The organism is Blautia glucerasea, from assembly GCF_020537505.1.
In the GTDB taxonomy this organism is placed as follows: Bacteria; Bacillota; Clostridia; order Lachnospirales; family Lachnospiraceae; genus Blautia_A.
The window spans coordinates 173,014-230,684 of the sequence record NZ_JAJBMO010000001.1 but is presented as its reverse complement, the minus strand read 5'-3'; the positions used below and the strand labels follow the sequence as shown (position 1 = coordinate 230,684).

At 44.4% G+C, this 57,671-nt stretch carries 52 protein-coding genes, 1 pseudogene and 1 riboswitch (1 of these 54 running past the window's edge); of the genes and pseudogenes, 45 read left to right on the top strand and 8 right to left on the bottom strand.

The window, feature by feature from the left end:
• The first annotated feature begins 151 nt into the window (after nucleotides 1–151).
• The 3 genes from LIQ05_RS00965 (at nucleotide 152) to LIQ05_RS00955 (ending at nucleotide 3,785) form a co-directional block, all read left to right on the top strand.
• Nucleotides 152–1,483 carry an NlpC/P60 family protein gene (locus LIQ05_RS00965; RefSeq protein WP_226817973.1) on the top strand — a complete coding sequence of 444 codons (1,332 nt, stop codon included), beginning with the start codon at nucleotides 152–154 and terminating at the stop codon, nucleotides 1,481–1,483.
• A 203-nt stretch (nucleotides 1,484–1,686) separates the two neighbouring features.
• Nucleotides 1,687–2,718: a GDSL-type esterase/lipase family protein gene (locus LIQ05_RS00960; RefSeq protein WP_226817972.1), complete on the top strand. Its 1,032-nt coding sequence runs from the start codon at nucleotides 1,687–1,689 to the stop codon at nucleotides 2,716–2,718.
• A gap of 187 nt (nucleotides 2,719–2,905) precedes the next feature.
• A riboswitch (cobalamin riboswitch) is annotated at nucleotides 2,906–3,093 on the top strand.
• 380 nt (nucleotides 3,094–3,473) lie between these two features.
• Nucleotides 3,474–3,785: a cysteine-rich small domain-containing protein gene (locus tag LIQ05_RS00955; protein WP_226817971.1), complete on the top strand. Its 312-nt coding sequence runs from the start codon at nucleotides 3,474–3,476 to the stop codon at nucleotides 3,783–3,785.
• 44 nt (nucleotides 3,786–3,829) lie between these two features.
• On the opposite strand, the gene LIQ05_RS00950 is transcribed toward LIQ05_RS00955, so the two are convergent.
• Nucleotides 3,830–4,543, bottom strand: coding sequence for a phosphatase (locus LIQ05_RS00950; protein ID WP_226817970.1), 714 nt, complete (start codon nucleotides 4,541–4,543; stop codon nucleotides 3,830–3,832).
• 271 nt (nucleotides 4,544–4,814) lie between these two features.
• Here LIQ05_RS00950 and LIQ05_RS00945 point away from each other — a divergent pair, with 271 nt between their 5' ends.
• From LIQ05_RS00945 to LIQ05_RS00870, 16 genes and pseudogenes are all read left to right on the top strand, one after another.
• Nucleotides 4,815–5,192, top strand: coding sequence for a BMC domain-containing protein (locus LIQ05_RS00945; protein WP_021924989.1), 378 nt, complete (start codon nucleotides 4,815–4,817; stop codon nucleotides 5,190–5,192).
• Nucleotides 5,193–5,198: 6 nt separating this feature from the next.
• Nucleotides 5,199–5,704: pseudogene (locus tag LIQ05_RS00940) on the top strand (EutP/PduV family microcompartment system protein).
• A 195-nt stretch (nucleotides 5,705–5,899) separates the two neighbouring features.
• Nucleotides 5,900–6,763, top strand: a complete 864-nt coding sequence (locus LIQ05_RS00935) for a class II aldolase/adducin family protein (RefSeq protein ID WP_226817969.1) — start codon at nucleotides 5,900–5,902, stop codon at nucleotides 6,761–6,763.
• A 73-nt stretch (nucleotides 6,764–6,836) separates the two neighbouring features.
• Nucleotides 6,837–8,225, top strand: a complete 1,389-nt coding sequence (locus LIQ05_RS00930; RefSeq protein ID WP_226817968.1) for an aldehyde dehydrogenase family protein — start codon at nucleotides 6,837–6,839, stop codon at nucleotides 8,223–8,225.
• 17 nt (nucleotides 8,226–8,242) lie between these two features.
• A complete protein-coding gene (locus LIQ05_RS00925) occupies nucleotides 8,243–9,478 on the top strand; it encodes a zinc-binding dehydrogenase (protein ID WP_226817967.1) in 1,236 nt (411 codons plus the stop codon).
• A 23-nt stretch (nucleotides 9,479–9,501) separates the two neighbouring features.
• Nucleotides 9,502–9,816 (top strand): BMC domain-containing protein, encoded by a 315-nt coding sequence (locus tag LIQ05_RS00920; protein ID WP_226817966.1) that lies wholly within the window; start codon nucleotides 9,502–9,504, stop codon nucleotides 9,814–9,816.
• Between the two features lie 126 nt (nucleotides 9,817–9,942).
• On the top strand, nucleotides 9,943–10,218 hold the full coding sequence (locus LIQ05_RS00915; protein WP_118577773.1) for a BMC domain-containing protein: 276 nt from the start codon (nucleotides 9,943–9,945) through the stop codon (nucleotides 10,216–10,218).
• Between the two features lie 21 nt (nucleotides 10,219–10,239).
• Nucleotides 10,240–10,542, top strand: coding sequence for a BMC domain-containing protein (locus LIQ05_RS00910; protein WP_226817965.1), 303 nt, complete (start codon nucleotides 10,240–10,242; stop codon nucleotides 10,540–10,542).
• A 203-nt stretch (nucleotides 10,543–10,745) separates the two neighbouring features.
• Nucleotides 10,746–11,024 (top strand): BMC domain-containing protein, encoded by a 279-nt coding sequence (locus LIQ05_RS00905; protein WP_005427721.1) that lies wholly within the window; start codon nucleotides 10,746–10,748, stop codon nucleotides 11,022–11,024.
• 47 nt (nucleotides 11,025–11,071) lie between these two features.
• Entirely contained in the window at nucleotides 11,072–11,716 is a 645-nt protein-coding gene (pduL, locus tag LIQ05_RS00900; protein ID WP_177290545.1) for a phosphate propanoyltransferase, read from the top strand.
• 106 nt (nucleotides 11,717–11,822) lie between these two features.
• Nucleotides 11,823–12,089 (top strand): EutN/CcmL family microcompartment protein, encoded by a 267-nt coding sequence (locus LIQ05_RS00895; protein ID WP_117850917.1) that lies wholly within the window; start codon nucleotides 11,823–11,825, stop codon nucleotides 12,087–12,089.
• Between the two features lie 4 nt (nucleotides 12,090–12,093).
• Nucleotides 12,094–13,422, top strand: a complete 1,329-nt coding sequence (locus tag LIQ05_RS00890) for a 4Fe-4S dicluster domain-containing protein (RefSeq protein WP_226817964.1) — start codon at nucleotides 12,094–12,096, stop codon at nucleotides 13,420–13,422.
• A gap of 16 nt (nucleotides 13,423–13,438) precedes the next feature.
• Nucleotides 13,439–13,987: a BMC domain-containing protein gene (locus LIQ05_RS00885; protein WP_118577770.1), complete on the top strand. Its 549-nt coding sequence runs from the start codon at nucleotides 13,439–13,441 to the stop codon at nucleotides 13,985–13,987.
• A gap of 42 nt (nucleotides 13,988–14,029) precedes the next feature.
• Nucleotides 14,030–14,803: a DeoR/GlpR family DNA-binding transcription regulator gene (locus tag LIQ05_RS00880; protein WP_226817963.1), complete on the top strand. Its 774-nt coding sequence runs from the start codon at nucleotides 14,030–14,032 to the stop codon at nucleotides 14,801–14,803.
• A 48-nt stretch (nucleotides 14,804–14,851) separates the two neighbouring features.
• Entirely contained in the window at nucleotides 14,852–16,003 is a 1,152-nt protein-coding gene (locus LIQ05_RS00875; protein WP_226817962.1) for a 1-propanol dehydrogenase PduQ, read from the top strand.
• Between the two features lie 238 nt (nucleotides 16,004–16,241).
• Nucleotides 16,242–17,357: a cob(I)yrinic acid a,c-diamide adenosyltransferase gene (locus LIQ05_RS00870; protein WP_226817961.1), complete on the top strand. Its 1,116-nt coding sequence runs from the start codon at nucleotides 16,242–16,244 to the stop codon at nucleotides 17,355–17,357.
• A gap of 137 nt (nucleotides 17,358–17,494) precedes the next feature.
• On the opposite strand, the gene LIQ05_RS00865 is transcribed toward LIQ05_RS00870, so the two are convergent.
• From LIQ05_RS00865 to LIQ05_RS00855, 3 genes are all read right to left on the bottom strand, one after another.
• Nucleotides 17,495–17,755 carry a heavy-metal-associated domain-containing protein gene (locus LIQ05_RS00865; RefSeq protein ID WP_226817960.1) on the bottom strand — a complete coding sequence of 87 codons (261 nt, stop codon included), beginning with the start codon at nucleotides 17,753–17,755 and terminating at the stop codon, nucleotides 17,495–17,497.
• A 136-nt stretch (nucleotides 17,756–17,891) separates the two neighbouring features.
• Nucleotides 17,892–18,128 (bottom strand): hypothetical protein, encoded by a 237-nt coding sequence (locus tag LIQ05_RS00860; RefSeq protein ID WP_226817959.1) that lies wholly within the window; start codon nucleotides 18,126–18,128, stop codon nucleotides 17,892–17,894.
• A gap of 579 nt (nucleotides 18,129–18,707) precedes the next feature.
• Entirely contained in the window at nucleotides 18,708–19,556 is an 849-nt protein-coding gene (locus LIQ05_RS00855) for an AraC family transcriptional regulator (RefSeq protein WP_226817958.1), read from the bottom strand.
• A gap of 238 nt (nucleotides 19,557–19,794) precedes the next feature.
• Between LIQ05_RS00855 and LIQ05_RS00850 the strand changes: the two genes are divergently transcribed.
• Together LIQ05_RS00850 and LIQ05_RS00845 are read left to right on the top strand one after the other, a co-directional pair.
• Entirely contained in the window at nucleotides 19,795–21,591 is a 1,797-nt protein-coding gene (locus LIQ05_RS00850; RefSeq protein WP_226817957.1) for an L-fucose isomerase, read from the top strand.
• 236 nt (nucleotides 21,592–21,827) lie between these two features.
• The gene (locus tag LIQ05_RS00845; protein WP_226817956.1) at nucleotides 21,828–22,967 is read left to right on the top strand and encodes a hypothetical protein; all 1,140 of its coding nucleotides are present in this window, start codon (nucleotides 21,828–21,830) and stop codon (nucleotides 22,965–22,967) included.
• 94 nt (nucleotides 22,968–23,061) lie between these two features.
• Here the strand turns inward: LIQ05_RS00845 and LIQ05_RS00840 are convergent, their stop codons facing one another.
• Entirely contained in the window at nucleotides 23,062–23,505 is a 444-nt protein-coding gene (locus tag LIQ05_RS00840) for an RbsD/FucU family protein (protein ID WP_226817955.1), read from the bottom strand.
• Nucleotides 23,506–23,761: 256 nt separating this feature from the next.
• Here LIQ05_RS00840 and LIQ05_RS00835 point away from each other — a divergent pair, with 256 nt between their 5' ends.
• The 16 genes from LIQ05_RS00835 to LIQ05_RS00760 all read left to right on the top strand — a co-directional run bounded on the left by LIQ05_RS00835 (nucleotide 23,762) and on the right by LIQ05_RS00760 (nucleotide 44,947).
• Nucleotides 23,762–24,610: a class II fructose-bisphosphate aldolase gene (locus LIQ05_RS00835; RefSeq protein ID WP_226817954.1), complete on the top strand. Its 849-nt coding sequence runs from the start codon at nucleotides 23,762–23,764 to the stop codon at nucleotides 24,608–24,610.
• A gap of 11 nt (nucleotides 24,611–24,621) precedes the next feature.
• Nucleotides 24,622–25,629 (top strand): LacI family DNA-binding transcriptional regulator, encoded by a 1,008-nt coding sequence (locus LIQ05_RS00830; protein WP_226817953.1) that lies wholly within the window; start codon nucleotides 24,622–24,624, stop codon nucleotides 25,627–25,629.
• Nucleotides 25,626–27,140, top strand: a complete 1,515-nt coding sequence (gene xylB / locus LIQ05_RS00825) for a xylulokinase (protein WP_226817952.1) — start codon at nucleotides 25,626–25,628, stop codon at nucleotides 27,138–27,140. The genes LIQ05_RS00830 and xylB overlap by 4 nt, the downstream gene beginning before the upstream one ends.
• A 14-nt stretch (nucleotides 27,141–27,154) precedes the next feature.
• Nucleotides 27,155–28,204, top strand: coding sequence for a galactitol-1-phosphate 5-dehydrogenase (locus tag LIQ05_RS00820; protein ID WP_226817951.1), 1,050 nt, complete (start codon nucleotides 27,155–27,157; stop codon nucleotides 28,202–28,204).
• A 4-nt stretch (nucleotides 28,205–28,208) separates the two neighbouring features.
• Complete coding sequence (gene pfkB, locus LIQ05_RS00815; protein WP_226817950.1) at nucleotides 28,209–29,138, top strand: 1-phosphofructokinase; 930 nt, start codon at nucleotides 28,209–28,211, stop codon at nucleotides 29,136–29,138.
• A 172-nt stretch (nucleotides 29,139–29,310) separates the two neighbouring features.
• Complete coding sequence (locus tag LIQ05_RS00810) at nucleotides 29,311–30,321, top strand: aldo/keto reductase (RefSeq protein ID WP_226817949.1); 1,011 nt, start codon at nucleotides 29,311–29,313, stop codon at nucleotides 30,319–30,321.
• A gap of 491 nt (nucleotides 30,322–30,812) precedes the next feature.
• Nucleotides 30,813–32,435 (top strand): response regulator transcription factor, encoded by a 1,623-nt coding sequence (locus tag LIQ05_RS00805; RefSeq protein WP_226817948.1) that lies wholly within the window; start codon nucleotides 30,813–30,815, stop codon nucleotides 32,433–32,435.
• Nucleotides 32,432–33,553 carry an FAD:protein FMN transferase gene (locus tag LIQ05_RS00800; RefSeq protein WP_226817947.1) on the top strand — a complete coding sequence of 374 codons (1,122 nt, stop codon included), beginning with the start codon at nucleotides 32,432–32,434 and terminating at the stop codon, nucleotides 33,551–33,553. Before LIQ05_RS00805 ends, LIQ05_RS00800 begins: the two co-directional genes overlap by 4 nt.
• Nucleotides 33,550–35,364: a sensor histidine kinase gene (locus LIQ05_RS00795; protein ID WP_226817946.1), complete on the top strand. Its 1,815-nt coding sequence runs from the start codon at nucleotides 33,550–33,552 to the stop codon at nucleotides 35,362–35,364. Before LIQ05_RS00800 ends, LIQ05_RS00795 begins: the two co-directional genes overlap by 4 nt.
• Nucleotides 35,351–36,337, top strand: a complete 987-nt coding sequence (locus tag LIQ05_RS00790; RefSeq protein ID WP_226817945.1) for a substrate-binding domain-containing protein — start codon at nucleotides 35,351–35,353, stop codon at nucleotides 36,335–36,337. The genes LIQ05_RS00795 and LIQ05_RS00790 overlap by 14 nt, the downstream gene beginning before the upstream one ends.
• Before the next feature lie 418 nt (nucleotides 36,338–36,755).
• Nucleotides 36,756–37,733 carry an ABC transporter permease gene (locus LIQ05_RS00785; RefSeq protein WP_226817944.1) on the top strand — a complete coding sequence of 326 codons (978 nt, stop codon included), beginning with the start codon at nucleotides 36,756–36,758 and terminating at the stop codon, nucleotides 37,731–37,733.
• 20 nt (nucleotides 37,734–37,753) lie between these two features.
• Complete coding sequence (locus LIQ05_RS00780; protein WP_226817943.1) at nucleotides 37,754–39,265, top strand: sugar ABC transporter ATP-binding protein; 1,512 nt, start codon at nucleotides 37,754–37,756, stop codon at nucleotides 39,263–39,265.
• A 10-nt stretch (nucleotides 39,266–39,275) separates the two neighbouring features.
• A complete protein-coding gene (locus tag LIQ05_RS00775) occupies nucleotides 39,276–40,253 on the top strand; it encodes an ABC transporter permease (RefSeq protein WP_118577748.1) in 978 nt (325 codons plus the stop codon).
• A 181-nt stretch (nucleotides 40,254–40,434) separates the two neighbouring features.
• The gene (locus LIQ05_RS00770; RefSeq protein WP_226817942.1) at nucleotides 40,435–41,547 is read left to right on the top strand and encodes a substrate-binding domain-containing protein; all 1,113 of its coding nucleotides are present in this window, start codon (nucleotides 40,435–40,437) and stop codon (nucleotides 41,545–41,547) included.
• A gap of 406 nt (nucleotides 41,548–41,953) precedes the next feature.
• Nucleotides 41,954–43,357: a rhamnulokinase gene (gene rhaB, locus LIQ05_RS00765; RefSeq protein ID WP_226817941.1), complete on the top strand. Its 1,404-nt coding sequence runs from the start codon at nucleotides 41,954–41,956 to the stop codon at nucleotides 43,355–43,357.
• A 171-nt stretch (nucleotides 43,358–43,528) separates the two neighbouring features.
• The gene (locus LIQ05_RS00760; protein WP_226817940.1) at nucleotides 43,529–44,947 is read left to right on the top strand and encodes an arabinose isomerase; all 1,419 of its coding nucleotides are present in this window, start codon (nucleotides 43,529–43,531) and stop codon (nucleotides 44,945–44,947) included.
• A gap of 166 nt (nucleotides 44,948–45,113) precedes the next feature.
• Here the strand turns inward: LIQ05_RS00760 and LIQ05_RS00755 are convergent, their stop codons facing one another.
• Nucleotides 45,114–46,955: a sensor histidine kinase gene (locus tag LIQ05_RS00755; protein WP_226818054.1), complete on the bottom strand. Its 1,842-nt coding sequence runs from the start codon at nucleotides 46,953–46,955 to the stop codon at nucleotides 45,114–45,116.
• 222 nt (nucleotides 46,956–47,177) lie between these two features.
• Nucleotides 47,178–48,725 carry a response regulator transcription factor gene (locus LIQ05_RS00750; RefSeq protein WP_226817939.1) on the bottom strand — a complete coding sequence of 516 codons (1,548 nt, stop codon included), beginning with the start codon at nucleotides 48,723–48,725 and terminating at the stop codon, nucleotides 47,178–47,180.
• Nucleotides 48,726–49,049: 324 nt separating this feature from the next.
• Here LIQ05_RS00750 and LIQ05_RS00745 point away from each other — a divergent pair, with 324 nt between their 5' ends.
• The 4 genes from LIQ05_RS00745 to LIQ05_RS00730 all read left to right on the top strand — a co-directional run bounded on the left by LIQ05_RS00745 (nucleotide 49,050) and on the right by LIQ05_RS00730 (nucleotide 53,696).
• Nucleotides 49,050–50,561, top strand: a complete 1,512-nt coding sequence (locus LIQ05_RS00745; RefSeq protein ID WP_226817938.1) for a sugar ABC transporter ATP-binding protein — start codon at nucleotides 49,050–49,052, stop codon at nucleotides 50,559–50,561.
• Nucleotides 50,561–51,556, top strand: coding sequence for an ABC transporter permease (locus LIQ05_RS00740; RefSeq protein WP_148461193.1), 996 nt, complete (start codon nucleotides 50,561–50,563; stop codon nucleotides 51,554–51,556). The genes LIQ05_RS00745 and LIQ05_RS00740 overlap by 1 nt, the downstream gene beginning before the upstream one ends.
• A 2-nt stretch (nucleotides 51,557–51,558) precedes the next feature.
• The gene (locus LIQ05_RS00735) at nucleotides 51,559–52,563 is read left to right on the top strand and encodes an ABC transporter permease (RefSeq protein ID WP_226817937.1); all 1,005 of its coding nucleotides are present in this window, start codon (nucleotides 51,559–51,561) and stop codon (nucleotides 52,561–52,563) included.
• A 110-nt stretch (nucleotides 52,564–52,673) separates the two neighbouring features.
• Complete coding sequence (locus LIQ05_RS00730; protein WP_226817936.1) at nucleotides 52,674–53,696, top strand: substrate-binding domain-containing protein; 1,023 nt, start codon at nucleotides 52,674–52,676, stop codon at nucleotides 53,694–53,696.
• A gap of 111 nt (nucleotides 53,697–53,807) precedes the next feature.
• Here LIQ05_RS00730 and LIQ05_RS00725 read toward each other — a convergent pair whose 3' ends face one another.
• Nucleotides 53,808–54,191: a DUF3783 domain-containing protein gene (locus tag LIQ05_RS00725; RefSeq protein ID WP_226817935.1), complete on the bottom strand. Its 384-nt coding sequence runs from the start codon at nucleotides 54,189–54,191 to the stop codon at nucleotides 53,808–53,810.
• 117 nt (nucleotides 54,192–54,308) lie between these two features.
• On the opposite strand from LIQ05_RS00725, the gene LIQ05_RS00720 reads away from it, so the two are divergent.
• The 4 genes from LIQ05_RS00720 to LIQ05_RS00705 form a co-directional block, all read left to right on the top strand.
• On the top strand, nucleotides 54,309–55,241 hold the full coding sequence (locus tag LIQ05_RS00720; RefSeq protein WP_226817934.1) for a helix-turn-helix domain-containing protein: 933 nt from the start codon (nucleotides 54,309–54,311) through the stop codon (nucleotides 55,239–55,241).
• A 1-nt stretch (nucleotide 55,242) separates the two neighbouring features.
• On the top strand, nucleotides 55,243–55,761 hold the full coding sequence (locus tag LIQ05_RS00715; protein ID WP_226817933.1) for a hypothetical protein: 519 nt from the start codon (nucleotides 55,243–55,245) through the stop codon (nucleotides 55,759–55,761).
• Nucleotides 55,762–56,043: 282 nt separating this feature from the next.
• Entirely contained in the window at nucleotides 56,044–57,330 is a 1,287-nt protein-coding gene (locus LIQ05_RS00710; RefSeq protein ID WP_226817932.1) for an ABC transporter substrate-binding protein, read from the top strand.
• 233 nt (nucleotides 57,331–57,563) lie between these two features.
• Nucleotides 57,564–57,671, top strand: the beginning of a protein-coding gene (locus LIQ05_RS00705; protein WP_226817931.1) for a carbohydrate ABC transporter permease. Its footprint extends 792 nt past the window's final position; 108 of the gene's 900 nt are visible here — the first part of the coding sequence; the start codon lies at nucleotides 57,564–57,566; the stop codon falls past the right edge of the window.

Sequence of the window (57,671 nt, the reverse complement as noted above, 5' to 3'; positions counted from 1 at the left end):
AAATGTTACAGAAATTTAAAATTTATTGCAATTTAGGGTTGAAATCTTTTCAAGGGTGTGTTAATATGTAGCAAGATTGAAAAAGATATTGCAAACATATTACAAATTGAGCTATTTAGATTATCAAAAAGATTAACGAGGGTGATGAAACATGAAGAAAAGAATTGTATGTCTGACACTGGCAATTTTAATGTGCGGCTCACAGGCAGTAAGCGTAATGGCTGACCGTGAGAGCGACTTAAGAGAAGAGCAGGCTTGGACAAGCCAGCAGCTGGATGCTACATATGAGCGTATGAGTGCTTTATGGGAGCAGAAACAGCAGCTTGAGAGCCAGATCGAATCTTTGAATTCTGATCTTGTAAATGTAATGGTTTCCATTCAGACTCTTGAGAATGATATTGCTTCCAAGCAGGAGGAAATTGAGAAAACAGAAGGCGATCTGACCAAGGCTCAGAACGCCAAAGATAAACAGTACAGCTCCATGAAAAAACGTATCCAGTACCTTTACGAAAAAGGCGGAAACAATGCATGGTTCCAGATGATGCTGAACGCAGATAACCTTGCAGATCTTCTTACAAGAGCTGAGTACACACAGCAGATGTACGAGCAGGATAGAGAGAGCCTTCAGAAATATGCAAGAACTATTGAAGAGGTTCAGAAGTTAGAGGAACAGTATCAGCAGGAGAAAGCTGATTTCGAGACAATGAAAGAAGAGTATGAGGCTCAGCAGTCTAATCTTCAGTATCAGTTGGATGTAACCCGTGCCAACAATGCAGATTGCGAGAATGAGATCGCATATGCACAGCAGCAGGCAACTGAGTATGCAAACCTTCTGGAAGAGCAGCAGGCTGAAATTGAGCAGCTTGAGGCAGAGCGTATTGCAGCTGAAGAAGAAGCAAGACGCCAGGCTGAAGCAGAGGCTGCAGCAGCTGCAGCAGCACAGGAGGCTGAGGAGAGCGGAGATTCTGATTCTTCTGAGGATGCAGAGTATGATGAAGATGGAAACGCTGTAAGCGGTTCTTCCGATTCTTCTTCTGATTATGAATATGATGAGTACGGCAATGTGATTGATACAGAGAATACAGTAGATTACGATTCTTCTGATGATTCCTCTTCCAGCAGCTCCAGCAGTTCTTCCGGTTCCGGATCTTCTGTTGTAGATTATGCGACCCAGTTCGTTGGAAACCCATATGTATGGGGCGGAACAAGCCTTACAAGCGGTGCTGACTGCTCCGGCTTCGTACAGAGTGTATATGCAAACTTTGGTGTAAGTCTTCCAAGAACCTCTTATGAACAGCAGAATGCAGGATATGAAGTATCTTATGCAGATGCACAGCCAGGTGATCTGATCTGCTATGGCGGACACGTTGCAATTTATATGGGAAATGGACAGATCGTACATGCTTCCAACTCCAGAGATGGAATCAAGATCAGCGACAATGCTGCATACAGAACCATTACTTCTGTAAGACGTCTTGTGTAGTTTGAATAAATGAATATGAGAGCCCTTTCGGATGAAAAGTCCGGGAGGGCTTTTTTATAGGAGGAAAATTCTATTGGAATATAGAAATGTAAATAGAAAAGAAGTATAATAGCAATAGCTGTTATGCATTCAGCTGTGAAGCTGCTAAATCGTCTAGGATAACGAAAAATGCTCTTCATAGAACCAGAAGAGAGGAAAAGAAGATGCTGAAAAATTATAAGATCAGGGAAATTTCATATTTAAGAGTACTTGGCCGGACAAATGGCAGTCTGGAGCCGGTTACCTTGTTCTGGACGGCTTCCGGGATTGAAATGAATATAAAGGCCACAGAAGCGTGGGTGACGGTTCGCTCAGATTATGAGCTGTTTGAGCCCTGGGCGGACGTAATCGTAGACGGTGCGATGAGCCAGCGCCTTATGGTAAACAAAGGGGAACAGAAAATCTGTCTCTTTCGAAACATGGAGGGGGATAAGATACGAAATGTGAAGCTTCTTCGTGATACTCCGGCTTTTCCAACAGATGAGAAAACACTATTCCAGATACTGGGTGTGCAGACAGATGGAGAATTTTGCCCTCTTGAAGAGCCGAAAATGAGGCTGGAGGTGATCGGGGACAGTATCACTTCCGGGGAAGGCGGAAGTGGAGCGGGCGGGGAAATGACCTGGAATTCTTTTTGCTTTAATTGTGTGGATAATTATGCGTATATGGCAGCAAAAGAGCTGGATGCAATCTATCACTGCGTAAGCCAGAGCGGATGGGGCGTTTTCTGTTCCTGGGAAGGTGATGAAAAACAGGCAATCCCGCCATATTATGAGCAGGTGTGCGGCCTGCTGAACGGAGAGAGAAACAAAGAACTGGGAGCTTTTGAAAAATGGGATTTCCAGAAATTTCAGCCGGACGTGATCGTGGTAAATCTGGGAACAAATGACGGCAGCGGCACCAAGGACATGGAAAAGGTGGGAAAAGCAGTAGAGGATTTTTTGAAAAAACTGCGTGACTATAATCCGGAAAGCTACATCCTGTGGTGCTACGGAATGCTTGGAATTGGAATCCAGCCTACCCTTGAAAATGCGATTCAGAATTATAAGGTAAAATCTGGGGATGAACGGGTGAAGTTTGTGAAACTGCCAGATACCCTGGAGGGAGAATTTGGCTCAAGACAGCATCCAGGACAGAAATCTCATGAGAAGACGGCGAAGGTTTTGGTGGAGGAGATCCGGGCAATCGTAGGCTGAATCGCGTTAAACTTTGCTTATGAACAATATCCCGTGCAGTCATTGGCAGGCAACCTGCAGGTAGCATTTATAGAGTGCTGTTACTGTTCTTTCCGTGACCAGTAACAGGTTGATAAAAAAATAACAAAAGTTTCTCCTTAAGCGTTGACAAATACAGTGACTGGTGGTATTATAATGTCAGTATAATTCCATATTGAACATATTAAGTGCTGACGGCTATGAGCTGGCAGAAAGAGGGAATCAGGTGTGAAACCTGAGCGATCCGGTCACTGTAACAGAGGAGCGAATCTCAGAGTCCATTGTGCAGATGCATGAGAAGGAGAGAGGAGCGATGATCCTGGAGCCAGGAAACCTGCTTGGTATGGCGAGGTTAAACTTCCGATGAAAGTGTAACAACCAGTTTTGGGGAATCCGCAGCCCCGAGATGTTGTCCGCTTTTGTGAGTGGACATTTTTTATGGAATAATCGCCTGTTCAGAAGAATTATACAGATTAAATGGCAGGCGATACTACTTCGGATGAAACCGTTCCCTCCGCGTATATATGAACGGATCATATTCTACCCCGGGGTAGCATCGCTCCCTCTTAAATAAGGATGATGATTTGGAAACCGCTATAGCGGTATTTTTTTTACTCTTTTATTGCAAAAACACATTGTAGTCAGCTGGTGGAAACAAGTTTGTGCTGCTTAAGCGCTGTACATTATGAAACGGTTTGCACAGAAGAGTTTGAACCATAGGAGATAAGGAGAACAGTATGGAGAAGAAATATTGGGAAGACAAAGAATACTCTTATTTCAGCCACAAGAAATGCGAATTTTTCCCCTGCCACAAAGGGGCAGACCCGGAAGATTTTAACTGCCTGTTCTGCTATTGCCCTCTTTATGCACTGGGAGATAAGTGCGGCGGAAATTTTAAATATAACGAAAAAGGCTTCAAGGACTGCACCAACTGCCAGCTTCCCCATAAGAGGAAAAATTACGGCTATGTGACTGGAAAATACCAGGAACTGGCGGCAATGATGCAGAAAGTAAGAGCGGCGGAGCAGGGAAATACAGATGAGAAATAGTCAATCGGATAGACGGCATTTCACACTGCGTGCCTGGATTTTCGCTATCTTATACTTAACAGCATTTTTAATTTGGGAATCTGGTTGTTGAGAATCAGGCTTTCCGGAAACATGGCCTCATGGACGAAATCAGCAGCATAAGTGAAATCTCCAATATGTTCGGCCCCATGGCTGTCGCTGGAAAGTACGATAGGAACCAGATGCTTCCGGCAGCAGGCCAGAATCTGTGCACAGTTAGCCCGTGTGTCACCCCGGTATCCGTAAGGAGCCAGGGAAGCTTCGTTGATCTCCAGGATTACGCCATTTTCGCCAGCGGCTTTTACAACTGCATCGTAATCCACATCATATCGGGTATTGTCAATATGTCCCAGTATTTTTACCACTGGATTTTTCATTACATTCAAAAATGCTGTGGTATTTTCTTTCTGCGTCCCTGGATGGAAATTCTGATCATGCATGCTGGCAATGGCATAGTCCAGCTTATTAAGAAGCTCCTGTTCCAGATCTACTTTTCCATCTGTATCCAGAATATTCAGTTCAATTCCATACAATAATTCTACTCCAAAACGTTTCCTGGGGGAATAGGTCAGACTTCGAAAATACGAGGAAGTCCCAGCTGCCAGAGTAGCCGGCCCGTGATCTGTGATCCCAAGAAGCTTCAGCCCCCTCCGGGAAGCTGCCTTCGCCATATCGCTGATGGTACAGCTGGTGCCGTGTCCGCTGGCAATAGAATGAGTATGTATATCAGAAAGATACATAAAATCAACTCCTTTGTTTTAGTATGACAGGGGAAAAACAACATGTCAACAGTAAAAACGGAAAAAGGATAGAAAACAAATAAAAACAACATTAAAACACAGAAAAAACCACATATAGTATGCTGATACCTGTTGCTTTTTGTTGACAGTGAAGAAATGGAAAGGTATAATTAAAAAAAGGATATATTCAGAAATATGATTATAGGAAGATACGGACTTTCAAATATGGTGATACCGCCGCTGGGCGGCATGTCCGTTTTAGGAGGTAAAAATGGGATATACAGATAATATGTCTCCGGAAATGAAACAGCGAATTGTGCAGGAGCTGGTTCCGGGCAAACAGATTTCCCTGGCCCACATCATTGCCAATCCGGATAAGATCCTTTATACCAAACTGGGGCTGGATCCCTCTTTGGATTATTCAAGGGCAGCCATCGGAATCATGACCGTAAGCCCGGCAGAGACCGCTATCATTATGGCGGATATCGCTATGAAGTCATCCGGGATCGAACTGGGATTTGTAGACCGTTTCAGCGGCAGCTTGATCATCACCGGTACGGTATCAGAAGTGGAAGCATCCACCAGCGCCATTCTGGACTACGTGGGAAATAAACTGGGCTTTACTTTATGCCCGATCACAAGGACCTGATATAATATGAAGAAACTTGTTCTGATCGGCCGCAGCGAGGCAGGAAAGACCACTCTTACCCAGGCCCTGCGCGGTGAAAAATACATTACCATAAAACACAGTATGTGAATAATTTTGATGTGATCGTGGATACGCCAGGAGAGTATGCCCAGACCAAGGGACTGGGACACGCCCTGGCGTTATATACATATGAATCTGATGTGGTAGGCCTGCTGGTTTCCGCCATCGAGCCCTACTGCCTTTTCCCGCCCTGTATCACCTGCATGGCGAACCGTGAGGTGATCGGGATCGTGACCAAGATCAATGATCCAAATGCCAACGTGAAGCTTGCCACATCCTGGCTGAAGCTTGCCGGCTGCAAGACCATTTTTTATGTGGATTCCAAGAAACAGCAGGGAATCCCGGAAATCCTGGAGCATCTTCGGGAAGAAGGGGATGTGATGCCATGGGAAGAAGCAGAAGCCAATCAGGAAGATGTGGAAAAAACAGGAAAACCACGAAAAACAACATAGCAACCTGGGAAAAATTCCACACAAAACAACATAAAACAACGGAAAAACCTTGACTTATGGTGTGGAATGGTGTAAACTTACACCATAACCAAAAAAGTAACAGGCTAGCTATGCCTAGCCATGATAAGTTACCCGGTGCGGTACTATAACTTACATAATCCACCGTACCTGAATGTGCTTAAGGAGGAAAAAAGCATGGTAAACGAATACGAAATCAAAAAACAGATTTGCGACATCGGAAGAAGAATCTATAACCGTAACATGGTTGCAGCAAATGACGGTAACATCTCCGTAAAACTGAATGACAATGAGTTCCTTTGTACACCTACTGGTGTATCCAAAGGCTTCATGACTCCAGAGTTCATCTGTAAAGTAGATGCTAAGGGTAATGTTCTTCAGGCTAACCCAGGATTCAAACCATCTTCTGAGATCAAGATGCACATGAGAGTATATGAGAAGAGACCTGATGTAGGATCTGTTGTACATGCTCATCCGATTTATGCAACATCCTTTGCTATCGCAGGTATCCCGCTTACACAGCCAATCATGCCAGAAGCTGTTATCGCTCTTGGATGCGTTCCGATCGCTGAGTACGGTACACCTTCAACAATGGAAATTCCGGACAACCTTGAGAAATATCTTCCATACTTTGATGCAGTTCTTCTTGAGAACCACGGAGCTCTTACATGGAGCACAGACCTGAACGCTGCATACATGAAGATGGAGTCTGTAGAGTTTTATGCGCAGCTTCTGTATCAGAGCAAACTTCTTGGTGGCCCGAAGGAATTCGACAAAGAGAACATCAAGAAGCTTTATGAGATCCGTCGTAAATTCGGTATGCCTGGAAAACATCCTGCAAACCTCTGTCAGAACAAAGATGGCATGAACTGCCACAACTGCGGCGGTGCCTGCCACAATGAGGACTACAAACAGTTCCCAGGATATCAGTATGATTTCGTTGGTGGAAGCGATGCTCCAGCAGCAGATACAGCTAACGCAGATGCAGAGTTAGTGGCTAAGATCACAAAACAGGTTATGGCTCAGTTAGGACTGAAATAATCAAAAACTATAAAGGCTGGCAGCTGTGAGAAACCCGAGCAGCTGCAGGCGATTTTTAAGGAGGAACAATCTCATGCCAATCAGCGAAAGCATGGTACAGGATATTGTACAGGAAGTAATGGCGAAAATGCAGATTGCAGACGCTCCGGCCGGTAAACATGGAATTTTCAAAGATATGAACGAAGCCATCGAGGCAGCGAAAGCTTCTCAGAAGATCGTTCGGAAAATGTCCTTGGACCAGAGAGAAAAAATTATTACCTGCATTCGTAGAAAAACCAAAGAAAATGCAGAAATCCTTGCACGTATGGGTGTTGATGAGACCGGAATGGGAAATGTAGGAGATAAGATCCTGAAACACCATCTGGTGGCTGATAAAACCCCAGGTACAGAAGATCTCAGCACAACAGCATGGTCTGGCGACAGAGGCTTAACCCTGATCGAGATGGGACCATTCGGCGTAATCGGAGCGATCACTCCGTGTACCAACCCAAGTGAGACCATTCTGTGTAATACCATCGGCATGCTGGCAGGTGGAAATACAGTTGTATTCAACCCACATCCGGCAGCAATCAAGACTTCTATTTATGCGATCAACCTTCTGAACGAGGCATCCCTGGAGTCAGGCGGCCCGGACAATATCGCAGTTACAGTAGAGAAGCCTACATTAGAGACAAGCAATATCATGATGAAACATAAAGATATTCCACTTATCGCAGCGACAGGCGGCCCTGGCGTTGTTACCGCAGTTCTTTCCTCTGGAAAACGTGGAATCGGTGCTGGTGCAGGAAACCCGCCAGCAGTTGTAGATGAGACGGCAGACGTAAGAAAAGCTGCCCAGGATATCGTAAATGGATGTACATTCGATAACAACCTTCCTTGTATTGCAGAGAAGGAAATCGTAGCAGTTGCTTCTATCACAGATGAGCTTATGCATTATCTGGTAAGCGAGAATGACTGTTACCTGGCTTCCAAGGAAGAACAGGACAAACTTGTTGAGACTGTTCTTGCAGGCGGCAAGCTGAACCGTAAATGTGTTGGACGTGACGCAAGAACATTACTTTCCATGATCGGAGTAAATGCTCCTGCAAACATCCGCTGCATCGTATTTGAGGGACCGAAGGAACATCCACTTATCGCCACAGAGCTTATGATGCCGATCCTTGGCGTTGTAAGAGCAAAAGACTTTGATGATGCAGTAGAGCAGGCCGTATGGCTTGAGCATGGCAACCGCCACTCTGCACACATTCATTCCAAGAACATTGACAATATCACCAAATATGCGAAAGCAATCGATACCGCAATCCTTGTTAAGAATGCACCTTCCTATGCAGCACTTGGATTTGGCGGAGAGGGTTACTGCACATTTACAATCGCAAGCCGTACCGGTGAGGGACTTACAAGCGCAAGCACATTCACCAAGAGAAGACGCTGCGTAATGGCAGACAGCCTTTGCATTCGCTGACAGGAGGAAACATAAAAATGGATATGAATAACGTAAATATCGAAGAAATCGTAAAACAGGTTCTTGCTGGAATGGCTGGAACTGCACCGGCAGCTTCTGCACCAGCTGCAGCTCCAGCTGCTGCTGCACCGGCAGGCGCTATCCCAAAAACTGCACACGTTGCAGTTCTGACTGAGAAAGAGCATTTCGACATCAAAGAGTACCCGATTCCACCAGTTGGTGACGACGACATCCTTGTTAAAGTAGAAGGCTGCGGCGTTTGCGGTACTGATGCTCACGAATTCAAGAGAGACCCATTTAACCTGATCCCAGTTGCACTTGGACATGAGGGAACTGGTGAGATCGTTGCCATGGGTAAAAATGTTAAGACTGATACAGCTGGAAAACCAGTTAAGATCGGTGATAAAGTTGTTACCTGTATGATCTTCAAGGATGATCCGGAGATCACAATGTTCGACCTGAACAAAAAGAACGTTGGCGGAGCTGACGTATACGGACTTCTTCCAGATGATGATGTACATCTGAACGGATGGTTCTCTGATTACATCTTCATCAGAGGCGGAAACTTCGGAAGCACATTCTTCAACGTAAGCGACCTTGATCTGGATTCCCGTATCCTGATCGAGCCATGTGCAGTTCTTGTACATGCAGTTGAGAGAGCAAAAACAACTGGTATCCTTCGTTTCAACAGCAGAGTTGTTGTACAGGGATGCGGACCGATTGGTCTGATCTGCATCGCAGTTCTTCGTACCATGGGTATCGAGAACATCTGCGCAGTAGATGGAAATCAGCAGCGTCTTGATTTCGCTAAGAGAATGGGCGCTACCATGAGCGTAAACTTCATGGAGCACAAAGGAATCGAAGCACTTGCTGAGGCTGTTAAGGATCAGTTCGGCGGACATCTTGCAGACTTTGCATTCCAGTGCACAGGATCACCTGTTGCTCATGCAAACATCTACAAATTTATCCGCAACGGCGGCGGTCTTTGCGAGCTTGGTTTCTTCATCAATGGTGGAGATGCTACAATCAACCCGCACTTTGACATCTGCTCCAAAGAGATCACAATCGTAGGCTCCTGGGTATACACCTTAAGAGATTACGTTACAACATTTGACTTCCTTAAGAGAGCAAACGCAATCGGACTTCCAATGTCTGAACTGATCACAGACAAGTATCCGCTTGAGGAGATCAATGAAGCATTAAAGAAGAACCTTGCAATGACCGGTCTTAAGATCGCAGTTGTAAATAAATAATTGCCGGATAAAGGAGAATCAAGATGGCAGAAGCTGTAGGAATCTTGGAGGTGTTCGGACTGGCAACAGCATTTGTGGCGGCCGACGCCGGCTGCAAGGCAGCAAATGTCCATCTGGAGGTTTTTGATAAAAATAAACCTGCAAATGCGGACAGTCTGCCGGTACCGCTCCTTGTCTGCATCAAGTTCCGCGGAAGCGTTTCTGATGTAACAGAGGCTGTGGAAGCTGGAATCAGAGTAGCAGAGAGTATGACCGGTGTGGTACAGCACTACGTAATACCAAATCCGGAACCCGGTACACAAAAAATGCTGAAAATCAGCGCACTGGATAAGGAATAGTTATTGCTAACCAGTGAAGAAACATCTATAATAATAACGAACAGTCATGCGGAGCATGACAGGTACCTCACAGCAAGTACGCTGGAGCGTACTTGAGAAGATGAGATAAATCAGGAGGAATTCATCATGGCACAGGAAGCTTTAGGAATGGTAGAGACCAGAGGACTTACAGCTGCAATCGAGGCAGCAGATGCAATGACAAAAGCAGCAGAGGTTACACTGGTTGGTACAGAGAAAATCGGATCCGGTCTTGTAACTGTTATGGTTCGCGGTGATGTTGGAGCTGTTAAGGCAGCAGTTGAGAGTGGAAGCGCAGCAGCATCCAGACTTGGAGAGCTTGTAGCTACACACGTAATCCCAAGACCTCATACAGATGTGGAGAAAATCCTTCCAAGCATCTAATGAACAAAAAGGAGTTCGCTCATGAGTAAATCATATGGTTTTATCGAAATCACAGGTGTTGTAGCGGCTATGGATGCCCTGGACATCATGTGCAAAACGGCAGACGTTGAGCTGGCGTCATGGGAGCGTAAGCTGGGCGGACGACTGGTGACCATTATTGTACAAGGCGATGTGGCAGCTGTTACAGAGGCCGTGGAAGCGGCCGCAACACAAGCCATCAAGAAACCGGCAAGCTATGCAGTAATTGCCAATCCCCATGAGGAAATCGTCAAAATGGTGGAGTTAAGCGCAAGTCGATGGAGAAAGAAAAAGGGGGATGAATAATGGCTGACGAAGAAAAGAAAGAGACAGCGAAAAAAGCAGCCCCTAAAAAGGCAGCCGCTCCGAGAAGAACGGCCAGAACAACCAAAGCAAAAGCAGCAGAGGTAAAGGCAGAAGAGCCGAAGACCACTGCAGCTGACAAAGAGATTACAGAAAGCAAACACATAGAAGCTGAGAAACCAGCAATTCATAAGGAGGAAAAAATCATGACACAGGAAGCATTAGGAATGGTAGAAACCAGAGGACTTACAGCAGCTATCGAGGCAGCTGACCAGATGTGCAAAGCAGCTAACGTTGCATTAGTTGGAACAGAGAAGATCGGATCCGGTCTTGTAACTGTTATGGTTCGTGGAGATGTTGGAGCAGTTAAATCTGCAGTTGAGAGCGGAAGCGCAGCAGCATCCAGACTTGGAGAGCTTGTAGCTACACACGTAATTCCGAGACCTCATACTGATGTTGAGAAGATTCTTCCAGTTCTCAAATAATTCACGCCTAGATTATTACATAATCCAGGAAGAAAGCAGGTGTACTTTTGGAAACCAATAATGTTGAGCTGATCACCAGAATGGTATTGGATGCTCTTAACAAAAAAGAAGAAAAAGGCAATGGTTTCATGGTGCCGATCGGAGTTTCCGCAAGACATATCCACCTGACACAGGAACATGTTGAAGCTTTATTCGGACCAGGATATCAGCTCACCAAGAAGAAAGAGCTGATGGGAGGACAGTTTGCGTCCAATGAGACAGTAACCATCGTTGGACTGAAGCTCCGTGCCATCGAGAATGTCCGCATTCTCGGACCGGTCCGCAAGGCTTCCCAGGTTGAGGTATCAGCTACAGATGCCATCAAGCTTGGTATGAAAGTACCGGTTCGTGAGTCTGGAGATGTTAAGGGAAGTGCTCCTATCGCTATTGTCGGACCGAAAGGTGCGATCTATCTGAAAGAGGGATGTATCGTAGCAATGCGCCACATCCACATGTCCCCGAAGGATGCCCAGGCAGCCGGCGTGAAGGACGGAGATATCGTTTCTGTTAAGGCAGACAATGAGAGAGGTACTATTTTCAATCATGTGAAGATCCGTGTGGACGACAGTTTTACACTGGAGATGCACATTGATACAGATGAAGCAAATGCAGCAAAAATTGCCACAGGCAATACAGTTACAATCATAAAGTAATGAAGCGGAAGTTACATTCCTCATTACGAAAATAAAATGTTCAGCCATGCAGGATTTGGGGACAGATACGTGCGTGGCTGAACTGGTATAAAATTTGGAGGTTCACATGATAGTTGGCAAGGTAGTAGGAAGCGTTGTTTCCACAAGAAAAAACGAAAAGCTGATCGGCAATAAGTTTATGATCGTGGAACCGGTTCATCACATGAAAGGTGACCTCAGCCAGATTGTTGCAATCGATATTATCGGTGCAGGAATCGGAGAATATGTATTGGTGGCACAAGGAAGCGCGGCAAGAATTGGCTGCGGCGTAGAAACAGCACCGGTAGATGCCGCCATTGTAGGTATCGTTGATGACGGTGCAGGATTGGAGTAACGCCATGGATATCAAAGAATTACAGAATATTATACAGGAGAATGGTGTAGTTGGTGCCGGCGGTGCAGGATTTCCTACATATATGAAGCTGACAGATAAAGCCAATACCATTCTTATGAACTGTGCAGAGTGCGAACCTTTACTGAAATTACATAGACAGTTATTAGAGAAGCACGCTTACGAAATTATGAAAACCTTCCATATGGTTCAGGAGACTGTTGGAGCTTCTGAGGCCATTATTGGAATCAAAAAATCTTATGTTCAGACAGTAAATGCTCTGAAACAGCATATTGAAGAGTTCCCGGGAATGCGCATCCATCTTCTGGATGAAGTATATCCTATGGGTGATGAGGTTGTACTGATCTACGAAGCAACTGGTAGAGTTGTAAGACCTGGCGGACTTCCTATTGAGCAGGGAGTGGCAGTGTTCAACGTAGAGACATTGTATAATATATACCAGGCAGTAGAGAAAAAAGAGCCTGTAACATCTAAATATGTATCTGTTGTAGCTGAGGTAAATCATCCGGTAACTGTAAGAGTACCTCTTGGATGTACCATGGATGACGTAGTTGCACAGGCAGGCGGAACTACTGTAAAAGATCCGGTTTACTTTATTGGTGGACCGATGATGGGAAGAATCGGAAAAGGTTCTGACCCTGTGACGAAGACAACAAATGCGATTCTGGTTCTGCCAAAAGACCATTTAATCGTACAGAAGAAGATGCGGACTTCTGCTATAGATTTAAAACGCGCAGCATCTATTTGCTGCCAGTGTAATACTTGTACTGATCTTTGTCCACGTAACAATCTGGGACATCCGATTGATCCGGCACGCTTCATGCGCGCAGCTTCCAATCAGGATTTCAGAGATGTAAATCCTTACATTAATGCAAGCTTCTGCAGCTCCTGTGGTGTGTGTGAAATGTACGCATGTCCTCAGAGCCTTGCTCCAAGAACACTTCTTGCAGACATGAAGGGTGGACTTCGTAAGGAAGGTATTCGTCCTCCTCAGGGAGTACAGCCAGTACCAGTTAAGGAATCCAGAGAATACCGCAAGGTTCCGGAAGAACGCCTGATGGCACGTCTTGGTCTTACAAAATACGACAAAGACGCACCAATGGACGAGACACTGGTTGAAATTCCAAAGGTTAAAATTCTTCTTAGCCAGCATATCGGAGCTCCGGCGCAGGCAATTGTAAAGGTTGGAGATCAGGTGGCACGAGGTCAGATGATCGCTTCCCCGGCCCAGGGCTTAAGTGTTGGTATCCATGCAACCATCTCCGGTAAAGTTACCGAAGTGACAGATCGCTGGATCGTAGTTGCAAAGAATTAGAAAGGACGTGCAGAAAATGAGTAAAGCAATCGGAATGATTGAATTCAAAACTACAGCTACCGGCGTTACTGCAGCAGATGCAATGGTTAAGACATCTGATGTAGAAATCGTTGAGGCGCAGACCGTGTGTCCGGGTAAATATATTGCAATTATCACCGGTGATCTCAGTGCGGTAAAAGCTGCCGTTGATACAGCTGTAACAACATATGAGGACAAGTGTATTGACAGCTTCGTACTGGGTAATCCACACGAGTCTCTTTTCCCGGCTATTTACGGAACTACTCAGGTTGAGGAGATCAGTGCACTGGGAATTCTTGAAACATATGACGCAGCTTCCATTATCGAGGCTGCAGATCAGGCTGCAAAGACTGCAATTGTAGATCTTATTGAGCTTCGTATTGCAAAAGGTATGTGCGGAAAATCTTACATGATGATCACTGGTGAGGTTTCTGCCGTATCCGCATCAATCGACAGAGCAAAAGAGCTTGTTGCTGAGAAAGGCATGTATCTGGATTCATCTGTTATCGCACATCCGGATAAGAGAATGATCGACAGCCTTCTGTAATTCTGGTCTGACCAATAAAACGAACACGGAGGGGATCTGAATATGCTTGCATTAGAGAGACGAAATCTGATCCTTGAGAAATTACAGAATGAAAAACGCGTAGTAGTAAGTGAACTGAGCCAGTTATACGGAGTATCCGAAGAGACCATCAGACGGGATCTGGACAAGCTGGAGAAGGAAGGGCTTGCCATTAAAAGTTATGGCGGAGCTGTGATCAATGAAGATGTAAGCATTGATCTTCCCTTTAACGTGCGTAAGAATCAGAATGTAGTTGGGAAACAGAAGATGGCGGAAATCGTAGCCTCTCTTGTGCATGACGGGGAACATCTGCTTCTGGACGCCAGTACAACTGCGGTGTTCGTTGCAAAAGCATTAAAAGAAAAGGAGCGTCTGACTATGATCACCAATTCCATGGAGATTCTTCTGGAACTGGCAGATGTGTCAGGGTGGAACATTATTTCCACAGGTGGGATGATGAAGGAAGGTTACCTTGCCTTCCTTGGATCCCGGACAGAAGAAGTCATTCGCTCTTATTTTGTAGATACTGTGGTCTTTTCCTGCAAGGCTCTTGATGAGAAATGGGGAGTGATGGAATCACAGGAGGCTTTTGGAACGGCGAAGAAAGCAATGCTGGATTCCGGACGTAGGAAGATCCTGGTTGTGGACAATACGAAATTTGACCAGACCGCATTTTCCGTTGCAGGAAGACTGCGGGATATTGATATTGTTGTGACAGATATGAAGCCTTCTGACAAATGGCTAAAGCTTTTTGAAAAAGAGGGTGTGGAGTGCAGATATCCGGAATCTGTCCGATAGAAGCTTTCAAAAGTACAAAAGAGAGCTGCAATAAAGGAGCATTGAATTATGAAAACTTTTGAAATGAAAACAGTCATCCACTTTGGTGACAATGCCCTGGATAGACTGGCAGAACTGCCATACAAAAAAGTTCTGGTGATCACAGATCCATTCATCGCAAAAGGGGAAATGATCAATCTGATCACAGACCCACTGAAAAGCGGTGGCAAGGAGTTTGAAGTATTCAGTGATGTTGTACCGGACGCACCGGTAGGAAAAATCGCAGAAGGTGTAAAGAAGTTTCTGGAGTACCAGCCGGAGGTTGTAGTAGCTGTCGGAGGCGGCTCTGCAATTGACTCTTCCAAGGCAATCCGTGAGTTTGCCCTGAAGATCAACAATTACGGAAAAGTGGGTCTTATTGCAATTCCTACTACCAGTGGTACTGGATCTGAGGTTACCTCTTTTGCAGTTGTAAATGATACAGAGAACCATGTGAAGTATCCGCTGATCTCAGAAAGCCTTACTGCTGATGAGGCAATTCTGGATGCAGAGCTGGTAAAGAGCGTTCCACCTTCTATCACAGCAGATACAGGTATGGACGTACTGACTCATGCAATCGAGTCTTATGTAAGTATCAATCACAATGAATTTTCATCTGCTCTTGCAGAAAAGTCAATTGAAATCTGCGGAGTCTTTCTGTTAAGAGCATACCTTGACGGCAGTGATATGCATGCCCGTCAGAAAATGCACGTAGCTTCCTGTCTTGCAGGGCTTTCCTTTAACACAGCAGGACTGGGAATTACACATAGTATGGCTCACCAGCTTGGTGCTGTTTTCCATATTCCTCATGGACGTGCCAACGCTATGCTGCTTCCACACATTGTGGAGTTTAATGCGAATATCAACAAGCACAGCAAGAGCCAGAAAGAATATCTTCCGGCAGTAAAGAGATATGCAAATATCGCCCACATTCTTGGACTTAGCAATTACAACAAAGTAATGTCTGTAAGATCTCTTGTAAACTGGATCCAGTTTATGCAAAAAGAGATGAATATTCCGCTTACCATTCAGGAAATCGGAACGATTTCACCAGACGAGTACTTCGGGGCAATTGACAAGATGGCAGACGCAGCACTTGCGGATGCCTGCACACCGGCCAACCCAAGAGTTCCAACCAAGGAAGATATTGTGAAGATCTACAAGAAATTGTGGTCATTCTAAATTACGCGGGCAATAAGCTAATGTCCATGGATGCATGAGACCTTGGCGACTGCCGCGATAATGGGCAAAATTTGCAGGACGTGTATTATCTTGTTTTAAGAACATGAGCTTAAGATAGAGCTTAATTGATCTGTCTTAAGCTGATTTTAAATACTTTATTAGTATAGTGAAGAAAAAGCAAGCTATGTATTGCTTCGTGTTCAGTGTACTGATATAAGGAAGATCAGGAGAGAGTCCTATGAGTATTTATACAAAAAATGGTGACAAGGGAACTACCAATCTTGTCCGCACGAAAAATGTTTCTAAGGCTGATGACAGAGTTCAGTTGGAGGGAACTATAGATGAACTTTCCTGTCATATTGGAGTTCTGAAAACCATGATCGGGGACGCAGATACTTATCGTTTTCTGGAGAAGATCCAGGAAAATCTGACCAGGATCGCTGCAGGAGTGGCGGATCCATATAATAGGGATTATAAGATAAATGATGATAAGACAGTGCTTTTGGAAGAAGAGATTGATCGTCTGGAGGGACTGTTTCATTTACCAAAGGAAGCAGCTCTGCCTGGTGCCTGTCGTTTGTCTGCGGAGATTGATGTGACTCGGGCTGTTGCAAGAAGGGCAGAGCGCGATCTTGCCACTGTAAGTGTGAAGTTTGGTTCCGATACAGGAAGTAAGAAATACATGAACCGCCTGGTGGATTATCTGTACGTGCTTGCCCGCTATGAAGAAACGAAGGCGGCAGGTCAGATGGCAGGAACGCCAGGGACTGTAGAAAATGGCCTGTCTGCTGGAAACATGGAAATACAGGCAGATGGAACTGGGAAAATGGCAGGAGGAAGCGTGAGCGTGGATACGAAAGGTGAAAATTCTCCCATATCTGGTACCTCTGATTCTGTAGACGAAGCAGTGATCCAGGCTGTACTGCGCCGCATGGGAATGCAGAATAAGATTACCTTGGAGGTCGCGAAAAAGCTGATTGGGAAAATCGAACAGGAAGCTCTTCGCCGCGGTAAGAAAGCGGTTATTGCAGTTTGCGGTCCGGAGGGAAATCCAATTGCCGTTCATGTAATGGACGGAGCATTTCTGGTAAGTTTTGATGTTGCTTTGAAAAAGGCTTATACCTCTGTCGCTGTGAAGATGTCCACCATGGAATTATCCAAACTGGCACAGCCAGGTGGAACCTTCTACGGTGTTGATAAAATGGACGGTGGAAAGATCGTGATTTTCGGAGGCGGTGTGCCACTGAAGTCCGGAGATACGATTATTGGAGGTCTTGGTATAAGCGGTGGCACAGGCGAGGAAGACCATAGCCTTGCGGAATATGCGCTTTCCGTATTGCCAGAAATATTATAGCGGAAATATTTTTCCCAATTTGGAGAATGATTTGTAAACGAAATAGTATAAAAGAACCCTGCATCGTTTGCCGGAAAATTATGATAAACGATGCAGGGCCTTTTTATGGGGGTTGAGATTATTATGGAAAAGAAAGGTTATTTTTTCAAAAAAGAGAAAAAGCCTTTCTTTTTTTCGTAAGGAGCTTTTGAGACAGAAAGAAGTTTATAACCTGTTTTATCAATGGTCTCCTTCAGTTTCGCTTCATCAAGATCATTTTCTGTAAGAATAACCGTCTCTCCTTTTGTATGGGAAGAGATAACTTTATTTACAGAAAAGTTATTGCGAATGCTTTCGTTAATGTGGGACTCACACATTCCACACATCATTCCGTCTATTTTTAATGTGATCTGCTGCATAATTTATTCTCCATTTCCTAATAGATTTGCCGATGGTCAGGATATTTTTTCAAAGAGAAAAATATCCTGGCGGCATATTTTCAGAAGAAACGGCTCTGGCGTGTACTTACAAAATCATTCCCGTAATCTGCAGACCTTAAGCTGTATAATCAAATTTCACAAAGGACAGCTCACAGTTTGCAATACGGCTGCAGATATTTACTGCTGAATACATGACTACGGAAAATTCCCCGTCAAGGGTATCCACATGAAGATAATGTCCGTCAGCGGAAATTTCAGCGTGTTTCACATCGCCTCGCTCTGCAAGTTCTTTTATGATTTCGTTTGCCTGGTCATCTGTAACAGCTTTTGATAAATGATAACATCTTCCCATGATCCAATAGCTTCCTTTTTTTGTACTTTTGTTAGCAACTTCTAACTGAAAATATTATAGCATGTTTTTAGAAAAAGAAAACTCTGTAAACTGATAAAATATATCATTTAGATGTCGGATTATGGGAGAATTTTACGACCGAATTTCGTTGTAATAGCATTCGGCTTTTGTTAGAATAGAAGAAACGAAAGAGAAAAACAATTTCTGATTTTCTGCGGCGTTCTGCAGCAGTATGTGCGGACAGTTTTCTGCCATGGGCTAATCTGCCTGATCAGCAGCAATTCCATCATCCATTTACTTGAAAATCTCTTGCATAAGGGTCCTGGAATAAGAGACCATTCTGGAAAAAATGGCATGTGTAGCGAAATAAGAACAAATAGGGGCTTTTTCGCGTCTGTACAGCAAAAGAAAGCGCATAAAGTGCGTCAACGTAGCCTGTGAGAATACAGGAATGCTTCTCTGTCGTTCTTCTGACGACAAAAATAACATCTCTTCTACATATCTGCAACGTTAGAAGAAAAGGAGGGGAAATCTGTCCCTTATTTACGGGCGGACATCTGGCCAGTGCCCGCCTGCTGATCAACTCTTCTTGTATTTTCCCGGTGTAGTTCCCTTGTACTTTTTGAAGGTACGGATGAAATAGCTTAAGTCATTGAAACCGTTGCGGTATGCAATATCCGTGATGGAGTCATCTGTTGTTGAAATCTCATAGCAGGCATGCTCGATTCTTTGGCGGTTCAGGTAGTCCATAGGTGTCTGATGTGTCATTTCAGAAAAGAAACGGCAGAAATATTTTGGCGACATGGATACCGAATCAGACAGCTGCCCCAGAGTAAGAGGGGAAGCATAATTTTTTTCAATAAATTCCACCACCTGCTTCAGCTGAAGAATGCGTTTGTAATCACGACGTGCCTTGGGCTGGCTGTCCAGATAGTAATGATTACTAAAAACGATACCAAAAAAGTGGTAAAATTGTCCGATTATAGAAAGCTCATATCCAGGCTTGTGTTGCTCCATAGCCTGAAAAAGTGAATTTACGACACTTAAAATATCTGGATAACGATTGTCAAAGTGGTGAAAAATCAAAATATCCTGGTGGACGATCTTTTGGATATGATCGGCACAGACGGAATTCAGCTTCAAAAATACGTTCATATCAAATACAATGCACTGATAGACACAATTTACAGGAATTCCAGAATGTAAAATTCCACTATGGATAAAAATCACATCACCCTGTACTGCTTTGAAACTTTTTTCGTCTAAAGTGACGGTAAATTCTCCGGAAAGAATTCGGATAATTTCATATTCCACATGCCAGTGGTAAGACATAACATATTTGGGATGGTTTTGGTCAATGTGATGAAACTCAAAAGGAAACTCATAAGTGCCTCTTGGACGGTCTTCGTTCTGATCAATAATCTGCAAAATCTTTCTTCCCTTCAAAAATTTATAGAAATTTTACTGCTTCGACAGAAAAAGTGAATATTGTACTATTATTTGCTATTATAGCACAAGTAATTTTCCAGAATCAATCCTATAATAAAAAATATGAGAGGCCAAGAGAGGGAGAGGCTTTTCCCGACAGCGGCACCCCAGGCACAGTGCCTGAGAACGAAATAAAAGAACAATTTAAATTATTTATAACAGGAGGTATGAAACTACTATGGCAAAGAGCAGATTAATCGGAAGCTACCCTGTAATCGGTATCAGACCAACAATCGATGGACGTAGAGGAGCCCTTGATGTAAGAGGATCTCTGGAAGAGCAGACCATGAACATGGCGAAATCCGTTAAGGAATTATATGAGGCAAACTTAAGATATTCCAACGGTGAGCCTGTAAAAGTTGTAATCGCTGATACAACGATCGGACGTGTTGGTGAGGCTGCTGCCTGCGCAGACAAGTTCAGACATGAAGGCGTTGATATTACCGTAACTGTTACACCTTGCTGGTGCTACGGTGCAGAGACAATGGATATGGATCCACAGACCATCAAGGCTGTATGGGGATTTAATGCGACTGAGAGACCAGGAGCTGTTTACCTTGCTTCCGTTCTTGCTACACATGCACAGAAAGGCCTTCCGGCTTTCGGTATCTATGGACATGAGGTTCTGGATGCTGACGACACAGAAATGCCAGAAGACGTAAAAGAAAAAATGTTAAGATTCGGTCGTGCAGCAGTTGCAGTTGCAACTATGAGAAACAAATCCTGGCTGCAGATCGGTTCCGTTACAATGGGTATCGGCGGATCTATCATTGATCCTGATTTCATCGAGTCCTATCTTGGCATGCGTGTTGAGTCTGTTGACGAGGTTGAGATCATCCGTCGTATGACAGAAGGCATCTATGATCACGAAGAATTTGACAGAGCTATGAAATGGGCAAAAGAGAACTGTACCATCGGTTTCGACAAGAACCCGCCAGAACTTCAGATGTCAGAAGAGCAGAAAGAAGAGCAGTTCGAGTTTGTTGTTAAAATGGCAGTTATCATCCAGGAGCTTATGAATGGATGCGATAAGCTTGATCCGAAATTCTCTGAGGAGGCAATTGGACATAACGCAATCGCTGCTGGTTTCCAGGGACAGAGACAGTGGACAGACTTCTATCCGAACGGTGACTTCGCAGAGGCTATGCTGAATACTTCCTTTGATTGGAACGGAGCAAGAGAGCCATATATCCTTGCTACAGAGAACGACGTTCTTAATGGTCTTGGAATGCTGTTTATGAAACTTCTTACAGGACGTGCCCAGATGTTCGCAGATGTTCGTACATACTGGAGTGCAAATGCTGTAAAACGTGTTACAGGATATGATCTTGAAGGTGTTGCAAAAGAGAACGATGGTATCATCCATCTGATCAACTCTGGCGCATGCTGCCTTGACGCTTCCGGTGTTGTAAAGGATGAGAACGGCGAAGGCGTTATGAAGGAATGGTGGAACGTAACAGAGGAAGACCAGAAAGCGATCATGAAGGCTACTACCTGGAATGCAGCTGATAACGGATACTTCCGTGGCGGCGGATTCTCCTCCAGATTTGAGACAAGAGCTACTATGCCGGCAACCATGATCCGTCTGAACCTTGTAAAAGGTCTTGGACCGGTTCTTCAGATCGCAGAGGGCTGGACTGTAGAGCTTCCAGAGGATGTATCTGATACACTTTGGAAACGTACTGACTATACATGGCCATGTACATGGTTCGTACCGAGATGCGATGGCAAAGATGGCGCATTCAAGAGTGCCTATGATGTTATGAACAACTGGGGCGCTAACCACGGTGCAATCTCCTATGGACACATTGGAGCAGATCTGATCACAATGTGCTCTATGCTGAGAATCCCGGTTTGCATGCACAATGTACCGGAAACGGATATCTTCCGTCCGGCAGCATGGAACGCATTTGGAATGGATAAAGAAGGTGCAGACTTCAGAGCTTGCAAGAACTATGGCCCTCTTTACAAATAATTAGCTTTTTATAATTCCCTTCTTTCATCCCCCCCCAAAAGATTCAGAAAGAAGGAAACAAAGGAGCAGGATTTCGGGTCCTGCTCCTTTGCTGTATACGGGAAAAATCGCCTGAGAAGGCTTTTGTACTGGAAAAAAGACTGGAAGAATATGAGAAAAATGGTTGCATCTTTCTGGTTGTGTGGTACAATGAAAAATAGCATAAAAAAGTATATAACAGGGAAAAGGGGATATATATGAAGAAAAAGCTGGGAATGCTGCTGGCTGTGGTTCTTACCTTCTGCATGTCCGCAGTGGTTTTTGCAGATGCAGGAAAGACACAGCAGGTAGATTATAAGACCGATTACTATATGATCGTAGAATCGCCGGATGGCGGTATCGATATGTATTCTGAGGCGAGCGTGGACAGCCCGAAGCTGAATGATGAGCTTATTCCAAATGGGACAGCTATTCATGTGGAAGGTGAGAGCACGGATGAAGCAGGCAAGACCTGGATCTATGCACAGCTTCACAGTGTATTCGGATTCCTTCAGGAGGATTATCTGAAGCCGGCTACTCTTTCAGAGGCGATCGCTTCTGAGCTTGCTTTATACGGAAGCACAGATGTGAATTACGACATTACAGTAAATGCAAAAGAAGATGGATCTGTTTCCCTTTATAAAGGACCTTGTAAAAAATATGGTACCATTTCCGGGGGCTGCAACATTGCCAATGGTGAGAAGCTTCACATTGATACCGAAGTAGACACTGGTAAAGATGGTATCTGGGGCAAGACAGAAGCCGGCGGAGTTTCCGGCTGGGTAAATATTGCTCAGGCTACCAACACAGAAGAGAATTCAGTAGAACTGATCCCAGAGACAGATGCCGAGGCACAGTCAGCAGGTGACAGAGTGACCGAAGGCAGTGAAGAAGAGACTGCTGAGGCTGGAAATGCTTCTGCACAGAGCGAAGAAGAGAAAGCAGATGCAAAGAATGCAGAGCCTACCAGTACACCGACTCCAAAGCCGACCAGTACCAGCACACCAACACCAGAGCCGACTAGTACCAGCACACCGACTCCGGAACCGACTGAGACCAGCACACCAACACCGGAACCCACTGAGACCAGCACACCGACTCCAGAGCCCACTGAAACCAGTACACCGACTCCGGAACCGACCGAGACCAGTACACCAACACCAGAGCCAACTGAGACAGTAGCAGCAACTGAGACCGCAGCGCCTGCAGACAGCGCAGACCAGGAAGCATCCAGTGAGAGCGTAGAGAGCACATCCAATGGAATGAGTTCTGCAATCTGGATCCTGATCGTTGTAATCATTATTGGAATTGCAGTTGTGATCTGGCTTGTAAAAAGAAACAGTAAGAAAAGCGAATAATCGAGATTAAGAGAAACCAAAAGCTCCGCCGGGAAATTCCGGCGGAGCTTTTTTCATAGGAGTCTGTTATAAAACACATGTTTCGAAACGGATTTTATTTGTTGATCACAACACCCTTCTGAAGCATAACGTTTGCATAAACGGCTTTCTCACCTGTTGCGATGATGCAGTAAGCTTTCTTTGCTTCTTCGTAGAATGCGAAACGTTCAATATTTCCAACTGCGTCAGCACCGCGCTCGTCATGTTTGGAAACGATCTCTTTGTAGGTATCCCAGATTGGAGTCTTAACCGGATCACCAGGCATAACTTCCATTAAGGTTACTGGTTTCTCAACATAGGAATCAAGTGGGATAACGGTGAGAATTGCATCCAGAAGCTCTGGAACCCCATGTCCGTCGCAGCGTACAACAACTGCATTTTTACCCATGGATTCTACTGGGAAGTTACCATCTGCGATGACGATACGGTCACTGTGACCCATTTCGCATAAAACCTTTAAAAGCTGTGGTGAAAGTATTTCCGGAATTCCTTTTAACATAATATATTCTCCCTTCGTTCTTTTTCGAAAACCAGGCATAGGAATCCAAAACCATAATGCTGATTTCGAAAGTATTCTACTTTATAAGTTACCTTTCTTTGACAAAAATTACAAGGTAAAATTTTACGCAAAAAGATGAAATATTTACTGTTGACAGAAACAGGTAAAAGAGGTAATATGAACTCAAACGGAAACGTTTCGGTTTTCAAAAAACAGAAGATTCACAGCTTGCATCAGCAGGCAGAAGGAGGAGAATATGCCACTTGTTACATCTAAGGAAATGTTGTTGAAGGCTCAGCAGGGCGGTTACGCAGTAGGTGCATTTAATGCAGAGAATATGGAGATGGTGAAGGCTATCATTCAGGCCGCTGAGGAGCTGAAGGCTCCTGTTATGATCCAGACCACCCCATCCACAATTAAGTATGGTACTCTTGAGACCTACCAGGCTATTGTTGCTGCAGAGGCTGCGAAGGCTTCCGTTCCGGTTTGCCTGCATCTTGATCACGGTAGTAGCTTTGACCTTGCTATGAAGGCTTTGAAGGCTGGTTATACTTCTGTTATGATCGATGGCTCTAAACTGGAATATGAGGGCAACATTGAGGTGAGTAAGAAAGTGGCTGATGTTGCAGCATCCATGGGAATTCCATGTGAGGCAGAACTTGGTAAGGTAGGTGGCAAGGAGGATGACCTGGTTGCAGTAGCAGATACCAATACAGATCCACGGGAAGCCAGGGAATTCGTAGAGCGCACAGGCGTTACTTCCCTTGCAGTTGCAATCGGTACTGCACATGGTTTCTATGTAGGAACACCTGTCCTTGATAAAGAGCGTTTAAGTGAGATCCGCGAAGTTGTAGATATTCCGCTTGTTCTTCACGGTGCATCCGGACTTAGTGACGAAGACGTTATGGACTGCGTAAAGAGAGGAATCTGCAAGGTGAACTTCGCTACTGAGCTTCGTGCAGCATATTCCAAGGCTGTGAGAGAGACACTTGAAGATGAGAAGGTATTTGATCCGAAAGCATACGGTAAGGCAGGAATTGCAGCTGTGAGGGAACTTGTAATGGCTCGTATGAAAGTTTGCGGCTGTGACGGAAAGGCTGAATAAGAGGCGGTTTTATGGCAGCGACGATGAAAGACATTGCCAGACGGACAGGACTTGGCCTGGCAACGATCTCCTCTTATTTTAATGGGGGCAATGTAAGAGAGAAGAACCGCATCAAGATCGAGGAAGCCATCGAAGAATTACACTACGAGGTGAATGAAGTTGCCCGGGGTCTGAAGACCAATGCTACCAAGACGGTGGGAGTTGTGATTCCGGAGTTGAACAATGTATTCTGTGCAGAGATCATCAGCGGAATGGAGGATATTCTGAGAAGCCACGGTTATGCAGCCATTGTCTGTGACTGCAGGACCGATAAGAAGCTTGAGAAGGAAGCTATAGATTTCCTTACCAGGAAGCGGGTAGACGGAATTATCAATATGCCGGTAGATATGTCTGGTGCCCATTTGAAGGAATTTCAGAGAACTGGCAAGCCGATTGTACTAATCGACCGTATGATTCAGGGAATTTCCTGCGATTGTGTACTGGTAGACAATGAGAATGCCGCCGAGAAAGCTGTAGCTATGCTGGTAGAACAGCAGCATGAAAAGATTGGCCTGATCGGTGGACCGGATGAGGTATTTACAGCCAGGCAGCGTATGTCCGGCTACCTGAAAGCTCTTAAGACACATGGGATAGCTGTTGACGAGAAGCTGATCTGTCATGGCGATTATACCATCCAGGGAGGCGTACAGGCAGTGGAAGAACTGGTGAGGGAGAATCCGGATATGACAGCTATTTTCGTGACCAATTACGAAATGACCATGGGTGCTGTGATCGGACTTAATGAGATGGGGGTGTCCATGCCAGATGAGATTTCCTTGGTTGGATTTGATAACCTGCCCTTTGCCCGCGCATGCAGGCCATCTCTGACCATCGTTTCCCAGCCCACGGAGAAAATTGCCAGGGAAACTGCACAGATCATGCTGGAACGGCTGGAAGGTGCAGAGAATCTTCCTGAGCACATTATACGAAAACTTCAGACCGATATTTTTATGGGGAAATCCATAAGGAGACAAGGATGAGCAAAGACTATTTATTAGGAATTGATATTGGAACCAGCGCATGCAAGGTTGCCATATTTGATAGGAACGGACAGGTGATGGCTTCTGTAAGCGGTGATTACCCTGTTTACTATCCGCATGAGGGATGGGCACAACAGAAGCCAGATGAATGGTGGAGCGCAGTATGCGGCGCCATCAAAGAATGTTTGGAGAAGAATAGTATTTCCAGTGAGCAGATTGCAGGTGTGGGAATTGATGGACAGAGCTGGTCCGCCATTGCCATTGACGAGGAAGGTCATGTACTGGCTGATACACCGATCTGGATGGATACCAGAGCCCAGGAAATTTGTGACAGACTTAATCATGAGATCGGCAGTAGTAAGATTTTTGAAATTGCCGGTAACTCCCTTCAGCCTTCTTATACCACGGCGAAGATCCTGTGGTATAAGGAGAATCTGCCTGAAGTGTATGGGAAGATTTATAAGATCCTTCAGTCCAATAGCTTTATTGCTTACAGACTGACGGGGGCTATTACACAGGATCTTTCACAGGGATATGGATTGCATTGCTTTAATATGCGTACCGGTACCTGGGATGAAGAGATGTGTGAGAAACTGGGAATTCCTATAGAGTTTCTTCCAGAAATCGTTCCCTGTGACAAGGTTGTTGGAAGTGTGAACGAAACAGCTGCCAGGGAGAGCGGACTTGCTGTTGGAACTCCTGTAGTGGCAGGTGGGCTTGATGCAGCGTGCGGTACACTTGGAGCTGGCGTGATCCATCCAGGAGAGACACAGGAGCAGGGCGGACAGGCTGGCGGCATGAGTATTTGCATGGATACTTATAAAGCTGATCCAAGTCTGATCCTTGGATATCATGTAGTGCCAGGTCAGTGGCTCCTCCAGGGAGGAACTACTGGAGGCGGCGGTGTTATGCGCTGGTTTGAGCGGGAATTTGCGGATTATGAGAGAAGCCAGAAGACTGAGACGGGGAAATCTTCCCTTGATCAGCTGAATGAAATTGCCCAGGAGATACCAGCTGGAAGTGAGGGCGTTGTATTCCTTCCTTACATGTCTGGTGAGCGATCCCCTATCTGGAATCCGTATGCAAAGGGGGTCTTTTATGGCCTTGATTTTGCCAAGAAAAAGGGTCATATGGTGAGGGCCTGCATGGAAGGCGTGGCGTTTTCCCTGCGTCACAATCTGGAGGTTGCGGAAGCTGCTGGAGCCATGGCAGAGGTGCTCAGAGCCATGGGCGGTTCTGCGAATTCTCTTCTCTGGACACAGATCAAGGCAGATGTGACCGGGAAGACCGTGGTTGTTCCTGCCTCGGATACCGCGACGACATTGGGAGCGGCGATCCTGGCTGGAGTAGGAGTAGGATTGTATAAAGATTATGAGGAAGCAGTGTCTATGACTGTTAAGGAAACAAGACGCCATGAACCTGATCCTTTGAACAAAGAAGTTTATGATAAGGCATACCGTACATACAGAGAGTTATATGAATCTCTCAAGAATATGATGGTGCGGCAGTAAGGAGGTATTTCAAGATGAAAGCAGCAGTTGTAGTTGCAAACGAGGACGTACAGTATCAGGAAATCGAAGAGCCACAGGCAAAGCCAGGCTGGGTAAAGATCAAAGTAAAAGCATCCGGTATCTGCGGATCCGATGTTCCACGGGTATTGAACCACGGTGTTCATTTCTATCCAATCGTTCTTGGACATGAGTTTTCCGGTGATGTGGTAGAAGTTGGAGCGGGCGTTACCAAGGTAAAAGTTGGAGATCGTGTTTCTGGAGCTCCTCTGCTTCCATGTATGAAATGTGATGACTGCCAGAATGGAAACTTCTCCTTATGTAAGCATTACAGCTTCATTGGTTCCAGACAGCAGGGAAGTAATGCGGATTATGTGGTGATTCCGGAACAGAATGCAATTCCTTTTGATCCGTCTATTTCCTATGAGCAGGGCGCTATGTTTGAGCCATCTACCGTTGCCCTTCACGGACTCCTTCAGAATGACTATCAGGGTGGACGCTGCGTAGCAATTTTAGGATGCGGGACAATTGGTATTTTCACCATGCAGTGGGCGAAGATCTTTGGCTCTAAGAAGGTTGTCGTATTTGATATCAGTGATGAGCGTCTGGATCTTGCTTTAAGAATGGGCGCAGATGCAGTTGTGAATACAACCAAAGAAAACTTCATGGAAGAAGCTATGGCAATTACCGGCGGCAAAGGCTACGAATTTGTATTTGAGACAGCAGGACAGGTACCGACTATGCATATGGCATTTGAGCTTGCAGCAAACAAGGCTCATGTATGCTTCATCGGAACTCCTCATGCAGATCTGACCTTCACACCAAAGCAGTGGGAGAACATGAACCGTAAAGAGTTCAAACTTACTGGTTCCTGGATGTCCTATAGCTCTCCGTTCCCAGGCAAAGAGTGGGATCTTACTGCTCACTATTTTGCAACCGGACAGCTGAAATTTGATCCAGGATTTATTTACCGCAAAATGCCAATGAGCCAGGCACAGGAAGCGTTCCAGCTTTATAAGACTCCAGGTCTGGTAAAAGGCAAGATTCTTCTGATGAATGAGGATTAAGGATATGATACTGACGGTAACATTAAATGCAGCCATTGATAAGCGCTATGTAGTGGATAATTTTAAGACCGGCGAGGTAAATCGTGTAAAGGAATGCACGTATGTACCTGGGGGCAAGGGGCTGAATGTTTCCAAGCCTGCTTCCATTTATGGGGCTGAGGTAGTTGCTACAGGCTTTGTTGGTGGCCATGCAGGCGCCTATATTGAGGATGCCCTGAAGCCATTTGGAATTAAGAGTGCTTTTTACCATGTGGGTGCAGAAAGCAGATCCTGCATCAATATCTGGGACGAGATCAATCAGGTACAGACAGAATTTCTGGAGCCGGGATTTACACTTACAGATGAGGATTTTGCAGGATTTGAGGAGGAATTCCGAGGCCTTGTAAAAGAAACAAAGGTAGTAGCCATGTCTGGAAGTGTTCCCAAGGGACTTGACGGAACTGCCTATCAGCGTCTGGTAAAGATCGTGAAGGATGCAGGAATCCCGGTAATTCTGGATACAAGCGGCAAGCTTCTGGAAATGGGAATTGAAGCAGCACCGACTATGATCAAGCCGAACATTGATGAGATCCGTATGCTCACAGGCAAGCACTGTGATGATATTCAGGATATTATAAATGCAGCGAAGGAAATCCATGCAAAAGGCGTGGAGATCGTAGCAGTCTCCCTTGGAGGTGATGGCTCTATTGTTGTAGGTGACGAGGGGATTTTCCGGGCACGTGTTCCAAAAATCGATGCAGTGAATACGGTAGGCTGTGGTGATTCCATGATCGCAGGATTTGCTCTTGGTTTATCCAAGGGGCTCTCTCTTCCAGAGACTCTGAAGCTGGCAAGTGCCATTTCAGCGGCAGCAGCCATGCGGGAAGAGACAGGATTCTTTGTAATGGAAGACATGGAGAAGCTGCTTCCACAGATTGAGATTACGAAGTTATAATGCAATTCAGCAAAGGGTATTACGTAAAAATCAATTGAATTACATAAAATGAAATGTTGCTGTTTGTGGGTATTCCTCTAGGTATTTTATGCGGGCAGTAACGATTAAAAGGGTGTAAAACTATAAATTTTATCCGCATAAAAATGTGCGGAATGTTAAGGAGGACAAGAAAATGACAATGATTGATCCAGCAATTGTTCCACAGAGAACACTCTACACTGGTGCCAAGATGCCAGCTGTAGGAATGGGAACCTTCGGAAGTGACCATGCAGACGCAGATGCAGTTTCCGCTTCTGTTGCAGGTGCACTTCGTGTAGGCTATCGTTCCTTTGACTGCGCTGCATGCTACGGAAATGAAGACATGATCGGAAAGATTTTCGCAGATGCCTTTGCAGAAGGAATTGTAAAAAGAGAAGAACTTTTTATTGCATCCAAAGTATGGAATGACATGCATGGCGACGGAGATGTACTCATTGCCTGTGCTAAGACCTTAAAGGATCTGAAGCTTGATTATCTGGATATGTACTATGTACACTGGCCATTCCCGAACTATCATGCACCACATTGTGATGTGGATTCCAGAAATCCTGATTCCAAGCCATTTACAGTAGAGCGCTTTATGAAAACCTGGCGTCAGATGGAGCGTCTGGTAGATATGGGACTGACCAGGCATATTGGTATGTCAAATATGACCATTCCGAAACTGGAAGCTGTACTTCCGCTTTGCAGAATCAAACCAGCTGCAATCGAGATGGAGCTTCATCCATGCTTCCAGCAGCCGGAGCTGTTTGATTATTGCAGAGAACATGGTATTGAGGTAGTAGGCTTCTGCCCGATTGGTTCCCCTGAGCGTCCAGAGCGTGATAAAATGCCAGAAGACATTGCAGATATTGAATTGCCAGAACTGAAAGCGATTGCAGCAGCACACGGTGTTCATCCGGCAGTAATATGTATCAAATGGGCGGTACAGAGAGGGGCATCTCCAATCCCGTTCTCTCTGAAAGAGAAGAACTATACCATGAATCTGAAGTGTGTAACAGAGGATCCGCTGACAGAGAAAGAGATGGAGACAATCCGTTCCCTGGATAAGAACAACCGTCTGATCAAAGGACATGTATTCCTGTGGAAAGGTGCCAAAGACTGGCATGACCTTTGGGATGAGGATGGCGTAATCGTAAAGTAAAAGACTGTCATTTAAGAAAGCTTGTTTTACAAAGTGCTTTGCAGGTTATGCCTGCGGCCAGAGAAATTTTATACAGATATACACATAAGAGAAAAGCTGAATAATTACAAAAGCTGCAGAGTTTATAAGTGAAAATATAACTTTGCAGCTTTTGTTTCCTTTTTTATAAAATTATGTTCAAAAACATTTAAGTTACCTGTGAACAGTAACACGCTTCGCGATGCACAGAAATCATGCATTCGCATGATTTCGTGCTGAGGTTCTCGGGGGTTCTGTGAACTTTGTTCACAAAGAACACCTCGCGGAACATTACCAGTGAACAGTAACTAACACATTTAAAAACTGTCAGAAATATTTTGTTTAGTTTGCTTAGATTTATAGTCTGTGATAATATAATATTTAGATGAAATTAATAGAACGCTATGTACAAACCGGCACCGGGGGGACGCCGATGAGATACATGCTATATACAGAAAGGGAAAACAAAAACTATGTATCGAATTTTACTTGTAGATGATGAGATCCTGGTACGTGATGCCATTAAGGAGAATATTGATTGGAAATCTATGGACTGTGAGCTTGTTGGAGATTGTGAGAATGGGAAGCAGGCAGCAGATTTTGTAAAAACACACCCGGTGGATATTGTCCTTACTGACATTCTTATGCCTTATATGGACGGAATGGAACTGAGTCATTTTCTGCATGATCATTACCCAGAGATTGTGATCGTGATCTTCAGTGGTTTCGGGGAATTTGAATATGCCAAGAAAGCCATTCAGTATAATGTAAGCGAATACATGTTAAAGCCTGTGACAGCCATGGAGCTTCGGGAAGTGATCGGCAAAATGAAAGAAAAAGTAGATCAGCAGCGAAAAGAAAAGAAGAAAATGGAATCCCTCACAAAGACTTCCCAGGACTATCACAAAAATGCGCTGGTAATCCGCTCCAAGGCCATTGAGTCCCTGGTAAGCTGTACAAGAGATGTGCAGGAGAGCCTGGACGAACTTACAGAAATGGGCATTTGTCTGGAAGCAGCATCCTACCGTGTTGCAGTGTTTGATATGGATCTGTTTTCCGGCATTCACCAGATTGATATGGAGAAGCGCCAGGAGAGTGCGCTGATGGCGTTCGTATTATTTAATGTGGCGGATGAGATTGTCACTGGAAAAAATGCAGGAATTGCTTATCAGGAGGGAAATAACCGGGTATGCATCCTTTTTATGGGAAACCACAGTCGGGAATTTGCCTGTGAAATACAGGAAATTTGTGAGGAAATCCAGAAAAAAGTAAAAGAAGTGATCGGTATCGAAGTTTCAGCAGGAATCGGCGGCTGGGTAAGAAATCCAGGGGAGACCATCCAGTCTCATAACCAGGCAGAAAAAGCGATTGAACTGCGTTATCTGCTGGGAGGAAACCTGCTTATTGATACAGAAACACTTAGCCCGGAGAGAAGTCTCTCTTTACGGCAGCCTTTAAGTAATCTGGTTGATGGAATTAAGAAGGAGAATAAAGAAGAACTGCAACAGGCTCTTGCAGTTATGAAGTCTGAGATTAAGAAGGTCAGAGCAGATAAAAGCCAGGCCTGTGTCTGCCTGCAGATGATTCTGCGTCATGCAGGAAGCTGCTGGGAATCACTCTCTTCAGAGAACGAAGATCTGTTTCATAAAAGAGAACTTCTTATGGGGAAGGTGACGGAGCAGAAGACCTTCAGTGAGGCATTCAGGATGGTGGAGGATTATGTTTACGAAGTATTCGAAAGATGCTCTTCCATGAACAGCTCCAGCGGTCAGAAGCAGGCACTGCTTGCCATGGAATATATTCGGGGACATTATAATGAACCGGAATTTGGTTTGAATGATATCTGCTCCTATCTGAATATTGGAACCAGCTATTTCAGTACGATCTTTAAAGAAACTACAGGAGGAACCTTCCTGGAATTTCTCAGTAAGGTACGAATGGAGAAAGCAAAGGAGCTTTTGGAGCAGACTACACTTAAGAACTATGAGATTGCGGAGATGGTAGGATATTCTGACCCGCACTATTTCGGAATCTCTTTTAAGAAAATGACAGGCAAGACACCTACAGAATATGCAAGGGAAAAACGATCTGTATGAAAAGAAAAGTACTGATAGCTGCTGCTATAGGGACTGGAATCTTGTTTCTGGCAGGGGCAGGCCAATGGCATTTTAGGCAGAACAGGAAGTGTCAGAAACAGCTGTTTGCAATGGATACCTATATGGAATTTACAGCATATGGCCCAAACAGCAAGAAGGCAGTAGATGCAGCCATGGAAGAAGTTCAGCGACTGGATCAGCTTTTGTCCGCGCAGGATGAAAACAGTGAAGTGTATGTTCTAAATGAGCAGGGGAGTCTTCCTGTATCCAATGATCTGGCAGAACTTATAAAGAGAGGAAAAGAGATTTTTCAGGAAACAGGCGGCCTTTTTGATGACACTATTTATCCGGTGATGAAATTATGGGGATTTCCAACCGGGAAATATTATGTTCCATCAGAACAAGAAGTACAGAAGGCATTGGCATTGGTAGATGGAGAAAAAGTAGAAGCTCAGACACCAGATGCGGAGTACGTTATAGGAAAAGAACAAGACGAAAAAGGACAAAAGGCTGAGACCCGTAACGATAGTGAAAAGAAAGAAACAGTGTCCTATGTGACGTTAGGGGAAGATCAGCAAGTCGACCTGGGAGGACTTGCCAAGGGATATACTGGTCAGAAGCTGGCAGAAATAATGGAATCCTATGGTGTTTCTTCTGCATTGTTTTCCCTTGGAGGAAATATCCAGGCGATAGGCACGAAGCCGGACGGCAGCAGGTGGAAGGTTGGAATCCGTGACCCGGAAGGGGAACAGCAGGATTATATTGGTGTCCTGTCTGTGAAAGATGCAGCAGTAGTCACTTCAGGAGGCTATGAGCGGTACTTTGAGGAAGATGGGCACACTTATATCCATATTATCAATCCGAAAACAGGCTACCCGGCGGAAGGAGACTTACTGTCTGTCACAATTGTGTCGAAAGATGGTACATTGGCGGATGGAATGTCTACAGCTCTTTACATTATGGGGTATGAGAAAGCATGCCAGTTCTGGCGGCAGCATAAAGAGGAATTTAATATCATTCTGGTCACTGACGATGGAAAAATACATATTTCAGATAGTCTTCAGGAGGACTTCCAGTCAGAGCAGAAGTGGGAGATAATACGGGGAAACGGCCGATGAACGAGAAGAACAGAGAACAAAAATTTTTAAAAGGCTTTAAAAGTATACAGAGTACCATATTTGTAGCCACATCTGTGCTGGTCCTTTGCGCAGTACTTGTGGCAACAGCAGTGTCGGTACGCTATACAAATTCTACGATTTATGAAAATTCAGCCATTTATACCCAGACTATCATCCGGCAGCTGAATCAGAATATCGATTCTTATATTACATATATGGATAACATAGCATCTGTCATTGCCAAAAGCCAGGATGCTTATCAGCTTTTGTATCAGCAGATCGGTGAGGATGAAGCAGTGAAAGAAGGGCACCGGAAGCGCCTTTTGGAACAGTTCAGCACAATTCTGAAGGGGCGGGATGATATCTGCAACATCGGAATTGTACAAAAAGACGGTGTGATGCTTATTAACAGCGGTTATCAGGCTACCAATCCAGATCTGGATCTGTCCACTCAGGAGTGGTACACCAATGCAGTAGATAATTATAATCAATATTGTTTAAGCTCTTCCCATGTACAGCATGTGATTAAAGGACAGCGCCCATGGGTTATCACCCTGAGCCGTGAGGTCCACAATTTTTATGGAACGGGAAATAGTGATGGCGTGGTATTTATTGACCTGAACTATAGTGCTATTAGTGAACTGTGTGATCAGAACAGCATTGGGGATAAAGGCTATGTCTTCATTCTGGATCAGGATGGAAATATTGTTTATCATCCAAGTCAGCAGCAGCTGTACAATGAGCTACAGACGGAGAATATCGATATTGTAATGAATGCAGATTCAGATACGGTGGTAACTGGTGAGGGGGACGAGGAAAAGATTTACACACTTTCCCATTCCGAAACCACTGGCTGGACCATTGTGGGCTGTATGAACATGGCAGAGCTTTTAAAGGGCAGTAAAGAAGCAAACAATATTTATGTTATGACAGCCATCGTATTGGTTGCCATTGCTATGCTGATCTCCAGTTTTATTGCCCGCAGTATTACCCTTCCGATCCAGAAGCTTCGTGATTCCATGGAGCGTGTACAGGAAGGTGATTTCAAGGCCGCAGATGATTTGCTTGTTCCGTCCCAGAACGAGATTGGAAGTCTTACCACCTCATTTAACGTAATGACTCACAAAATAGAAGATCTGATGGCCCAGAATGTCCATGAACAGGAATTGAAGAGAAAAAGTGAACTGAAGGCACTTCAGTCCCAGATCAATCCACATTTCTTATATAATACCCTGGATTCGATTATCTGGATGGCAGAAGGAAAGAAATATGAGGATGTGGTATTGATGACGGCGTCTCTTGCAAGACTTTTGCGCCAGAGCATCAGCAATGAAGATGAGACAGTGCTGATCGGGCAGGAAATCCAGTATGTGAAGAGCTATCTCACCATTCAGAAAATGCGCTATAAGGACAAACTGGAATTTGAGATCAATGTGGATCCTTCTATTAACAGTGTTCATATCGTCAAGCTGGTACTTCAGCCCATTGTGGAAAATGCAATTTACCATGGATTGAAATACAAAGAATCGAAAGGCCTGCTTACGGTTACCGGATATCAGAAGGATGGTGATGCAGTGATTGAAATTACAGATGATGGTGTGGGAATGGATGAGGAGACCTTAGGCCGTATTTTTGAGAAGCATAAAGTCAATTACCGCTCCAATGGTGTTGGCGTATACAATGTTCAGAGGAGACTTTCCATGTACTATGGAAAGGAATATGGTCTGCGATATAAGAGTGAGAAGGGAAAAGGTACCACAGTTACCGTGGTAATCCCCATTGAGCAGGAGGAACATCATGAAAAAGCGTAAACAATGGCTTATGCTGGTGGGTATCGCACTGGCGGTGTGCCTGGTCTCTGGAGGCATGCTTTATATCCGGCAGAAAAACTACAGTAAAAAATGGTCTTTAATTTACATCCCGAAAACAGAAGATGGAACCAACGATTTCTGGACCTCTCTGATTTCAGGAACCCGAATGGCCGCCCAGGAATGCGGCGCGTCTCTGGAAATTCTGGCACCAGAGCGGGAACAGGACGTCGAGGTACAGAATCGCTTACTGAAGGAAGCCATTGAAAAAAGCCCGGATGCGATTCTGTTCTCCCCATCCAGCTTTGATGCTTCAGATGAATTGCTTCAGAAAGCTAAGGAGAAGGGAATTAAGATTACCTTTATAGATTCCTATACAGAGAATGACATCCAGGACATGACGGTTGCAACCGATAATCTGGAGGCTGGAAAACAACTGGGAGAATATGCAAGAACGTTATTAAATGAGGATTCCAGGATAGCTATTGTGAGCCATGTGAAGGGGGTATCCACAGCAATTGAGAGAGAGCAGGGCTTTCGGGAAGGACTGGGAGATTATAATAAGAATGTTGTAGACGTAGTATATTGTAATTCCCAGTTTGACAAGGCCTCCCAGCTTACAGAGGAATTGATGGAAAAGTATCCGGATCTGGAAATGATCGCTGGTATGAATGAGTATTCCTCAGTAGGTGCTGCCAGGGCCGTCCAGAAGCATGATATGGAAGGTAAGATCCAGGTGGTGGGAGTTGACAGCTCCCAGGAAGCAGTACAGCTTATGGAAAAAGGCGTTTTCAAGGGAATCGTGGTGCAGAAAGCATTTAAGATGGGATATTTAGGTGTAACGGAGACGGTACGCATGCTCCAGGGCAAGCCCTATGATGAGAATGTGAACTCCGGCTGTCAGTTGGTTACTCCGGAGAATATGTATTCCAGTGAAATTGAGAAACTGATTTTCCCATTTAATATCCTAAAATAAATCCATTAACGATGTATTGAATAGAAATCAGCTGCTATCGGGACGGTCAGAATATGAGAAGCAGACGTTGCGGTATACTTACGATCGGATAAAACGAAACCTCGGGGTTAATCTCTTACGTTTCCTGTAAATGAAAAAGAGAGAATCCCGAGGCTTTTTTAGTTTTATATAGTAGAGTGTTAGAGCGTGTTTCAAACACGCTCTAGTACATATTTTCCATAAAAGGTTAATAATTTATGACCATACCGTAAATATTTAACCTTTTTCTGGAAAATATTCTATTACAATTGTGCAGGATTCACGGTATGATATAGAAAACGCAGAGAGAGTGCAAAAGAGTTATTGTTCAGAATAAGCTCGCGGAGAATCTTAATGTGAGGATCCTGGGCAATAACAAAAAATTAAGGAGGGTGAAAAGTTGGAAAAGTTAAAACAAAATCCAATTGTGAAAAAGCTCGGCCTGAACAGAATACTGCTTGTCTGTATTCTTGTTCTTATGTTCGTAGTTTTCAAGGTAGTGCTCGGAAGTAAATTCCCTATTGGTGACAGTATCAAATCTACTTTGAACTATGTATACTTCCTGGGCTTCTTATCACTTGGAGTAACATTTGTAATCGCTACAGGAGGAATCGATTTCTCCATCGGACCGGTTATGTTCTGCTGTGCACTGGTTTCCGGTTACTGCATGACTTCTTATGGAGTTCCTTGTGCAGCTGCCATGGTACTGTGCGTACTCATCGGTCTTGCATTTGGAGTATTCAATGGCTGGCTGGTTTCTTATATGTCAGTTCCGCCATTCATTGTTTCCATGGCATCCATGAACATTGCGAAAGGTATCGCTTCCGTATTTACCAAGACTCAGTCAGTCAGCTGGCCACAGAGTTCTGATCCGGTAAACGGATGGTTCCGTAATATCACATCTTATAATGGATTCCCGGTTGGTCTTGTGATCTTCCTTGGAATGGCAGTGGTTTGCGGTATTGTTCTTTACAATACAAAGCCAGGACGTTATATCCTTTGCCTTGGATCTAACAGTGAGGCAGTTCGTCTTTCCGGTGTCAACACCAGAAAATGGAGAATGCTTGCATATGTGATCTGTGGATTCCTGGTAGGAATCGGAGCACTGTTCTTTGTAGCTACTTATACAACCGTTCAGCCAGGATATGGCGATCAGTATAACAACGAGGCAATTGCAGGCTGTGTAATGGGTGGTACATCCATGGTTGGTGGACTTGCTTCCATCGGCGGTACTGTAATCGGTGTATTTATCATCTCTCTTCTTCAGCAGGGAATCATGGCATTTGGTCTTGGTAAAGGACAGCAGATGATTATTACAGGTATCATTGTTATTGTAGCAGTTTACGCTGACGTTTCTGCACGACGCAGAAAGAACTGATCATAAGGGAGGATTCGACAATGGGTGAAGTTATTTTAACTATGAAGGATATTGATAAGTCCTTTCCTGGAGTTCATGCCCTGGATCATGTTAATTTCGAAGTGAAACGCGGTGAAGTACATGCACTTATGGGAGAGAACGGAGCCGGAAAGTCCACACTGATGAAGGTACTTACCGGTATTTACCAGAAGGATTCCGGAACAATTACATATAAAGGCAAAGAGACAGAATTTCACAATACCCGTGAAGCTCAGGATGCCGGAGTGGTAATCGTACATCAGGAATTAAATATGATCGGAGATCTGACTGTTGCACAGAATATCTTTATCGGACGTGAACCGAAGAAGGGAATCCGTGTAGACGACAAGAAGATGATCGAAGATTCCAAGAAATTATTTCAGGATCTGAATATTGAAATCGATCCGAGAGAAAAAATGAGTAATCTTACTGTTGGTAAGCAGCAGATGTGTGAGATTGCAAAGGCTATTTCACACAAAGCTGAGGTGATCATTTTTGATGAGCCGTCAGCAGCTCTTACTGAGAAGGAGATCGCGGATTTATTTGAAATCATCAAAGACCTTCGTAAGAAGAATCTTGGTATTGTATATATCTCACACCGTATGGATGAGATCAAGGTCATCACAGACCGTGTAACTGTCATGCGAGATGGTGGCTATGTTGGAACCCTGATCACAGCAGACAGTACAAAAGAAGATATTATCAACATGATGGTTGGCCGTGTTATTTACGAAGATCCGAAGGATCATAGTATGGTTGCACCAGATGCTCCGGTTGTTTTGAAGGTAGAGCATCTGAACGCAGGCAAGATGGTTCAGGATGTAAGCTTTGAGCTTCGTAAAGGTGAAATCCTTGGCTTCTCAGGATTGATGGGAGCAGGACGTACCGAGACAGCCAGAGCACTGTTTGGGGCAGATCCGAAACAGGGCGGTAAGATTTCCATTATGGGTAAAGATGGACAGCTTCACGAAGTAACCATCAACAGCCCACAGGATGCTGTTAAATATGGTATCGGTTATCTGTCTGAGGACAGAAGAAGATATGGAGTTGTTGTCCAGAAATCTGTAACAGAGAACACAACCCTGGCTACCATGGAAGAATATTGCAACGGCTTATTCATCAACAAAGCAAAAGAGAAAAAAGTTACAGAGAGATATGTAAAAGAGCTTGCAACCAAGACTCCTTCTACAGACCAGCTGGTAGTGAATCTTTCCGGTGGTAACCAGCAGAAGGTAGTTATTGCAAAATGGCTTACCCGTGACAGTGAGATCCTGATCTTTGATGAGCCTACAAGAGGTATCGACGTTGGTGCGAAGAATGAGATCTACAAGTTAATGAGCAGGCTTGCAGCAGAAGGAAAATCCATTATTATGATTTCCTCTGAAATGACCGAGATTCTCCGAATGAGTGACCGAATCATCGTTATGTGTGAAGGTAAGGTGACAGGAAATATTGATATTTCTGAAGCTACACAGGAACACATCATGAATAAGGCGACACGGAATATCGATTAAGGAGGACGTCATGACTAAGAAGAAAAAAAGTATTTTAAGTGATCAGAGATTTATTGTTTTGCTGGTTATCATTGCATTGTCTGCTGTTTTCTCCTTTATGAGTAAGGAGTTCAGACAGTACACCACAATCCTGAGTATGCTGGATTTCTCATATTATGACCTTCTGATGGCAATCGGTGTTACATTCCCGCTTATCACAGGCGGTGTAGACCTGTCAATCGGAACTGGTATGGTATGTTACGCATTGATCGGCGGAACACTTGTAAGAAGCAACAATGTTCCAGTAGTAGTAGCAATGCTGCTCTGTGTAGTGCTTGGAATTGCAATCGGCGCATTGAACGGTGTTCTCATTGGTATCATGAACCTGCCGCCATTCCTTGCTACTCTTTGTACCTGTATGATTACCCGTGGTGCTGGTTCTCTTTGCAGTGCTACACCATGGCCAACACTGAATCAGCCAGGCGGATGGTTCCATTCCATCTTTAAACTGACAATTGGACAGGGAAGAAGCGCTTCCCGTTACCCACTCGGTTTTCTTTGGATGATCCTTCTGGTAATCCTGATGGAGTTCGTTCTGAATCATACAAAATTCGGACGTTACACCATCGCAATCGGTTCCAACAAAGAAGCAGCTGCTCTTTCCGGAATCAATGTTAAGTTTTATCATGTAATGGTATACGTAGTTTGTGGTCTGTTTACCGGACTTGCAGCTATCGCATACGCAGCAGTAACTCCTACTGTACAGCCTGGTACTGGTGCCGGACTTGAGATGGACGCAATCGGCGGTGTATTCGTTGGTGGTGTTGCAGCTTCCGGTGGTTATGGATCTGTAGTAGGAACTCTGGTAGGTATTTTCGTAATCATGCTGTTAAAGACCGGTCTTCCATATGTCGGTCTGCAGGCAAACTGGCAGCAGATCATCACAGGTGTTGTATTGATCGTTGCAGTATTGATCGATATCCTGAAAGAGAAAAAAAGTGCACACTAACAACTGAATTATACAGGCTGGCTTACAGACAGTCAGCCTGAAGAAAAGTAAAATTCTGTTTATAGGCAGAACAGCTGGTAAACAGCAACAATTTCATAACGGATGTGAAGCGTCGGAGAGTGTAGCGGCGTATCATCATAAAAAACTATATAATTATTTTATTTCAAGGAGGAAGTAGTAAATGAAAGCAAAAAAAGTTATGGCATTAGTACTCTGTGCAGCAATGGTATCTGGTTTAGCAGCAACAACTGTTATGGCAGCTCCGGAAGATCAGTTTGAAGGACTTACAGCTAACGAAGCTTATGAGTTCCCTATGATGGTTAAATCCTTCCAGTCTACATACTGGGAAGCAGCTATGAAAGGTATGGACAAAGCAGCTGAAGAATTAGGTGTTACTTATACAGCACAGGGACCGAACAGTGAGTCCGATATCGCTGACCAGGTTAACATGATCAATACAGCTATCGCAGCTAATCCTGTTGGATTAGGACTTGCAGCTTGTGATACATCTTCTGTTCAGAAAGCTCTTCAGACATGTGTTGACAAAGGAATCCCGGTTGTTACATTTGATACAGGTATCGCTGATGCTCCAGAAGGATCTGTAGTTTGCGAAGTCTGCACAGACAACAATCAGGCTGGTTCCGTAGCAGCTGAGAATATGTATCCGGCAATCAAAGACGTTATCGCTAATGCTGACGGACAGGTTATCATCGGTGAGGTTAACCAGGATGCTACAGCTCTTAACATCCAGCAGCGTGGTACAGGATTCATCAACAAGATGATCGAGCTGGTTAAAGCTGATGGAAAAACAGTAGCAGTTAAAGGTAATGAGTTCTATGTAAACGCAGCAGAAGGTGCTGACGCAGAAGAAGCTGACGCAGACGTTGTTATCCAGGTTGCAGTTCCGGCACAGACAACTGTAGAGCTTTGCTCCACAGAGGCTCAGGCTATCCTTTCCCAGGAAAACTGTATCGCAATCTTTGGTTCCAACCAGGTTTCCGCAGAGGGTGTTCTTGCAGCTAACGCTAACCTGAACGTTCTTGGTTCTGACGCAGCTAACGGCGACGTTATCGGTGTTGGTTTCGACGCTGGTTCTATCATTAAAGCAGCTGTAACAGATGGCACATTCCTTGGTGCAGTTACACAGTCTCCTCTGATGATGGGCTACTATGCAATCTATGCTCTGACAGCAGCAGCTAACGGACAGGAGCTTGAGGATGTTCCTACAGCTGGTTACTGGTATGATGCAACAAACATCGACGCTGAAGACATCGCTCCAAACCTTTATGACTAATTAAAAAGTTAAGAGACGACACAACGTCCAATGTTTGCAGGCTTTTAAACTGTGAATGAAACAGACCCCTGGGGCATTGCCCCGGGGGTTTTCTGGGTGAAAGAGGAATTATTGAAGCATGGAAAATGTTATCACGATCTTCCGGATCCTTTATGTGAGCATTTTCTTGTGAATATAGTATTCTGTTTGCAAATAAGGACACTTTTTTAGACAAACAAGGTTCTTATTTATTGATGGATATTATAGTACTATGATATCATCAATTAGAAAGGCAGTTGTATGAGGAACATTAGGATTGGTACGTTATTGTTTATGGAAAATGTTCAATAAGACATTTGTGCGGAACAATAAGACAGGAACCTTGAGACATACAGCGTAATTTTACAATTGAGGAGGATTTATAAAAATGGCAAAATATTATTTAGCAGTAGATATCGGCGCTTCCAGCGGACGTCTGATCCTTGGACATCTTGAGAATGGAAAGATGGAGCTTGAGGAGGTTCATCGTTTTGAGAACGGAATGGTAAAGAAAGACGGCGAGCTTTGCTGGGAGTTTGACAGACTTTTCCAGGAGATCAAGAACGGTCTTAAGAAATGTAAAGAGATTGGCAAGATTCCGGTAAGCATGGGGGTTGATACCTGGGGGGTTGACTTCGTACTGATGGACAAGGATGACAAGGTTCTTGGAAATACAGTAGGATATCGTGATCACAGAAATGAAGGCATGGATGAGGAAGTATATAAGACAATTTCTCTTGAGGATCTTTATGCACGTACTGGTATCCAGAAAGCAATTTTCAACACTGTATATCAGCTGATGGCTGTGAAAACAAAACATCCGGAATATCTGGAACAGGCTGAAACTATGCTTCATGTACCGGATTATTTCCATTATCTTCTTACAGGCAAGAAAACCTGTGAGTATACAGAGGCAACAACAGGCCAGCTGGTAAATGCAGAAACAAAGGACTGGGACTACGAACTGATCGATAAACTTGGATATCCAAGAAAAATGTTCCAGAAGCTGATCATGCCTGGTACCAGTGTCGGACATTTCACAGAAGAGGTAAAAGCAGAAGTTGGGTTTGATGTAGAAGTTGTAGCACCGGCTACACATGATACCGGATCCGCGGTTCTTGCGGTTCCTGCAAACGACGACGATTTTATTTATATCAGCTCCGGAACATGGTCACTGATGGGAATTGAAAGAGAAAAAGCTGACTGCTCCAAGAAGAGCTGTGAGATGAACTTTACAAATGAAGGTGGTTATGCAGGAAGATTCCGTTATCTGAAGAATATCATGGGACTTTGGATGATCCAGTCTGTTCGTCATGAATATGATGATAAATATGGATTTGCAGAAATCTGTCAGATGGCAGAGGAAGCGAAAGATTTCCCATCCAGAGTAGATGCAAATGATGAGTGCTTCCTTTCTCCGGAAAGCATGATCGAAGAGGTTAAGGATTACTGCAGAAGAACCGGACAGAAGGTTCCGGAAACTTTAGGAGAAATTGCTACTGTTATTTATACCAGTCTTGCTGAGTGCTATGCAAAGACAGCAAAGGAACTGGAAGAGATGACAGGAAGAACCTTCAGCCGTATTCATGTAGTTGGCGGCGGCTCCAATGCGGGCTATCTTAATGAGCTGACTGCAAAAGCAACAGGCAAAGAGGTTCATGCAGGCCCTGGAGAGGCAACTGCAATCGGTAATATTACTGCTCAGATGTTAAAAGCAGAAGAGTTTAAATCAATCGAAGAGGCTCGTACTACCATTCATGAGTCCTTTGGAATTAAGGTATATCAGGCTTAATGAAAAGTTAAAACAGCCGGGATATACGATCATTTGTATAATGGCATTTGAGGTTATGAAGCTGCGGCATATGGGCAAACAGATTGTTTCTGAACCTATGAGCAATAAGCGTTATGTTTGCAGCCTGAATCACAGATGCATAATATATCAAATTAAACAGGAGGTACTACTATGTTAGTAAACACAAAAGCAAAGGTTGGTGTATTTTCGATTGCTTTAGGCGCATATCTGCCTCAGTTCCCGTCACTGGTGCCAGAGTTTGAGGCTCAGTACGAGGCATTCAAGAAAACAATTCCGGATACCGTAGAGATCATCGACGGAGGAATGGTAACAACAAAAGAGCAGTCTATGGTTGCAGGAGATAAATTCCGTGCAGCAGACGTAGATCTTGTTTTCCTTCAGATGTTAACCTATGCTACATCCTACAATATGCTTCCTGCAATCCGTGACCTTGATGTTCCGGTTGTTCTGGTAAACGTTCAGAAACTGAAAGCTCTGGACTACGATCACACAGACATTGCTACATGGCTTGGCGAAGGCTATGCCTGCGGTGCTGTTGGAGAAGCTGTTGCAGACCTTGAGAGAGCTGGCAAGAGACACGCTGTTATCACAGGTGTTGTAGAAGGCGGAGATCCAGGCGTTCAGGCTGAGATTGAGGACTGGTGTAAAGCAGCTCAGGTTAGAAGAAGATTCCGTGACACAAACATTGCACAGATCGGAAGACCTTATCCTGGTATGATGGACCTTTACATTGATGAGACCAACCTGTATAACAGAATGTTCCTTTATACCAAACAGTTTGACTGGGAGAAAATGTGGGCGATCGCTGATGACATCACAGATGAGGACGCGATCCGTGCAAAAGCTCAGGATATTCTGGATACCTTTGATATCGAAGGCGGCGGAACAATCGAGAAAGTATGGGATATGGCAAAATATGTTGTAGCATTTGAGAAATGGGTAAAGGACGAGCATCTTGGAATGATCGCTTCCCATTATGACGGATTTGCACAGGGCAAGGCTGGTGTCCTTGACAGCATGCTGATTCCGGCATTCTCCATGCTGATCAAACAGGGTACTGCATGTGCAGTTGAGGGTGACATGAAAGTTGCTATGGCAATGAGTATTCTGAAGACGATTTCCGGTACAGGCCAGCTTTCCGAGATGTATTCCATTGATTTCAATGATGACATCTGCATTATCGGTCATTCCGGAAGTGGTGATGCTGATATTTCTGATAAGAAACCTACTATGAAGATCGTACCAGTGTTCCATGGCAAAACAGGCGGTGGATATCTGACTCAGTTCTATCCATACACAGGTCCGGTTACCTATCTTGCAATCACACAGGATGGCGACGGACGCTTCAAATTCGTTGTTGCTGAAGGAATCAACGAGGAAGGACCAATCCTTTCCTTTGGAGATACTAACATGAGAACTCGTTTTACATGTGGCGCAAGAGAGTTTGTAAACCGCTGGAGCGAAGCTGGCCCGACTCATCATATGGCAGCTGCAACAGGCAGACATATTGATACAATCCTGAAGGTTGCTAAGATCTTCAACGTACCGGTTGATATCGTGACCAGATAATTTTCGCGCTGTGTAAACAATAGCAATAATAAGACCATCTATATGGTTTTGTGCACATATTCATATTCAATGAACGGGAGAGCCTGCGGACTCTCCCGTTTGTTATCTTCTGTGAAATTCCATACAAAAAGCACCGCCTGCGTAAGACGGTGCTGAAAACATCAGTTTACAGGGGCTTTGGCGTTTCGCCAGAGGTTTCATCCCTCTTCGCTGGAATCCGAATCTGTACCTCGGTTCCTTTCCCTACATCACTGGAATAAGTCAACCCATAATTCGCTCCATAAAGTACCTGAAGTCTTCTGTGGGTATTATAAATGGCAATATTGGTTCCACCTGAAATACTGGTTCCCTCTCCGGAAAGAATCACGGGCAGCTTATCTGGTGCAATTCCAACTCCGTCATCGGAAATCAGAAGCACAATATCCCCATCCTCCATCCATCCGGTAAGTACAATGGTTCCAGACTTAGATGGCTTTTCCAGAATGCCGTGGAGAACAGAATTCTCTACAACTGGCTGCAGAGTCAGCTTGGGAATCTGGTATTCCATCAGCTCGTCCGGGATGTCGGAGATAAAAGAAATACTGTCATGGTAGCGCATGTTTTGCAGATGAACATAAATAGAAACATGCTCTTCCTCCTTGGCAATAGTGCTGATTCCCTTTTTACGGCTAAGCGTCAGCTTGTAAAAGCGGGAGAGGCTCTGCACAGCGTTGCATACCTCGGAAGTACGGCCCTGCTGGGCCATCCAGTTGATCATATCCATGGTATTATAAAGAAAATGAGGATTGATCTGGGCTTGAAGGGAATTGAACTCTGCAATGCGCAGATCCTCTGCAGCCTGGGCCTGTTTTTCCATCAGCTGGTTCATTTTCCTTGTCATATAGTTGTAAGTGTCGATAAGATCACCGATTTCATCGTGGGCACTTGGGCTGTCCATAGGAACCGGCGGGCCATGACGCACTGTCCGCATCTGGCTGATGACGGAGGAAATTCGCCCTGTAATGGACTTTGACAAAGTGCTGGCAAGCAAAAAGGCAAGCACCAGAACTGCAATATAAATGGACAAAAACTGTAGTACCAGAATATTACTCTGTGTGATCAAAGGCCGGGAGGGCAGGACCGTCACCATAAACCAGCCAGGCTGTTTGATCCGGTAGAATCCAACGTAAACAGTCTGTCCCAGAATATCCTGCTCCACAAAACTGTTGGAAGACATGTAGGATTCCATAATCTTGTCATAATCCAGCCAGTAAATTCCTGCAAGGGAATTACTGGAAGCGGACACCAGGTTATTTCGTTCATTCATAATGTAGGAAACACTGCCGTCCAAAGTCAGATTTCCGGATAAGATCTGCTGAAAATCATCTCCGGAATAATAAACTGCCATGTAAGCATCATAAGTTCCGCTGTCATAGATTACAGAGGCGTGGGTAATGTAGGCCTGATCCCCGTATGCCTTCTGCTCCCTGGTACCAAGATAGAAGGAAGGACAAAAAAGCTGGGAAACGCGGCTTCCACGGAAAATACCGTACCAGTAGGTTCCCCGCACCTGGCTTAGGGGAAGAAAGGTATCCTTCAGATCTTCGGAATCAAGCAGTGCATTCATATCCGAAGGCGAATCCTTTGGCACCTCCAGATAAATTTTGACATTGGTGACAGGCGTATCGTCGATCAGCTGATCTATTTTCCGGGAAAAAGATGCTGCATCCTGGGAATCTGCCAGATCTGTGAAGGATCCGGTTATGGCATTCTTAAAAAGTGTCTGGTAAAAATCCAGGGAAGAAATCTCATCACTTACATCCAGGATCTTCTGAATGGATTCCTCAATCAGCGGGGCTGTTTCTGCAGACCGGTCCTGCTCCTGGCGGATGGTGTAGGAAACCACCATGTCATAGGCCCTTCCATAGAAAAAGAAGATAATGGCAATTGCAGGAATCGCCACGATCAAAAGAAGTACCAGGGTAAACTTAGACTGCAGGTTCAGATCCTGGTACCATTGCTTAAACATGCGCAAATCATTTCACACTCCTTAATAATATATAGATGTTTTGCGATACATAAAAAATTCAAAGGGATTGCGCAGGAAACTGCGCCTGCCTTCCCAAGCTGTTTTTGCTTCTGTGCCCTTGTTATAAAAGCTTTGAGAATGCTGGGGACAGATAGGAACAAGAAAGTCCCTCAATTTAATCTCAAAAATGGAAATTGAGGGACTTAAAAGCCATATAAAAACCTAACTCATTTTCTCCCTATACTCAGAAGGGGAGAATCCAGTATATTTCTTAAAACTCTTGCCAAAATAATTTCCATCACTGTAGCCCACCCGCGAGGAAATATCCGTAATCTTATACCTGGGATCCGCTAGCAGCTGCTTGGCTTTTTCCATCCTGTATTCAGTAAGATACTGGTTCAAGGTCTGACCGGTCTCATTCTTAAAGAAGGTACACACATAAGAAGTAGATAAAAATACATGATCGCTGATATCCTTTACGGACAAAGTTTCATTCATATATTTCTGGCCTATGTAATCCTTGATCATAAAAATGGTGGAATTTTCTTCCTCTGTATTAGCAGCTGCCTGAAAAAAATTCTCCGTTTTTTTAACCAGCTTCTGATGCAGCTCACGAAAGGAAAAAATCTTTTCCAGTGCATCCATCAGATTCTCCTGGGTATCTGACAAGGTGACCTTCAGCTGCCTGGATGCCTCGTCTAAGGCCCGGAACAGCTTATAATAAAGATCCTTTGCCTGGTTTGGCAGAGTATTCTGGTTCAGGTCATAATATAGGAAAAGATTCTCCAGAAAGCTATCTGTCTTTTTCCGGTCCTTCCCAATAAGAAGAGTGAGAAATTTACTTTCTGGGCTGGCAGGAATCTCAGCTGCTTTTTTGGAAGTGGCAGCCTGATAAAAGGGTGACAAAAAAACGCCAGCCGGGAAAAAGAAGCTGCTCTGCAGTAAAATGACTGCAGAAGTATAGGACTGATATGCTTTGGAAATTCCTGTCACAATATCTCCGGCTGTAATACAGAATCTGGTGTAGCGGGAATAGAGATTACAGAAAAATTCCTCGATACTTTTTTGCACAGCAGGTCCAGGGGCAGGTCCAAACAAAAAGTAAACCATATACTGCACATGCTTCTCCACAAAAATGCAATCTATATGGAAGGGTTTCAAAAATTCCCGTACAGACAGGTACATGGCATTTGCCTCCGAAAGGGGAAGCTCCTCCTCTGTATCCGTCTTAAGCACAATTGCGGTAAAAGTGGTGGAAGCGCTGATGGAAAGGGGCAGCTCGGCCATCAGCTGGTTAATGCTTTCCCTGGCTTGGGCGTAAGGCTGTGTGAGAAGAAGAGCCAGACGGGAAGCACTCTCCATGGAATGAATGGACTCATTGTGTCTGGTGCGCTTTTTCTCCATACAAAGATCACGGGCTTCGGTAATGGCATCCCGGATTTCCGCTGGGTTCAGAGGCTTCTCAATATAATTTACCGCTTTTAGCTTGATGGCTGCTTTTAAATATTCTTTATCCGAATAGCCGCTCATAAAAACAGGAACAATATCCGGGAGAATCTCCTCCAGGCGTTCCAGCATGGCAATTCCATCCAGACGGGGCATACGCACATCACACAGAACGATGTCTGGCCTGTGCACTCTGGCAACTTCGATTCCGTTCATCCCATCATCTGCCTGGAGTACTTCCTGGATTCCGATGGACGGCCAGTCGATAGAAGAGATCACACCGGTACGGGTAAGTTCCTCGTCATCTACGATCAGTAATTTCATAATGAATCTCCATATAACTATTCAGTAGGTACTATTCCGCGAGGCTTTTTTGTGAAGGTACCGAACAGCTACATCTCCGTTATATTTTTCCGGGAAATCCCGGAGACCTTAATTGGTAAAAAATCATTTCATTTATCATACCACAATTATATCCAAAATACGATACCAAAACCACCTCCTTTTGTGGAAAATTTAAAACCTGGTAGAAAATTTTACCCATTAAGTGGAAAATATTTTACCCTGTTTCAAAATATTTTCCCATTTTCAAACAAAGTGCACAGGTGGTAGAATATAAGCAGATTAAGAAAGGGAGGAGAAAAAGCCGTGTCTGAATATGTTCTTGAATTAAAAGGCATTACGAAAATTTTCCCCGGCGTAAAAGCACTGAACAACGTACAGTTCCAGTTAAAGCCTGGCGAAGTTCACGCACTGATGGGCGAAAACGGTGCAGGTAAATCTACCTTCATTAAAGTAATTACCGGTGTACATAAAGCAGAAGAAGGCGAAATGTACCTGTTTGGAGAAAAAGTGGATTTCAAAGGTCCGAAGGATGCACAGGAAGCAGGAATTGCAGCTGTTTACCAGCACCCCACATCCTATCCACATTTAACAGTAGCTGAAAATATTTTTATGGGACATGAGATCAAGAAGAATCACATGATCCAGTGGAAGGCCATGAATGAGGAGGCAAATAAGCTTCTGAAGCAGCTGAATGCAGATTTCGATTCCACAGCAGAAATGGGAACCTTAAGTGTGGCCCAGCAGCAGATGGTTGAGATCGCAAAGGCATTGTCCACAAATGCAAAGATCGTGATCCTGGATGAGCCGACTGCTTCTCTTACAAAGAGAGAATCCGAGGAGCTTTACAGAATCGTAGATCAGTTAAAAGAAAAAGGAGTTTCCATTATCTTCATTTCCCATCGTTTTGAGGATATGTACCGTCTGGCAAGCAGAGTTACCGTATTCCGTGACTCCCAGTACATTGGTACCTACGATGTAGATGGAATCACCAATGCAGACCTGATCAAAGCCATGGTTGGCCGTGAGATCAAGGATCTGTTCCCGAAACCGGAGGTTCAGATCGGTGATGAAATGCTTCGTATCGAGCACTTATCCCGCACCGGATATTTCAAAGATGTTTCCTTCAATGTACACGCTGGCGAGATCGTAGGTCTTACAGGTCTGGTTGGTGCAGGTCGTACAGAGGTTGTAGAGAGCGTCTGTGGAATTACAACTCCAGATGAAGGAAAGGTTTATCTGGAGGGAAAAGAAGTACATATCAAACAGCCGTCTGACGCAATGAAGGAAGGAGTTATCCTTCTTCCGGAGGATCGTCAGAAGGAAGGTCTGATCATGAGCTGGGGACTTGGAAGAAACGTAACACTTCCAACTATCAGCAAATATGCAAAAAAAGGCTTCAATGACGAGAAGACAGAAAGAGATCTTTCCAAGAGACTTCTGGAAGAGGTTGATACCAAGGCAGTGGATATTTTCCAGCCGGCAAGCTCTCTGTCAGGTGGTAACCAGCAGAAGGTCGTAGTTGCCAAGGCACTTAGCCAGGAGATGAAGGTGGTCATCATGGATGAGCCTACAAAGGGTGTTGACGTTGGTGCCAAAGCTGAGATTTATGCGATCATGGGTGACCTTGCAAAGAAAGGTTATGCCATCATCCTGATTTCTTCTGAAATGCCTGAAATCCTTGGAATGGCTGACCGAATCGTTGTTATGTGCAACGGACGTAAGACAGGTGAGCTTGGAAGAGGAGAGGCAACCCAGGAGATGATCCTTGAGCTGGCTATGGAGAAAGGTACAACAGGAAAGGGGGCAGCTAACTAATGGAAAAGAAATCTTTCATGAAAAAGCTGACAGGTTCCCGTGAAGCACTGCTTGCAGTGATCCTGGTTCTGCTTTTCGTAGTAATCACAATCATCAGCCCGTCATTCCTTACATTCAAGTCTCTGACGGATATGCTGAAAAACAATGCGGTAACAATGGTAATGTCACTTGGTATGCTGTGTGTAATGCTGGTAGGCGGAATTGATATTTCCATCATGTCTACTCTGGCACTGACTGGTATGTCAATTGGTATGCTTCTGAAATACGAGCACATTTCCAGTACTTTCCTGGCATTTGTGATCGCACTGGCAATCGGAATCGCATGTGGTTTCCTGGTAGGTCTTGTGATCTCCAGAGCGGATGTACCTCCGATCATCGCAACAATGGGCTTCATGTACATTTACCGTGCAATGGGATATCTGGTTTCCCACAACGGTGAGTGGGCAAGTGCAGCAGCCCTTGGTAAATTCAAAGATTTTGCAACAACAAAATTCCTGGGAATGAGCCTTGTAATCTGGGTGATCATCCTTTGCTATGTGATCTTCTTTGTATTCATGAAATGGACTACCATCGGAAGAAGAATCTACGCAGTAGGAAGTAACCCAAGTGCAGCTGAAGTTTCCGGTATCAATGTAAAGAACATTAAACTTCTTGTTTATACCATCATGGGTCTTCTTGCTGGTCTTGGTGGAGCCCTTCAGGTTTCCATTTACGCTTCTGCAATGCCTGATATGCAGCAGGGCGGTGAGATGGATGTTATCGCAGCCTGCGTTATCGGTGGTGTAAGCATGAGTGGTGGACGTGGTACAGTACTTGGCGCTCTTCTTGGATCCCTGATCCTTGCAACCATCGCAAAGGCACTTCCGCTGATCCCATTCTTCGATCAGCTGTGGCTGAATACCATCAAGGGTGTTATCATTCTTGTAGTAGTTGTTGTAAACATTGTTTTACAGCGTACAGCTGACAAAAATGCATTAAAGGGAAGGGAGATGTAATCATGGCTGGAAAATCTGGAAGAAGTATTAACAACGTGCCGAAAAGCCCTGTGAAACAGATGATCTTCAGCTGGGAAGGCATTCTGGTACTCCTGTTTATTGCAGTAAATATTTTCTGTGCAAACTTTTCCGAGTTCTATAATCTGAAGAGTCTGCTCCGTCAGATGCCTGTTTATCTGGCAGAAATCTTCTTGATGCTGCCGATGGCATACATTCTGGTACTTGGCGAGATCGATATTTCCGTTGGATCTATTGTGTGTCTCTCCGCAACAATGGCTTGTATCGTGGCAAACACTGGAGCTCCATTTATCATGGTAATCCTTGCCACACTTCTGGTTGGATCCCTTTGCGGTGCTGTAAACGCATTTGTTCTTACCAGATTCGAAGAACTGCCTCCAATGATCGTAACACTTGCAACCCAGATTATTTTCCGAGGTATTGCAGAGATCGTTCTTGGAAGCGGCGGAAGTATTTCTGTAACAAACACAGAAGGCTTTGCTGCACTTGGTGGAAAAGTAGGACGTGTTCCTTACATTCTTTTCCTGGTTCTGATCCTTGGAATCATCGCAGCTGTTATCCTTGGAAAATGTACTTTCGGACGCAGGGTATATGCAATCGGTACCAACCGTCTTGCTGCTTACTACTCTGGAATCCACGTACAGAAGATCCGCTTCGTGATCTATACTCTGATGGGAACCATCTCCGGACTGTGTGCACTGTTCCTGATGTCTTCCTCATTCGGTGCAAATACCACAACCGGTAATGGATTTGAGATGGATGCCATTGCAATGGCAGTATTCGGAGGAATCTCCTCCACAGGTGGTAAAGGTAATATCGCCGGCGGTCTGATTTCCGCATTTATCATCGTCTGCCTTCGTGTTGGTCTTGGACAGAGAAATATTCATCCGCAGGTTATCCTGTTGATCATCGGTGTGCTTCTGATCGGTGCAGTTGCACTTCCGAACATCATCAAAGAGATTCAGAAAAAAGCAAAAACAGCAAAATAAAAAATCCTTAACGAACTCATATGTAACCTTATAAAGCTTGTAAACTGCTTCGCAGAAGGCGGAGCAGTTACAAATACAAAAACTATATTATTCCATGGGAGGAAAAAAACATGAACAAAAAAATCGTAAGCGCAGTTCTTTGTGGAGCAATGATCCTTGGATCCGCAGTTCCAGCTATGGCAGGTTCCGCTGACGGAAAGAAAATCGCACTGGTTGGTAAATCCGCTGGTAATGCATTCTTCGAAATCGCTGCAAAATCTTTCGTAGAGACAGCTGAAGCAGAGGGTGCTACCGTTGATACTGTTTACCCAGAGGCAGCTACAGCAGATGCTCAGATCAAAGTTCTTGACAACCTGATTTCTCAGGATTATGACGCAATCTGCATCTCCGCAAACGACGTAAACGCTCTTCAGGCTAAATTACAGGAAGCTATGGATGAGGGAATCAAGATCTCCTGCTTCGACTCCGCTACAAACCCAGACAGCCGTCAGATCTTCGTCAACCAGGCTGGTACTGTTGCTGTAGGACAGGCTCTTCTTGATGCTTGCCTTGATATCTCTGGTGGAGAGGGACAGTTCGCAATTCTTTCCGCTACTTCTCAGGCTGCAAACCAGAACGCATGGATCGACGCTATGAAGAAGATCATGGAAGAGGATGACAAATATTCCAAGCTTGAGCTTGTAGAAGTTGCATACGGCGATGACGAGCCACAGAAATCCACAGACCAGACAGCAGCTCTTCTTGAGAAATATCCGGATCTGAAAGTTATCTGCGCACCGACAACAGTTGGTATCGCTGCAGCTGCTAAATACCTTCAGGACAACGGATCTGCTTGCAAACTGACAGGTCTTGGACTTCCATCTGAGATGCTTGAGTACACAGGTGCTGATGATGAGCATTCCTGCCCATACTTCTATCTGTGGGATATGCAGGGCCTTGGAAAACTTTCCGCTCTGACAACAATCGCTCTGATCAACGACGAGATCACAGGTGCTGTTGATGAAACCTTCACAGCTGGTGACCTTGGCGACTACACAATCACAGCAGCTGATGACGGTGGTACAGAAGTAGTTCTTGGTGCTCCACTTGAGTTCAACCCAGACAACATCGAAGAGATGGCGAAACTGTACTAATCAGACCGTTTAAGATTAGATGTTAATAAAGAAAAGGCCCTGCCGAGTGCAGGGTCTTTTCGCGTCCTGGATTTTCAGACACGCTCTAAATGAAGCAGATCTTGATTTGGCTTATTTGTGTGAATGCATCTCTGTATGTTCTTTCATAAGCTCATCATGCAGCTTCAAAGAATCCCAGTGAACTGTCACTGGTGTAAGCATAGCTTTTAAGTTCACTGGCAGCAGGCCATTTTCCTTAAAGAAAGCCAGAAATTCATCCAGCTGTTCACTGGAAAAATCCTTCAGCACCATCATTTCTTCCTGAAAATCTTTTCCAAGGTTAAATACCGGATTCTTAGAAAACCCAGGAATCTCGAAGAGAAATCCGAGATTTTCCAGGTACTCTGGCTGCTGTACCATGCGGAATGTGATTCTGTGCCGGTTCAAATATCTACGGATCTGGCGAAGACGCTCCTCATCTTTAAAGTTATATAATAAAATCTGGGTTTGGGACATAAGTATCCTCCTTTTTGCGTTTATCTAAAAAGAGAATAGCAGAAAAATTCCCTTTTTACAAGGAAAGTGTGGTATGATAAAAAGAACTATATATTGAATTTTGTTATAGGAGACTACATGGCGAAAAAACGAAAAATGAAAATGGAATTCCGCTATTACCAAATGCAGGATGGAATCCCCATTCTGGCACTTCTTGGTGAAAAGTGGGTGCAGAATTATGGAAGGGATGTGGATTACCTTCACTTTCATAACTATCTGGAAATCGGTTTCTGCTACAGTGGCGAAGGAGAGCTGGTGTTAGGAGAAGAGCCTGTACGCTTTGCAGGGCGGGAATTTACCATTATTCCACCAAACTTTCCCCATACGACCACCAGCGATGTGGGAAATATCAGCAAATGGGAATATCTGTTTATCGATGCGGAAGGCTTTTTGCAGGTGGCTGCAGGAACGCCTCTCAGGGCAGAAAAAATGATCCAGCGTATTTATTCAAAAGCACTTTGCCTGAAAGAATCAGAATATAAAAGCCTTTCAAACAAAATAATCAAGATACTGGAAATTATGCGCACCAGTGATGAGTTTTATCTGGAAGAGGCCAAAGGAGTACTATTGGCACTGCTTGCAGAAGTGGCAAGAATGAACCGTTCCTCTGAGGAAGAAAATATTGAGGAAAAAGGAAAGATCACCAATATGATTTCCAGGTCTATTGACTATATTTCCCAATGTTATATGGAGGATATCCGAATTGGTGATCTGGCAAAAGCCTGTCATATCAGTGAGACTCATTTTCGCAGGGTGTTTACCTCCTATATGCATATGAGTCCTCTGGAATATATTAACAAGGTAAGAATTCAGACAGCCTGTGAGATCCTGAAAAAGACGGATGAGTCTATCGCAGATATTGCCTACAAATGCGGTTTTACAACCAATTCCACATTTAACCGGAATTTCCGCCAGCTGATGGGAATGTCGCCGGCAGAGTGGCGGAAGCGCCCGGAAAATTACGAGCAGCAGCTCTTGAAATTTGATATTCATTCAGAGAAAGGATGGTAATATGTACGATTATAAAATAGTAGAACAGGTGACAAGAAAGAAAAAGAAGCTTTCCGGGGTATTAAAAAAGACCATGGTTTTCTTTGCAGTGGTATTTGTGGTTATGGGAATCACCATATCCCAGGCATTTATGCTGGCAGGCTTTTGCCTGGCAGGGCTTTACTTCGTCTATGGGACCTTTTGCCAGAGAGACTACGAATACACCATGGAAAACGAGAAGCTCACCATTGATGTGATCTATGGAAATAAATACCGCAGGACAGCCCATGAGCTGGATCTTCGCCAGCTGGAAGTGGTAGCTCCCCACTGGCACCAGGCAGTCGAGAAGTATAAAAAGAACGGCGGAACAGAACACTTGAAGAAATTCGACTATACTTCTTACGAGGATGATACGCCCTATTATACTATGATCATTAAAGAGGACGGACACAAGATCAAATTACTTCTGGATCTAACTGAAGAAATGCTTCACACCATGAAAACTAAATATCCGCAGAAAGTCTTTTTTTGCATAAAATAAAAATAAAAGAATGTGAATAATTCACAAAATATACATATAAAGTTTGTGAAAAAGTACAGAAAATCAATTATAACATGTGTACTATAGTGGAAAAATGATATATGTTTCGTGAACATGACGAAAAAAAGTGAAAAAATGAACGAAATAAGAAAAAGCCTAAAACACATATAATGGTCGAAAATGCACATTATATGAGCGGTATTGCATACATCACCCTATATGCGGATGGTATAATACATTCATAAGAAATACAGAGAAACAATTTTAAGGGAGGATATTTCTATGAAGAAAAAAGTACTTACCGTATTACTTACAGGTGCAATGGTAGCTTCCATGGCAGCAGGAGCAACAGTTGTATCTGCAGAGGACAACGACAACACATTAACCGTATGGGCATGGGACCAGAACTTCAATATCAAATCCATGCAGATCGCAGCTGATCAGTATGCAGCAGATCATGAAGGCTTTTCAGTAGATATCATCGAGACCTCTTCTGATGACTGCCAGACCAAGCTTACGACAGCAGCTAACGCTGGTGACTACAGCACACTTCCGGATATCGTTCTCATGCAGGATAACAGCTATCAGAAATTCCTGAAAGCTTATCCGGATGCTTTCACAGACCTGAAAGATATGAATATTAACTGGGATGATTTCGGAGCTTTGAAACAGTCCTATTCCATGGTAGATGATACACATTACGGTGTTCCATTTGATAACGGTGCTGTTATCGCCTGCTACCGTACCGATATCCTTGAAGAAGCAGGATATACACTGGATGACCTTACAGACATCACATGGTCCAAATTCGAAGAGATCGGTAAAGATATTCACGAGAAGACCGGCAAATACCTTCTTACCAGCGAAGCAACAGGCGGCGATACCCTTATGATGATGATCCAGTCCTGTGGTGCGAACTTCGTTAACGAAGACGGCGAAGCTTACATCGTTGGCAATGAGACAGCTGAGAAATGTATCGACCTTTACACAGAGCTGGTTCAGAACGACGTTGTAAAACTTGTAAACAACTGGGATGAGTACATTGCAACCATCACAAGCGGTGAGGCTGCTGGTATTGTAAATGGTAACTGGATCACAGCTACTCTGATGTCCACAGAGGATCAGAAAGGCTTATGGGGAATCACCACAATGCCTAAGGTTGACGGCGTTGACACAGCTACCAACTATGCAAACAACGGCGGATCTTCCTGGTATATTACCTCTAACTGCAAGAATGTAGAGCTTGCTGAGGACTTCCTTGCAAGCACATTTGGCTCCAGCACAGACTTCTATGATGCAATCCTTCCTGAGACAGGTGCTATTTCCTGCTATCTGCCAGCTGGTGAGTCTGAAGTTTACAACGAGCCAAACGAGTTCTTTGGCGGACAGCCAATCTTCTCAACAATCGTAGAGTACTCTTCTCATATTCCGGAGTTCACAAAGACTCCATATCACTATGAGGCAAGAGAGTGCGTGAACACAGCTGTTGTTAACATCGTAAACGGAACAGCTAAGGAAGACGCTCTTCAGGAAGCACAGGATACACTGGCATTCAAGATGACTGAGTAATTCTTTCCGGGACAAGTAATTGAAATTAAATAAGAATTAATTATTAGGAGGCGGGGGACTGCTAAGTAGTCCTCCGTTTTCTGTTCAAAGAAAATGCCTGTTACTCCATACAGGCGTCTATCTAACAGTTGTACGGCTGAGCAAAAGGAAGTCACATAAAAACATTTTGCTCACCGGTACAGCTGTTAGATGGAAAAGTTGCAGTATATATAGGCTTGAAAGGAGGAGTTCCTGTGAATTCCAAGAAAAAAGGTATGACACTGGCTACCAAGCAGAAAGCAGCCGGATGGATATTCCTGGCACCAGCTTCTATCATGATTGCCATCATGAGCTTTTACCCA

Bases quoted from the DNA above. Each gene is read 5' to 3' on its own strand.
- pfkB (WP_226817950.1), top strand. From the start codon at position 28,209: ATGATACTGACGGTAACATTAAATGCAGCCATTGATAAGCGCTATGTA.
- LIQ05_RS00890 (WP_226817964.1), top strand. From the start codon at position 12,094: ATGGATATCAAAGAATTACAGAATATTATACAGGAGAATGGTGTAGTT.
- LIQ05_RS00795 (WP_226817946.1), top strand. From the start codon at position 33,550: ATGAACGAGAAGAACAGAGAACAAAAATTTTTAAAAGGCTTTAAAAGT.
- LIQ05_RS00945 (WP_021924989.1), top strand. From the start codon at position 4,815: ATGGGATATACAGATAATATGTCTCCGGAAATGAAACAGCGAATTGTG.
- LIQ05_RS00760 (WP_226817940.1), top strand. From the start codon at position 43,529: ATGTTAGTAAACACAAAAGCAAAGGTTGGTGTATTTTCGATTGCTTTA.
- LIQ05_RS00935 (WP_226817969.1), top strand. From the start codon at position 5,900: ATGGTAAACGAATACGAAATCAAAAAACAGATTTGCGACATCGGAAGA.
- LIQ05_RS00920 (WP_226817966.1), top strand. From the start codon at position 9,502: ATGGCAGAAGCTGTAGGAATCTTGGAGGTGTTCGGACTGGCAACAGCA.
- LIQ05_RS00925 (WP_226817967.1), top strand. From the start codon at position 8,243: ATGGATATGAATAACGTAAATATCGAAGAAATCGTAAAACAGGTTCTT.
- LIQ05_RS00850 (WP_226817957.1), top strand. From the start codon at position 19,795: ATGGCAAAGAGCAGATTAATCGGAAGCTACCCTGTAATCGGTATCAGA.
- LIQ05_RS00750 (WP_226817939.1), bottom strand. From the start codon at position 48,725: ATGAAATTACTGATCGTAGATGACGAGGAACTTACCCGTACCGGTGTG.
- LIQ05_RS00870 (WP_226817961.1), top strand. From the start codon at position 16,242: ATGAGTATTTATACAAAAAATGGTGACAAGGGAACTACCAATCTTGTC.
- LIQ05_RS00735 (WP_226817937.1), top strand. From the start codon at position 51,559: ATGGCTGGAAAATCTGGAAGAAGTATTAACAACGTGCCGAAAAGCCCT.
- LIQ05_RS00880 (WP_226817963.1), top strand. From the start codon at position 14,030: ATGCTTGCATTAGAGAGACGAAATCTGATCCTTGAGAAATTACAGAAT.
- LIQ05_RS00885 (WP_118577770.1), top strand. From the start codon at position 13,439: ATGAGTAAAGCAATCGGAATGATTGAATTCAAAACTACAGCTACCGGC.
- LIQ05_RS00915 (WP_118577773.1), top strand. From the start codon at position 9,943: ATGGCACAGGAAGCTTTAGGAATGGTAGAGACCAGAGGACTTACAGCT.
- LIQ05_RS00910 (WP_226817965.1), top strand. From the start codon at position 10,240: ATGAGTAAATCATATGGTTTTATCGAAATCACAGGTGTTGTAGCGGCT.
- LIQ05_RS00830 (WP_226817953.1), top strand. From the start codon at position 24,622: ATGGCAGCGACGATGAAAGACATTGCCAGACGGACAGGACTTGGCCTG.
- LIQ05_RS00755 (WP_226818054.1), bottom strand. From the start codon at position 46,955: ATGTTTAAGCAATGGTACCAGGATCTGAACCTGCAGTCTAAGTTTACC.
- LIQ05_RS00805 (WP_226817948.1), top strand. From the start codon at position 30,813: ATGTATCGAATTTTACTTGTAGATGATGAGATCCTGGTACGTGATGCC.
- LIQ05_RS00835 (WP_226817954.1), top strand. From the start codon at position 23,762: ATGCCACTTGTTACATCTAAGGAAATGTTGTTGAAGGCTCAGCAGGGC.
- LIQ05_RS00950 (WP_226817970.1), bottom strand. From the start codon at position 4,543: ATGTATCTTTCTGATATACATACTCATTCTATTGCCAGCGGACACGGC.
- LIQ05_RS00780 (WP_226817943.1), top strand. From the start codon at position 37,754: ATGGGTGAAGTTATTTTAACTATGAAGGATATTGATAAGTCCTTTCCT.
- LIQ05_RS00715 (WP_226817933.1), top strand. From the start codon at position 55,243: ATGTACGATTATAAAATAGTAGAACAGGTGACAAGAAAGAAAAAGAAG.
- LIQ05_RS00800 (WP_226817947.1), top strand. From the start codon at position 32,432: ATGAAAAGAAAAGTACTGATAGCTGCTGCTATAGGGACTGGAATCTTG.
- LIQ05_RS00725 (WP_226817935.1), bottom strand. From the start codon at position 54,191: ATGTCCCAAACCCAGATTTTATTATATAACTTTAAAGATGAGGAGCGT.
- LIQ05_RS00820 (WP_226817951.1), top strand. From the start codon at position 27,155: ATGAAAGCAGCAGTTGTAGTTGCAAACGAGGACGTACAGTATCAGGAA.
- LIQ05_RS00860 (WP_226817959.1), bottom strand. From the start codon at position 18,128: ATGGGAAGATGTTATCATTTATCAAAAGCTGTTACAGATGACCAGGCA.
- LIQ05_RS00955 (WP_226817971.1), top strand. From the start codon at position 3,474: ATGGAGAAGAAATATTGGGAAGACAAAGAATACTCTTATTTCAGCCAC.
- LIQ05_RS00775 (WP_118577748.1), top strand. From the start codon at position 39,276: ATGACTAAGAAGAAAAAAAGTATTTTAAGTGATCAGAGATTTATTGTT.
- LIQ05_RS00790 (WP_226817945.1), top strand. From the start codon at position 35,351: ATGAAAAAGCGTAAACAATGGCTTATGCTGGTGGGTATCGCACTGGCG.
- LIQ05_RS00845 (WP_226817956.1), top strand. From the start codon at position 21,828: ATGAAGAAAAAGCTGGGAATGCTGCTGGCTGTGGTTCTTACCTTCTGC.
- LIQ05_RS00960 (WP_226817972.1), top strand. From the start codon at position 1,687: ATGCTGAAAAATTATAAGATCAGGGAAATTTCATATTTAAGAGTACTT.
- LIQ05_RS00865 (WP_226817960.1), bottom strand. From the start codon at position 17,755: ATGCAGCAGATCACATTAAAAATAGACGGAATGATGTGTGGAATGTGT.
- LIQ05_RS00720 (WP_226817934.1), top strand. From the start codon at position 54,309: ATGGCGAAAAAACGAAAAATGAAAATGGAATTCCGCTATTACCAAATG.
- LIQ05_RS00895 (WP_117850917.1), top strand. From the start codon at position 11,823: ATGATAGTTGGCAAGGTAGTAGGAAGCGTTGTTTCCACAAGAAAAAAC.
- LIQ05_RS00905 (WP_005427721.1), top strand. From the start codon at position 10,746: ATGACACAGGAAGCATTAGGAATGGTAGAAACCAGAGGACTTACAGCA.
- LIQ05_RS00875 (WP_226817962.1), top strand. From the start codon at position 14,852: ATGAAAACTTTTGAAATGAAAACAGTCATCCACTTTGGTGACAATGCC.
- LIQ05_RS00965 (WP_226817973.1), top strand. From the start codon at position 152: ATGAAGAAAAGAATTGTATGTCTGACACTGGCAATTTTAATGTGCGGC.
- LIQ05_RS00810 (WP_226817949.1), top strand. From the start codon at position 29,311: ATGACAATGATTGATCCAGCAATTGTTCCACAGAGAACACTCTACACT.
- xylB (WP_226817952.1), top strand. From the start codon at position 25,626: ATGAGCAAAGACTATTTATTAGGAATTGATATTGGAACCAGCGCATGC.
- LIQ05_RS00730 (WP_226817936.1), top strand. From the start codon at position 52,674: ATGAACAAAAAAATCGTAAGCGCAGTTCTTTGTGGAGCAATGATCCTT.
- LIQ05_RS00770 (WP_226817942.1), top strand. From the start codon at position 40,435: ATGAAAGCAAAAAAAGTTATGGCATTAGTACTCTGTGCAGCAATGGTA.
- LIQ05_RS00840 (WP_226817955.1), bottom strand. From the start codon at position 23,505: ATGTTAAAAGGAATTCCGGAAATACTTTCACCACAGCTTTTAAAGGTT.
- rhaB (WP_226817941.1), top strand. From the start codon at position 41,954: ATGGCAAAATATTATTTAGCAGTAGATATCGGCGCTTCCAGCGGACGT.
- LIQ05_RS00710 (WP_226817932.1), top strand. From the start codon at position 56,044: ATGAAGAAAAAAGTACTTACCGTATTACTTACAGGTGCAATGGTAGCT.
- LIQ05_RS00930 (WP_226817968.1), top strand. From the start codon at position 6,837: ATGCCAATCAGCGAAAGCATGGTACAGGATATTGTACAGGAAGTAATG.
- LIQ05_RS00740 (WP_148461193.1), top strand. From the start codon at position 50,561: ATGGAAAAGAAATCTTTCATGAAAAAGCTGACAGGTTCCCGTGAAGCA.